At 68.5% G+C, this 56,921-nt stretch carries 55 protein-coding genes (2 of these 55 running past the window's edge); 9 read left to right on the forward strand and 46 right to left on the reverse strand.

Going from position 1 to position 56,921, the window contains the following annotated elements:
- The 17 genes from lgt to ACZ5QD_RS06975 all read right to left on the reverse strand — a co-directional run.
- Positions 1-1,040: the 5' portion of a prolipoprotein diacylglyceryl transferase gene (gene lgt / locus ACZ5QD_RS06895; protein ID WP_278123955.1), read on the reverse strand. 565 nt of this gene lie to the left of the window's left edge; the window shows 1,040 of its 1,605 coding nt (coding positions 1-1,040); the start codon lies at positions 1,038-1,040; the stop codon falls past the left edge of the window.
- Between the two features lie 78 nt (positions 1,041-1,118).
- Positions 1,119-1,922, reverse strand: coding sequence for a tryptophan synthase subunit alpha (gene trpA / locus ACZ5QD_RS06900; RefSeq protein WP_278123957.1), 804 nt, complete (start codon positions 1,920-1,922; stop codon positions 1,119-1,121).
- Positions 1,919-3,226 (reverse strand): tryptophan synthase subunit beta, encoded by a 1,308-nt coding sequence (trpB, locus tag ACZ5QD_RS06905; protein WP_260868701.1) that lies wholly within the window; start codon positions 3,224-3,226, stop codon positions 1,919-1,921. Before trpB ends, trpA begins: the two co-directional genes overlap by 4 nt.
- Before the next feature lie 138 nt (positions 3,227-3,364).
- On the reverse strand, positions 3,365-4,183 hold the full coding sequence (gene trpC / locus ACZ5QD_RS06910) for an indole-3-glycerol phosphate synthase TrpC (RefSeq protein WP_006895389.1): 819 nt from the start codon (positions 4,181-4,183) through the stop codon (positions 3,365-3,367).
- A 116-nt stretch (positions 4,184-4,299) separates the two neighbouring features.
- Entirely contained in the window at positions 4,300-5,031 is a 732-nt protein-coding gene (locus ACZ5QD_RS06915) for a TIGR02234 family membrane protein (RefSeq protein ID WP_006895387.1), read from the reverse strand.
- The gene (locus ACZ5QD_RS06920; RefSeq protein ID WP_278123961.1) at positions 5,028-6,590 is read right to left on the reverse strand and encodes an anthranilate synthase component I; all 1,563 of its coding nucleotides are present in this window, start codon (positions 6,588-6,590) and stop codon (positions 5,028-5,030) included. The genes ACZ5QD_RS06915 and ACZ5QD_RS06920 overlap by 4 nt, the downstream gene beginning before the upstream one ends.
- 8 nt (positions 6,591-6,598) lie before the next feature.
- Positions 6,599-6,778, reverse strand: a complete 180-nt coding sequence (locus ACZ5QD_RS06925; protein ID WP_006895384.1) for a tautomerase family protein — start codon at positions 6,776-6,778, stop codon at positions 6,599-6,601.
- 4 nt (positions 6,779-6,782) lie between these two features.
- On the reverse strand, positions 6,783-7,163 hold the full coding sequence (hisI, locus tag ACZ5QD_RS06930; protein WP_006895382.1) for a phosphoribosyl-AMP cyclohydrolase: 381 nt from the start codon (positions 7,161-7,163) through the stop codon (positions 6,783-6,785).
- 40 nt (positions 7,164-7,203) lie between these two features.
- Entirely contained in the window at positions 7,204-7,977 is a 774-nt protein-coding gene (gene hisF / locus ACZ5QD_RS06935; protein WP_045538819.1) for an imidazole glycerol phosphate synthase subunit HisF, read from the reverse strand.
- Positions 7,974-8,846: an inositol monophosphatase family protein gene (locus ACZ5QD_RS06940; RefSeq protein WP_278123967.1), complete on the reverse strand. Its 873-nt coding sequence runs from the start codon at positions 8,844-8,846 to the stop codon at positions 7,974-7,976. Before ACZ5QD_RS06940 ends, hisF begins: the two co-directional genes overlap by 4 nt.
- Positions 8,847-8,853: 7 nt before the next feature.
- Positions 8,854-9,603 (reverse strand): bifunctional 1-(5-phosphoribosyl)-5-((5-phosphoribosylamino)methylideneamino)imidazole-4-carboxamide isomerase/phosphoribosylanthranilate isomerase PriA, encoded by a 750-nt coding sequence (gene priA / locus ACZ5QD_RS06945; RefSeq protein WP_222111388.1) that lies wholly within the window; start codon positions 9,601-9,603, stop codon positions 8,854-8,856.
- Positions 9,604-9,748: 145 nt separating this feature from the next.
- The gene (locus ACZ5QD_RS06950; protein WP_006895378.1) at positions 9,749-10,024 is read right to left on the reverse strand and encodes a hypothetical protein; all 276 of its coding nucleotides are present in this window, start codon (positions 10,022-10,024) and stop codon (positions 9,749-9,751) included.
- Positions 10,025-10,666 carry an imidazole glycerol phosphate synthase subunit HisH gene (gene hisH, locus ACZ5QD_RS06955; protein ID WP_006895377.1) on the reverse strand — a complete coding sequence of 214 codons (642 nt, stop codon included), beginning with the start codon at positions 10,664-10,666 and terminating at the stop codon, positions 10,025-10,027.
- Complete coding sequence (hisB, locus tag ACZ5QD_RS06960; protein WP_045538827.1) at positions 10,663-11,307, reverse strand: imidazoleglycerol-phosphate dehydratase HisB; 645 nt, start codon at positions 11,305-11,307, stop codon at positions 10,663-10,665. The genes hisH and hisB overlap by 4 nt, the downstream gene beginning before the upstream one ends.
- A gap of 5 nt (positions 11,308-11,312) precedes the next feature.
- Positions 11,313-12,434 (reverse strand): histidinol-phosphate transaminase, encoded by a 1,122-nt coding sequence (locus ACZ5QD_RS06965; protein ID WP_006895375.1) that lies wholly within the window; start codon positions 12,432-12,434, stop codon positions 11,313-11,315.
- Positions 12,431-13,753, reverse strand: coding sequence for a histidinol dehydrogenase (gene hisD / locus ACZ5QD_RS06970; protein ID WP_278123969.1), 1,323 nt, complete (start codon positions 13,751-13,753; stop codon positions 12,431-12,433). The genes ACZ5QD_RS06965 and hisD overlap by 4 nt, the downstream gene beginning before the upstream one ends.
- A gap of 115 nt (positions 13,754-13,868) precedes the next feature.
- Positions 13,869-14,369, reverse strand: a complete 501-nt coding sequence (locus tag ACZ5QD_RS06975) for a GNAT family N-acetyltransferase (protein WP_464367194.1) — start codon at positions 14,367-14,369, stop codon at positions 13,869-13,871.
- Between the two features lie 43 nt (positions 14,370-14,412).
- Between ACZ5QD_RS06975 and ACZ5QD_RS06980 the strand changes: the two genes are divergently transcribed.
- Positions 14,413-14,838 (forward strand): DUF1801 domain-containing protein, encoded by a 426-nt coding sequence (locus ACZ5QD_RS06980; protein WP_278123972.1) that lies wholly within the window; start codon positions 14,413-14,415, stop codon positions 14,836-14,838.
- A gap of 136 nt (positions 14,839-14,974) precedes the next feature.
- Positions 14,975-16,453, forward strand: a complete 1,479-nt coding sequence (locus ACZ5QD_RS06985) for an HNH endonuclease signature motif containing protein (RefSeq protein ID WP_278123974.1) — start codon at positions 14,975-14,977, stop codon at positions 16,451-16,453.
- 43 nt (positions 16,454-16,496) lie between these two features.
- Here ACZ5QD_RS06985 and nadC read toward each other — a convergent pair whose 3' ends face one another.
- Entirely contained in the window at positions 16,497-17,387 is an 891-nt protein-coding gene (gene nadC, locus ACZ5QD_RS06990; protein ID WP_006895371.1) for a carboxylating nicotinate-nucleotide diphosphorylase, read from the reverse strand.
- Positions 17,388-17,392: 5 nt separating this feature from the next.
- Positions 17,393-18,403, reverse strand: coding sequence for a quinolinate synthase NadA (nadA, locus tag ACZ5QD_RS06995; protein ID WP_278127439.1), 1,011 nt, complete (start codon positions 18,401-18,403; stop codon positions 17,393-17,395).
- A 207-nt stretch (positions 18,404-18,610) separates the two neighbouring features.
- On the opposite strand from nadA, the gene ACZ5QD_RS07000 reads away from it, so the two are divergent.
- Complete coding sequence (locus tag ACZ5QD_RS07000) at positions 18,611-19,291, forward strand: NUDIX hydrolase (RefSeq protein ID WP_045540271.1); 681 nt, start codon at positions 18,611-18,613, stop codon at positions 19,289-19,291.
- A 26-nt stretch (positions 19,292-19,317) separates the two neighbouring features.
- Here ACZ5QD_RS07000 and ACZ5QD_RS07005 read toward each other — a convergent pair whose 3' ends face one another.
- The 6 genes from ACZ5QD_RS07005 to ACZ5QD_RS07030 form a co-directional block, all read right to left on the reverse strand.
- Positions 19,318-19,944: a DUF2567 domain-containing protein gene (locus ACZ5QD_RS07005; protein ID WP_045540273.1), complete on the reverse strand. Its 627-nt coding sequence runs from the start codon at positions 19,942-19,944 to the stop codon at positions 19,318-19,320.
- A complete protein-coding gene (gene bsaP / locus ACZ5QD_RS07010) occupies positions 19,941-20,180 on the reverse strand; it encodes a biotin synthase auxiliary protein BsaP (protein WP_045540275.1) in 240 nt (79 codons plus the stop codon). The genes ACZ5QD_RS07005 and bsaP overlap by 4 nt, the downstream gene beginning before the upstream one ends.
- 68 nt (positions 20,181-20,248) lie before the next feature.
- Complete coding sequence (bioB, locus tag ACZ5QD_RS07015) at positions 20,249-21,286, reverse strand: biotin synthase BioB (protein WP_045540277.1); 1,038 nt, start codon at positions 21,284-21,286, stop codon at positions 20,249-20,251.
- Between the two features lie 107 nt (positions 21,287-21,393).
- Positions 21,394-22,092, reverse strand: a complete 699-nt coding sequence (gene bioD / locus ACZ5QD_RS07020; RefSeq protein ID WP_222111699.1) for a dethiobiotin synthase — start codon at positions 22,090-22,092, stop codon at positions 21,394-21,396.
- A complete protein-coding gene (locus tag ACZ5QD_RS07025) occupies positions 22,089-23,222 on the reverse strand; it encodes an 8-amino-7-oxononanoate synthase (protein WP_278123979.1) in 1,134 nt (377 codons plus the stop codon). The genes bioD and ACZ5QD_RS07025 overlap by 4 nt, the downstream gene beginning before the upstream one ends.
- Entirely contained in the window at positions 23,219-24,541 is a 1,323-nt protein-coding gene (locus ACZ5QD_RS07030) for an adenosylmethionine--8-amino-7-oxononanoate transaminase (RefSeq protein ID WP_278123981.1), read from the reverse strand. Before ACZ5QD_RS07030 ends, ACZ5QD_RS07025 begins: the two co-directional genes overlap by 4 nt.
- A gap of 127 nt (positions 24,542-24,668) precedes the next feature.
- Here ACZ5QD_RS07030 and ACZ5QD_RS07035 point away from each other — a divergent pair, with 127 nt between their 5' ends.
- The 3 genes from ACZ5QD_RS07035 to treY all read left to right on the forward strand — a co-directional run bounded on the left by ACZ5QD_RS07035 (position 24,669) and on the right by treY (position 29,868).
- The gene (locus ACZ5QD_RS07035) at positions 24,669-25,235 is read left to right on the forward strand and encodes a TetR family transcriptional regulator (RefSeq protein WP_006895361.1); all 567 of its coding nucleotides are present in this window, start codon (positions 24,669-24,671) and stop codon (positions 25,233-25,235) included.
- A gap of 115 nt (positions 25,236-25,350) precedes the next feature.
- A complete protein-coding gene (locus ACZ5QD_RS07040; protein ID WP_045537440.1) occupies positions 25,351-27,507 on the forward strand; it encodes an acyltransferase family protein in 2,157 nt (718 codons plus the stop codon).
- A gap of 42 nt (positions 27,508-27,549) precedes the next feature.
- Positions 27,550-29,868, forward strand: coding sequence for a malto-oligosyltrehalose synthase (gene treY / locus ACZ5QD_RS07045; RefSeq protein WP_045537438.1), 2,319 nt, complete (start codon positions 27,550-27,552; stop codon positions 29,866-29,868).
- 27 nt (positions 29,869-29,895) lie between these two features.
- Here the strand turns inward: treY and ACZ5QD_RS07050 are convergent, their stop codons facing one another.
- The 14 genes from ACZ5QD_RS07050 to lspA all read right to left on the reverse strand — a co-directional run bounded on the left by ACZ5QD_RS07050 (position 29,896) and on the right by lspA (position 46,206).
- Positions 29,896-30,633 (reverse strand): hypothetical protein, encoded by a 738-nt coding sequence (locus ACZ5QD_RS07050; protein WP_045537437.1) that lies wholly within the window; start codon positions 30,631-30,633, stop codon positions 29,896-29,898.
- A 10-nt stretch (positions 30,634-30,643) separates the two neighbouring features.
- Entirely contained in the window at positions 30,644-31,813 is a 1,170-nt protein-coding gene (locus ACZ5QD_RS07055) for an MlaD family protein (RefSeq protein ID WP_045537435.1), read from the reverse strand.
- Positions 31,801-32,901, reverse strand: a complete 1,101-nt coding sequence (locus ACZ5QD_RS07060; protein WP_045537433.1) for an MlaD family protein — start codon at positions 32,899-32,901, stop codon at positions 31,801-31,803. The genes ACZ5QD_RS07055 and ACZ5QD_RS07060 overlap by 13 nt, the downstream gene beginning before the upstream one ends.
- Positions 32,898-34,004, reverse strand: a complete 1,107-nt coding sequence (locus tag ACZ5QD_RS07065) for an MCE family protein (protein WP_045537431.1) — start codon at positions 34,002-34,004, stop codon at positions 32,898-32,900. The genes ACZ5QD_RS07060 and ACZ5QD_RS07065 overlap by 4 nt, the downstream gene beginning before the upstream one ends.
- Positions 33,998-34,990: an MCE family protein gene (locus ACZ5QD_RS07070; protein ID WP_045537448.1), complete on the reverse strand. Its 993-nt coding sequence runs from the start codon at positions 34,988-34,990 to the stop codon at positions 33,998-34,000. The genes ACZ5QD_RS07065 and ACZ5QD_RS07070 overlap by 7 nt, the downstream gene beginning before the upstream one ends.
- Positions 34,987-36,021 (reverse strand): MlaD family protein, encoded by a 1,035-nt coding sequence (locus ACZ5QD_RS07075; protein WP_045537429.1) that lies wholly within the window; start codon positions 36,019-36,021, stop codon positions 34,987-34,989. The genes ACZ5QD_RS07070 and ACZ5QD_RS07075 overlap by 4 nt, the downstream gene beginning before the upstream one ends.
- Entirely contained in the window at positions 36,018-37,313 is a 1,296-nt protein-coding gene (locus ACZ5QD_RS07080) for an MlaD family protein (protein WP_006895352.1), read from the reverse strand. Before ACZ5QD_RS07080 ends, ACZ5QD_RS07075 begins: the two co-directional genes overlap by 4 nt.
- Before the next feature lie 3 nt (positions 37,314-37,316).
- Positions 37,317-38,183, reverse strand: coding sequence for an ABC transporter permease (locus ACZ5QD_RS07085; protein ID WP_006895351.1), 867 nt, complete (start codon positions 38,181-38,183; stop codon positions 37,317-37,319).
- Position 38,184: 1 nt separating this feature from the next.
- A complete protein-coding gene (locus ACZ5QD_RS07090; RefSeq protein ID WP_006895350.1) occupies positions 38,185-39,030 on the reverse strand; it encodes an MlaE family ABC transporter permease in 846 nt (281 codons plus the stop codon).
- A gap of 290 nt (positions 39,031-39,320) precedes the next feature.
- Complete coding sequence (gene ilvA / locus ACZ5QD_RS07095; RefSeq protein ID WP_278123990.1) at positions 39,321-40,703, reverse strand: threonine ammonia-lyase IlvA; 1,383 nt, start codon at positions 40,701-40,703, stop codon at positions 39,321-39,323.
- Positions 40,660-40,941: a hypothetical protein gene (locus ACZ5QD_RS07100; protein ID WP_039866952.1), complete on the reverse strand. Its 282-nt coding sequence runs from the start codon at positions 40,939-40,941 to the stop codon at positions 40,660-40,662. The genes ilvA and ACZ5QD_RS07100 overlap by 44 nt, the downstream gene beginning before the upstream one ends.
- Before the next feature lie 69 nt (positions 40,942-41,010).
- On the reverse strand, positions 41,011-44,547 hold the full coding sequence (dnaE, locus tag ACZ5QD_RS07105) for a DNA polymerase III subunit alpha (protein ID WP_006895348.1): 3,537 nt from the start codon (positions 44,545-44,547) through the stop codon (positions 41,011-41,013).
- Between the two features lie 137 nt (positions 44,548-44,684).
- Complete coding sequence (locus ACZ5QD_RS07110) at positions 44,685-45,611, reverse strand: RluA family pseudouridine synthase (RefSeq protein ID WP_006895347.1); 927 nt, start codon at positions 45,609-45,611, stop codon at positions 44,685-44,687.
- Positions 45,604-46,206 carry a signal peptidase II gene (gene lspA / locus ACZ5QD_RS07115; protein WP_006895346.1) on the reverse strand — a complete coding sequence of 201 codons (603 nt, stop codon included), beginning with the start codon at positions 46,204-46,206 and terminating at the stop codon, positions 45,604-45,606. The genes ACZ5QD_RS07110 and lspA overlap by 8 nt, the downstream gene beginning before the upstream one ends.
- An 83-nt stretch (positions 46,207-46,289) precedes the next feature.
- On the opposite strand from lspA, the gene ACZ5QD_RS07120 reads away from it, so the two are divergent.
- Positions 46,290-47,276 (forward strand): hypothetical protein, encoded by a 987-nt coding sequence (locus ACZ5QD_RS07120; RefSeq protein WP_052692380.1) that lies wholly within the window; start codon positions 46,290-46,292, stop codon positions 47,274-47,276.
- Positions 47,277-47,329: 53 nt separating this feature from the next.
- On the opposite strand, the gene ACZ5QD_RS07125 is transcribed toward ACZ5QD_RS07120, so the two are convergent.
- On the reverse strand, positions 47,330-47,911 hold the full coding sequence (locus ACZ5QD_RS07125) for a WKL family lipoprotein (protein ID WP_006895344.1): 582 nt from the start codon (positions 47,909-47,911) through the stop codon (positions 47,330-47,332).
- 196 nt (positions 47,912-48,107) lie between these two features.
- On the opposite strand from ACZ5QD_RS07125, the gene ACZ5QD_RS07130 reads away from it, so the two are divergent.
- Entirely contained in the window at positions 48,108-49,043 is a 936-nt protein-coding gene (locus ACZ5QD_RS07130; RefSeq protein WP_006895343.1) for an asparaginase, read from the forward strand.
- 23 nt (positions 49,044-49,066) lie between these two features.
- On the opposite strand, the gene ACZ5QD_RS07135 is transcribed toward ACZ5QD_RS07130, so the two are convergent.
- Positions 49,067-50,416: a DNA polymerase IV gene (locus tag ACZ5QD_RS07135; protein WP_045537446.1), complete on the reverse strand. Its 1,350-nt coding sequence runs from the start codon at positions 50,414-50,416 to the stop codon at positions 49,067-49,069.
- 58 nt (positions 50,417-50,474) lie between these two features.
- Complete coding sequence (locus ACZ5QD_RS07140; protein ID WP_006895341.1) at positions 50,475-50,660, reverse strand: hypothetical protein; 186 nt, start codon at positions 50,658-50,660, stop codon at positions 50,475-50,477.
- A 44-nt stretch (positions 50,661-50,704) separates the two neighbouring features.
- Here ACZ5QD_RS07140 and ACZ5QD_RS07145 point away from each other — a divergent pair, with 44 nt between their 5' ends.
- The gene (locus ACZ5QD_RS07145; RefSeq protein ID WP_039866949.1) at positions 50,705-51,469 is read left to right on the forward strand and encodes an SGNH/GDSL hydrolase family protein; all 765 of its coding nucleotides are present in this window, start codon (positions 50,705-50,707) and stop codon (positions 51,467-51,469) included.
- A gap of 12 nt (positions 51,470-51,481) precedes the next feature.
- Here the strand turns inward: ACZ5QD_RS07145 and ileS are convergent, their stop codons facing one another.
- The 4 genes from ileS to ACZ5QD_RS07165 all read right to left on the reverse strand — a co-directional run.
- Positions 51,482-54,670: an isoleucine--tRNA ligase gene (gene ileS, locus ACZ5QD_RS07150; protein WP_062366730.1), complete on the reverse strand. Its 3,189-nt coding sequence runs from the start codon at positions 54,668-54,670 to the stop codon at positions 51,482-51,484.
- Positions 54,671-54,971: 301 nt separating this feature from the next.
- Positions 54,972-55,754, reverse strand: coding sequence for a hypothetical protein (locus ACZ5QD_RS07155; RefSeq protein ID WP_278124003.1), 783 nt, complete (start codon positions 55,752-55,754; stop codon positions 54,972-54,974).
- 56 nt (positions 55,755-55,810) lie between these two features.
- The gene (gene wag31 / locus ACZ5QD_RS07160) at positions 55,811-56,593 is read right to left on the reverse strand and encodes a DivIVA-like cell division protein Wag31 (RefSeq protein ID WP_006895337.1); all 783 of its coding nucleotides are present in this window, start codon (positions 56,591-56,593) and stop codon (positions 55,811-55,813) included.
- A gap of 327 nt (positions 56,594-56,920) precedes the next feature.
- Position 56,921 carries a 1-nt sliver of a YggT family protein gene (locus tag ACZ5QD_RS07165; RefSeq protein WP_006895336.1) on the reverse strand. Its footprint extends 299 nt past the window's final position, so a 1-nt sliver of its 300-nt coding sequence is all that appears in the window; its start codon lies off the right edge, out of view; the stop codon is cut by the window's right edge — 1 of its three bases falls inside, at position 56,921.

The raw sequence follows: 56,921 nt of genomic DNA on the forward strand, positions 1-56,921 counted from the left end.
TCGTAGACCGCCTGATCGTCATAGAGCGTCTCGTCGTCGACGGCCTCGTCATGGAGCGTCTCGCCGTCGTAGACCGCCCGATCCTCGTCGGCCGCCTCGGCCGCCTCGTCGTCCATCTCGGGCGGCACGTATCCGACGGCGCCCTCGGCCGCGAGTTCCTCCGCCTTGCGCGGCCAGTACATCGACAGACCCTGCTCGCGGCCCTTGGGCGCCATGACGAAGTAGAGGGCCGCGCACAGGAACACGATCGCCGCGGTGAAGACGTTCACGCGGACGCCGAAGATGTGCGTGGCGTAGTCGTCGCGCATCAGCTCGACGACGAACCGGCCGACGCAGTAGCCCGCGACGTACAGCGCGAAGAGTCGGCCGTGCCCGATGCGGAACCGCCGGTCGACGAGCACCAGCACGACCACGAAGAAGACATTCCACAGGAGTTCGTACAGGAAGGTCGGGTGCACCACCGCGTACACGTTCCCGGTGGAGACGCCGTCGATCAGCTTGTACGAGATCACTCCGCTGGAGTCGGAGCGGTCGTAGATCTCCAGGCCCCACGGCACGGTGGTGGGCCGACCGAACAGCTCCTGGTTGAAGTAGTTGCCGAGTCGGCCGATGGCCTGCGCCAGCAGGATCGCCGGCGCGATCGCGTCCCCGAACGGTGGAAGCCTGATACCCATGGTCCGGGCTCCGAGCCATGCACCGACAGCGCCGAGCGCGACCGCGCCCCAGATGCCGAGGCCGCCGTCCCAGATGCGGAAGACGGCACCGAGGCCTTTGCCTCCGGCGCCGAAATACGTGCTCCAGTCGGTGAGCACGTGATACAGCCGGCCGCCGATCAGCCCGAAGGGCACCGCCCACAGTGCGACGTCGACCACCTCACCGGGCTGACCGCCGCGGGCCCGCCAGCGGCGACTGCCCCACCAGACCGCGACGACGATGCCGACGATGATGAACAGGGCGTAAGCGCGGATCGGTACGGGGCCGAGGTACCACACCCCCTGCGGCGGGCTCGGAATGTAAGCGAGGACGGTTCCGTCAGTCACGGGTGCCACAGTATCGTGCAACCGTCTCACCGTCTGTGACCGCCTGGGCTCGACGCCCGTGGACGCGCTCCGAGTCGGTCAGCTTCGGGCGCGGCGGACGCCCGCGGCCAGATCCGACACCACTGCGGCGACGGCGTCCTGGCCCTTCTCCACGGCCGCGACGATCGCCGAGCCGACGATCACGCCGTCGGCGTAGGCCCCGATCTCCGCTGCCTGATCGCCGTCGCGGACGCCGAGTCCGACACCGATCGGGATGTCGGAGTACTCGCGGACCCGCGCGCACAGTTCGGGCGCCGCATTGGAGACCGTGTCGCGTGCGCCGGTGACGCCCATGGTCGAGGCCGCGTAGACGAAGCCGCGGCAGTTGTCGAGCGTCATCGCCAGACGCTCGGGAGTGGACGACGGCGCCACCAGGTAGATCCGGTCGAGATCGTGTGCGTCCGACGCCGCGTGCCATTCGGCCCCCTCGTCGGGGATGAGGTTCGGCGTGATCAGTCCGACACCGCCCGCAGCGGCGAGATCGCGGGCGAAGGCGTCGACGCCGTACTTGAGGACCAGGTTCCAGTAAGTCATGACCACGGGCTGTGCGCCGGCCGAGGCGACGGCCTCGGCGGCGGCGAAGACGTCGCGGACACGGCAGCCGTTCTCCAGTGCCATCTGTGCCGCCTGCGCGACGGTCGGGCCGTCCATGACCGGGTCGGAGTACGGAATGCCGATCTCCACGATGTCGCATCCGGCCTCGACCATGGTCCGCAACGTCGTCAACGAGTCGGCCACGGTCGGGTAGCCGACCGGCGTGTAGCCGATCAGCGCCGGACGGTTGTCCGCCTTGCACGCCGCGAACGTGGCTCCCAGCCGGGAGTCGGGGGCAGGCTTGCTCATCGAGCGTTCTCCTTTGCGGCTGCGGCGAGGCGGGCGGCGTACTCGGTCTCCGACGGCGGCTTCTCGAAGAGATCGAACCAGCGGGCCGCTGTCTCCACGTCCTTGTCGCCGCGGCCCGAGAGGCTCACGATGATGACCGCGCCTTCACCGAGTTCCCGGCCGAGGCGGAGAGCACCGGCGACGGCGTGGGCAGACTCGATGGCCGGGATGATGCCCTCTTTGCGCGAGAGCAGTGCGAGCGCCTCCATGGCCTCATCGTCGTTGATCGGCCGGTACTCGGCCCGTCCGATCTGCTGCAGATGCGCGTGCTCCGGCCCGACGCCGGGGTAGTCGAGTCCCGCCGAGATGGAGTGGGACTCGATGGTCTGCCCGTCCTCGTCCTGCAGGAGGTACGAGTAGGCGCCCTGGAAGGCGCCGGGAGATCCGCCCGCGAAGGTCGCGGCGTGCCGTCCGGTCTCGACGCCGTCGCCGCCGGCCTCGAATCCGACCATGCGGACGCCCTCGTCGTCGATGAACGGATGGAACATGCCGATCGCGTTCGATCCACCGCCGACGCAGGCGGTGACCGCGTCGGGCAGGCGCCCGATCTTCTCAAGGATCTGCACCCGCGACTCCAGGCCGATGATCCGCTGGAGGTCGCGGACGATCATCGGGAACGGATGCGGGCCGGCGGCCGTGCCGAAGCAGTAGTACGTGGTGTCGGCATTGGTCACCCAGTCGCGCAACGCCTCGTTGATCGCGTCCTTCAGCGTCGCCGAACCGGTCTCGACGGCGACCACGGTGGCGCCGAGAAGACGCATGCGGGCGACGTTGAGTCCCTGCCGCTCGGTGTCGACGCGTCCCATGTAGACCAGGCATTCCAGGCCGAGCAGGGCGCAGGCCGTCGCTGTCGCCACTCCGTGCTGGCCGGCGCCGGTCTCGGCGATGACGCGGGTCTTGCCCATCTTCTTCGCCAGGAGCGCCTGGCCGAGGACGTTGTTGATCTTGTGCGAGCCGGTGTGGTTCAGATCCTCCCGCTTGAGGAACAGACGTGCGCCGCCCGCGTCCTCACGCAGCCGCTCGGCCTCGTACAGCGGTGACGGACGACCGGTGTAGTCGCGTTGCAGCCGGTCGAGTTCGTTGAGGAAGTCGGTGTCGACGCGCAGCTTCTCGTAGGTCGCGGTGACCTCCTCGATCACCGCCATCAGCGCCTCGGGGACGTGGCGTCCGCCGAAGTCGCCCCAGTGGCCTCGATCGTCGGGGCCGATCGGGTGGACGTCGGAGACGCCGTCGCTGGCCTTGGGGAACGCCGTGCCAGTCGACATGCGCTGGGCGGCTTCGGGATTGTCTGTCACGTCTTCAGTATCCTCATCGTTCGATCCCGGCGGCAACTGGATTTACCGCTCGCCCCGAGCCCCGCCGAGAACAGCGGGGACGGGGTCGTCAGTGCTGTTCGCCGGCCGTCAGCGCGACGGTTTGGGGCACGACGGGTGCGAGCCCGCCGTCACCAGGTCGGCCACCGCGAGCCGCGGATCGCCACTGGTCACGACGCCTTCGCCGACCAGGATCGCGTCAGCGCCGGCCCCTGCGTAAGCCAGCAGGTCCGCGGGCCCGCGCACGCCGGACTCGGCCACCTTGATGGTGCTCGACGGCAGCCCGGGGGCGATGCGCGCGAAGCAGTCGCGGTCCACTTCCAGAGTCTTCAGGTTGCGGGCGTTGACTCCGACGACCTTGGCCCCGGCCTCCAGCGCGCGGTCGGCCTCCTCCTCGGTGTGCACCTCGACGAGGGCCGTCATGCCCAGCGACTCCGTGCGGTCGAGAAGCGAGGCGAGGACCTGCTGCTCCAAGGCGGCGACGATCAGCAGGATGACGTCCGCTCCGTGTGCGCGCGCCTCGTGGATCTGATACGGCCCGACGATGAAGTCCTTGCGGAGGATCGGGATGTCGATCGCCGCACGCACCGCGTCGAGGTCGGCGAGCGACCCGCCGAAGCGGCGTTCCTCGGTGAGGACGCTGACGATGCGAGCGCCGCCGTCCTCGTACGCCTTCGCCAGATCGGCCGGGTCGGGGATGTTCGCGAGCCGGCCCTTGGAGGGACTCGACCGCTTCACTTCGGCGATGACCGCGATATCGGTCTGACTCAGCGCCGCCATCGCATCTCGCGGCGCCGGCGCCGCTGCCGCGGCCTTCTTGACTGCGGCGAGATCGAGGACCGATTCGCGCGCGGCGACGTCAGCCTTGACTCCCTCGATGATCGAATCGAGCACTGACTGGTTGCTCACGACTATCGGCCCCTTTCACTGCGTGCATCAAGAGTAAGCACCACCGCGGGAGACCGGGAGGCTGGGGTCGCTTCACCCGTGATCCACGTCGCGAACAGGCCCTCGACCCCCGGCCCTCAGCGGGTGGGACCGGCGTCGTCGGCGGAGTGATCCGCCGGGTCGTCGGTGGGATCGATCCCCTCGTCGAGCGAGTCCCACAGCAATCGCTCGTTGGGCGCGGGAGCGGCTGGTTCGCCCGCTGCCGCGGCCCGCTCGCGCTCGGTGAAGATCTGCCGTTCGAGTTCGTCGCGGCGGGCGGCGGGCGCCGAGTACTTCGACGACATCCCGCCCTGGTTGGCCGTTCGGGCCATCGCTACCGCGCCGAGCACCGCACAGATCGCCGAGGCGATCACCAGGTATCCGGGGGTGGACTCGGTGGGAATGCCGTCCACCACGGCTCGCGCCGGGACGTCGACCATCTGCACGATGTAGAGATTGTCCTCGCCCTCGGTGAGCAGGGAGATGGCCGGAATGACGGCGACGCCGCCGCCGATCGCCACCAGGATCGCGACGATGCGCAGGGCCCAGCCGCGCAACGCGAACTGCGCGATGACGGCGGCGGCCATCGCGATCGCCACCGGTGTGAGCCATGGACTCCAGTCCGAGCCGTGCACCGTGAACTCGCGGGCCGGTCCCAGATCCGGTGCCACGAGGATCGTGGCCCACTGCATCCGGGACGCAGCCCAGAGGCCGAGTGCGGCCAGCAGGATCAGCACCGAGGCGATCGCCTGCCACCGCCGGTTGACGGGCCGCGCAGCCGTGGCCGGCTCCTCGGGGGTCTGCTGCTCGGGGGTCTGCGGATTGCTCATGGGGTCTCCTCCCCCGCCACCGGGCGCATGGTGCCGGCGGCGGCTACTGCGGCGAGCACCGCCGACGCCTTGTTGCGCGCCTCGTTGAACTCGTACTCGGCGTCGCTGTCGGCGACGACTCCGCCGCCGGCCTGGACGTAGGCGGTGCGGCCGGACATCAGTGCCGTCCGGATCGCGATCGCGGTGTCGGCGTTGCCTGCGAAATCGAGATATCCGACGACGCCCCCGTACAGTCCGCGGCGGGTGATCTCGTTGGCCTCGATCAATTCCATCGCCCGGACCTTCGGCGCCCCGGTGAGGGTTCCCGCCGGGAAGCAGGCGGTCACCGCATCGAGCGCCTGCTTGTCGTCGCGAAGAGTTCCGGAGACCGTGGACACCAGGTGCATCACGTGGCTGTAGCGCTCCACTCGGCGGTAGTCCGTGACGCGGACGGTGCCCGGCTCGCATACCCGGCCCAGATCGTTGCGGCCCAGGTCGACCAGCATCAGATGCTCGGAGTTCTCCTTCTCGTCCTCGAGCAGGCCCTTCGCGAGCAACTGGTCCTCCGCCTCGGTGGCACCGCGCCAGCGCGTGCCCGCGATCGGGTGTGTGGTGGCCACCCGATCGGTGACGGTGACCAGTGCCTCGGGCGAGGATCCGACGATCGTGAACGGCTCCCGGTCGACGCCCGGCATCCGAAGCAGGTACATGTACGGGCTCGGATTCGACGCGCGCAGGACGCGGTACACGTCGAGCGGATCGGCGTCGGTGTCGATCTCGAAGCGCATCGACGGCACCACCTGGAACGCCTCACCCGCCTCGATCTGTCCGACCAGACCCTCGACGATCTCGCGGTAGTCGTCCAGCGTGCGCTGCGAGCGGTAGTCGGGCGCGGGCCTGTCGAAGGTCGAGACGGTGGAGGGAGCCGGGGCGGCCAGCGCCCGGGTCATCGCATCCAGCCGCGCGACGGCGTCGTGGTAGGCCTCTTCGGCGCGCTCGTCGCTGCCGTCCCAGTTCACGGCGTTCGCGATCAGGGTGATCGTGCCCTCGTGGTGGTCGAAGGCGGCGAGATCGGCCACCAGCAGCCAGAACATGTCGGGGAGCCGCAGGTCGTCGACCGTCTGTTCCGGAAGCCGCTCCAGGCGGCGCACGAAGTCGTAGGCCATGAAGCCGACGAAGCCGCCGGTCAGCGGCGGCATCCCGTCGAGCGGATCGGTCTGCAGCAGCCGCAACGACTCGTCGAGCGCCGCAACCGGATCGCCGCCCACCGGAGCTCCCGCGGGGACGTCGCCCCACCAGTGCGCCTGCCCGTCGGCGACGGTCAGGGCCGAACGGGTGCCCGCGCCGATGAACGACCAGCGCGACCACGAGGCGCCGTTCGGCGCGGATTCGAGCAGGAAGGTGCCTTCGCGGAGACCGCCGCCGGCCCCCGGCTCGGCTGCCAGCTTCCGGAACGCCGACAGCGGTGTCTCGGAGTCGGCGAGGACCTTGCGGGTCACCGGGACCACTCGGTGGTCGCGCGCCAGATCGAGGAAGGTGGCGAGCGGGGTCGTGCTCGCGGAGTTGTCTGCGGTGCTCATCGTGCCCGTCACCCCAGCGGCTCTCCGCCGACGCCCCAGTGCTGGCGCGGCACTTCGGTGATCGTCACCCACACCGAGTCGGGATTCTTGCCCGTCGCTTTGGCGTACGCCTCGGTGACCGCGGCGATCGTCTCGCGCTTCACGCGGTCGGAGAGACCCGGCGTCTGGGATATCTGAATCAGCGGCATCGCGTCACCGTTCCTGGTCGTCGGTTCGCGCGGGTTCGGCAGGCACCCCGAACTCCAGCGGCTCGGTGTCGAAACAACTGTGGTTGCCGGTATGGCAGGCCGCACCCGTCTGGTCGACGGTCAGCAGCAGGGTGTCGCCGTCGCAGTCGATCCGGATGTCGTGGACGTACTGGGTGTGCCCGCTGGTCTCGCCCTTGACCCAGTACTCCCCGCGGGACCGCGAGTAGTAGGTGGCCTTGCGGGTCGCGAGCGTCCGCTCCAGGGCTTCGTCGTCCATCCAGGCCATCATCAAGACGATGCCGGTGGACCGTTCCTGCGCGATCGCGGCGAACAGACCGTCGTCGTTTCGCTTCAACGTGGCTGCGAGCTCTGCGGGCAGCGCCATGATTCTCCCTCTTCTCGAACGTGTGCGGCCGGTGACGGTCTCAGCGCACCACGATGTGCTCGGCGCGCATCGCGTCCTTGACTTCGCCGATCGTCATGTCGCCGAAATGGAACACCGAAGCGGCCAGAACGGCGTCCGCGCCGGCTTCGACAGCCGGTGCGAAGTCGGCGACCTTGCCCGCACCGCCGCTGGCGATGATGGGGATGGTGACCGCGTCGCGCACGGCCCGGATCATCGCGATATCGAATCCGGCCTTGGTGCCGTCGGCGTCCATCGAGTTCAGCAGGATCTCACCGACGCCGAGTTCCTGCCCGCGGCGAGCCCATTCGACGGCGTCGATGCCGGTGCCCCGGCGACCGCCGTGAGTGGTGACCTCCCAACCAGACGGCGTCGCCTCGCCGCCCTCGGGCACCGTCCGCGCGTCCACCGACAGCACGATGCACTGAGAACCGAACCTCCGGCTCATCTCGCTCAGCACGTCGGGCCGTGCGATGGCGGCCGTGTTGACGCTCACCTTGTCGGCGCCCGCACGCAGCATGGTGTCGACGTCGTCGACGGTGCGGATGCCGCCGCCGACGGTCAGCGGGATGAAGATCGCGTCGGCGGTGCGCCGCACCACGTCGAGCATGGTGCCGCGGCCCGCACTGGACGCCGTGACGTCGAGGAAGGTCAACTCGTCAGCGCCCTCGGCGTCGTAGCGCTCCGCGAGTTCCACCGGGTCCCCGGCATCACGCAGATTCTCGAAATTGACGCCCTTCACCACTCGCCCGTCGTCGACGTCCAGACACGGGATGACGCGGACTGCCACGCTCACGGGTGAGTCTCCTTGCTGTTGGTTCGTTCTCGACTGCCGAGGTCCCGGTCGGCGAACTGATCCGGCATCGCCTCGCCGATCACCTCGAGCAATTGTCCATGAAGCAGGCGATTGCCCGCGACGAGTGACGTGGACTGGACGGTCCACGGGTCGCCCGCGAGGTCGGTCACGACGCCTCCCGCGGCGCGCATCAGCGCCGCGCCGGCCGCGTTGTCCCACGCCTTCGCGCTGAACGACACCGCGCCGCCGAACACGCCGGCCGCCGCATACGCGATGTCGGTGCCGGTGGAGCCGGTCATCCGCAGCCGGCCGGCACGGTAGCTGAGGCGGCGCTGCAACTCAGCGCGCGCGGCGCCCGGGACCTCGCCGCGCGCTCGCGCGTTGAACGACCCGAAGCCGATGACGGCCGATTCCAGCGGGCTGTCGGGCACGGGCTCGGCCGCCTCCCCGTCGATGATCAGCGGACCGCCGATATGACCGGCGAAGCGCTGGCCGACCAGCGGGAGTCGGGTGAGCCCGAGCACCGGCACACCGTCGACGGCGAGCGCCAGCAGCATCGCGGCGATCGGCATCCCCACCGAATAGTTGAAGGTCCCGTCGATCGGATCGAGAATCCACATCGCGCCGTCGTCGGGGGCCGGGCCGCCGAACTCCTCGCCGTGGACCTCGATGCCCGTCCGTCGCTCGAGCTTCTCGGCGATGCTGCGCTCCAGCGCGAGATCGACGTCGGTGGCGAAGTCGCCGCGGCCCTTCGCGTGCGTGCCCGGCGAGCCCAGCCCTTCGACGAACAGCCCGGTGACCTCGTCGAGCACCGACTCCCCGGCAGCCAGCAGCTGCGGGTAGTCGCGCGCGTCGACGGCATCGGTCACGGCCGGTTCACCGGCTCCCGGCACCCGCGACGGCGTCGAGCGCCTCGCGCAGTGTGAATCGGCCCGCGTACAGGGCCTTGCCGACGATGGCGCCCTCCACGCCCAGTGCGGTCAGCTCGGCGATCGCGAGCAGGTCGTCGATCTGCGAGATGCCGCCCGAGGCCACGACGGGCGAGTCGGTGGCGCGGGCCACCTGTTCCAGCAGTTCCAGATTGGGTCCGCTCAGCGTGCCGTCCTTGCTGACGTCGGTGACGACGTACCGCGCGCAACCGTCGTTGTTCAGGCGCTCCAGGGTCTCCCACAGGTCGCCGCCCTCGGTGACCCAGCCGCGGCCGCGCACCGTGTACGAGGAGCCGTTGCGCGTCACGTCGAGTCCCACGGCGATCTTGTCTCCGTACTCGGCGATCGCGCGTGCGCACCAGGCGGGGTTCTCGATGGCGGCGGTGCCGAGATTGACCCGCGTGCATCCGGTCGCCAGCGCGGCGGCGAGCGAGGCGTCGTCGCGGATGCCGCCGGACAGCTCCACCTTCACGTCCACTTCGGCGGCCACCTGGGCGAGCAGCTCACGGTTGTCGCCGCGGCCGAACGCCGCGTCGAGATCGACGAGATGCAGCCACTGGGCGCCGTCCCGCTGCCAGGCCAGCGCAGCGTCGCGCGGTGAGCCGTAGGAGGTCTCCGATCCGGCCTCGCCCTTGACCAGGCGAACCGCCTGACCGTCGACCACGTCGACGGCCGGGAGGAGTTCGAGGATGCCCATCAGTTCAGTTTCGCTTTCGGTGTGTACGGTGCTGGCCGCACGTTGTCGTGTCGCGGGGTCGACATGTTTGTGGGGGGTGCTGTGGAGGCGCCGTGTCGCGGGTGTCCGGGCGCGAGCGTCCACCGTCCGGTGCCGCCGGAGCCGGTCACTTCTCCTGTGTTCGCCTGCGTTCCAATTCCGCCCGGCGGGCATCGATCTCCCGCTGCACGCCGGCCAGCATCCGGCGCGAGACGAGGGCGATCGCGACCACCATCAGCACGATGGCGGCGAGGGCGACGCACAGCGCGGCGGTCGGGTACGGTCGCGCCAGCGACAGCACGATCGGCAGCATCACCGCGAGCACCAGCACGCCCGCACCGAGCGAATAGAACACCAGTCTCGCGAACGAGAACTGCTGTGCCGCTTCGCTTGTCTCTTTCACTTACGCGATCCCCCCGATCCAATTCCGCAGCAGCTCGGCGCCGACGTCACCGGACTTCTCGGGATGGAACTGCGTGGCCGAGAGCGGACCGTTCTCGACCGCGGACAGGAACCGTCCACCGTGCTCGGACCAGGTGAGTTTCGGCGTCTGAATCGGCGAACCCGCCGAATCCATCTCCCACGTCTGCGCGGCGTAGGAGTGAACGAAGTAGAAGCGTGCGTCGTCGTCGATGCCGTCGAAGAGCACCGAGTCGTCCGGTGCGTCGACGGTGTTCCAGCCCATGTGCGGAAGCACCTCCGCCGGCAGTCTGGTCACCGAACCCGGCCACTCGCCGCAGCCCTGCGTGTCGACGCCGAACTCGACGCCGTGACTGAACAGGATCTGCATCCCCACGCAGATTCCGAGCACCGGCCGCCCGCCCGCCAGCCGGCGTCCGATGATCCGATCGCCCCGGACCGCCTTCAACCCGGCCATGCAGGCTGCGAACGCACCGACGCCGGGCACCACCAGTCCGTCGGCACCGATCGCGGTCTCGAAGTCGGACGTGATCTCGACCTGCGCTCCGGCTCGCTCCAGCGCTCGCTGCGCCGAGCGCAGGTTGCCCGAACCGTAGTCGAGGAGCGCAACGCGCGGTGAACTCACAGGGCGCCCTTCGTCGACGGGATGCCCGAGGTCCGCGGATCCGGTTCGACGGCCTCGCGCAGTGCTCGCGCGACGGCCTTGAACTCGGCCTCGGTGATGTGGTGCTGGTCGCGGCCGTACAGCACGCGGACGTGCAGGGCGATGCGGGCGTTGAGCGCGATCGATTCGAACGCATGACGGTTGAGGACGGTCGCGTACGACACGACCGGCTTGTCGCCGCCGGAATAGCCGCCGATCACGGCGGTCAGCATGTGATCGGGTTCGCCGGTGTGCACGCAGTACGGTCGGCCCGAGACGTCCACGACGGCCTGGGCGAGCGTCTCATCCATCGGGATCCAGGCGTCGCCGAACCGGCGGATGCCCTTCTTGTCGCCGAGAGCCTGCCCGATGGCCTGTCCCAGCACGATGCAGGTGTCCTCCACCGTGTGATGCGCCTCGATCTCGATATCGCCCTTCGCGTGCACGGTGAGGTCGAAGCTGCCGTGCGCACCGAACGCGGTGAGCATGTGGTCGAAGAACGGCACCGAGGTGTCGATGTCGGTCCTGCCGGTGCCGTCGAGATTGATCTCGACGGTGATCGACGACTCGCGCGTGGTGCGCTCGACGCGGGCGATCCGGGGTTCGTGCTGCGCTGTTGTCACTGCTGCTACTGCTGCTTTCGGTCGGTATCGGCCAGTTCCGCGCTGACGGCCAGGAAGGCGTCGTTCTCGGCTGGTAGTCCAATGGTCGCACGCAGGTGCCCGGGGATGCCGACATCCCTGATCAGGACACCGCGGTCGAGGTAGCGCTGCCAGGTGGCGGGAGCGTCCGCGAACTCGCCGAAGAGGATGAAGTTCGCATCCGACGGCGTCACCGCGTATCCCATACCCGTGAGCGCGGCGGCCACGCGGTCGCGTTCGGCGGCGATCGCGGCGACCGCACCGAGCGTTTCCGACGAGTGCTGCAGGGCCGCCCGCGCGGCGGCCTGCGTCAGCACCGACAGGTGGTACGGCAAGCGCACCAGAAGCAGCGCCTCGATCATGGCCGGCGCCGCGGCCAGATAGCCGAGCCGGCCTCCCGCGAAGGCGAACGCCTTGCTCATGGTCCGCGACACGATCAGCTTGCTGCCGAACTCGTCGATCAGCGAGACCGCGCTCGGCTGCGACGAGAACTCGCCGTAGGCCTCGTCGACGATCACTATGCCGGGGGCCGCGTCGAGGAGACGCCGCAGATCGGCGATCGCGACGCTCCCGCCGGTCGGATTGTTCGGCGAGGTCACGAAGACGATGTCGGGCCGGTGCTCGGCGATCGCTGCGACGGCCTGCTCCACGTCCAGAGAGAAGTCGTCCGCGCGATGGGCGGGGACCCACTGCGTCTGCGTGCCGTCGGCGATGATCGGGTGCATCGAGTACGACGGCACGAAGCCCATCGCCGTGCGCCCGGGCCCACCGAAGGCCTGCAGGATCTGCTGGAGGATCTCGTTGGAGCCGTTGGCCGCCCACACGTTGTCGACCGACAGTTCCACGCCCGTGGCCGCGCTGAGGTACGCGGCGAGGTCCGAACGCAGACCCACCGCATCCCGATCCGGGTATCGGTGCAGATCCTCGGCCGCAGCCGCGACCGCCTTCGCGACGTCGTCGATCAGCGCACGGCTCGGCGGGTGCGGATTCTCGTTGGTGTTCAGCACCACCGGAACCTGAAGCTGCGGTGCTCCGTACGGCGACTTCCCGCGCAGCGAGTCGCGCAACGGGAGGTCGGCGAGACCGACGGACCGGCCCGGACCGGTCACCGTGCTCCCCCGAACCTGGCCTGGACCGCCTCGCCGTGCGCGGGAAGGTCTTCGGCGTTCGCCAGCGTCACGACGCGGTCGGCGATCTCCGCGAGCGCGTCGCGGTCGTAGTCGATCACATGCACTCCGCGCAGGAACGTCTGCACCGACAGGCCGGAGGCGTACTTGGCCGAGCCGGACGTCGGCAGAACGTGGTTGGAGCCCGCGCTGTAATCACCGAGGCTCACCGGCGAATAGGTACCGACGAAGATCGCGCCGGCGCTGGTCACTCTGTCGGCCACGGCCTGCGCGTCACGCGTCTGGATCTCCAGGTGCTCGGCCGCGTACGCGTCGACGACAGCCAGCCCGGCGTCGACGTCGTCCACCAGGACCACCCCGGACTGCGGACCGGCCAGCGCGGTCTTGACGCGCTCGGAGTGCTTCGTGGCCGTCGCCGCGAGTTCCACGGCCTCGTCGACCGCATCGGCGAGCGCCTCGCTGTCGGTGACGAGCACCGCCGCTGCGAGGACGTCGTGCTCGGCCTGGCTGATGAGATCGGAGGCGACGACCGCGGGATCGGCGGAGTCGTCGGCCAGAATCGCGATCTCGGTGGGACCGGCCTCGGAGTCGATGCCGACCACGCCGCGCACGAGGCGCTTGGCCGCGGTGACGTAGATGTTGCCGGGACCGGTGATGAGATCGACCGGGTCCAGGACGCGGCCGTCGGTGTCGTCACCGCCGTAGGCCAGAAGCGCGATGCCCTGCGCACCGCCGACGGCCCACACCTCGTCGACCCCGAGCAGGGCGCACGCGGCGAGGATGGTCGGGTGCGGCCATCCGCCGAAGTCGGCCTGGGCGGGAGACGCGACGACGAGTGAGCCGACACCCGCCTCCTGAGCCGGGACCACGTTCATGATCACGCTGGACGGATAGACGGCGTTGCCTCCGGGAACGTACAGACCCACGCGGCGCACCGGGATCCACTTCTCAGCGACGGATCCGCCGGGCACTACCTGGGTGACCGAGGTCTGGCGTCGCTGGTCTGCGTGCACCAGGCGAGCGCGACGGATCGACTCCTCCAGGGCATCGGCGACCGCGCCGTCGAGGTCGGCCCGCGCCTTGGCGATCACCTCCGCCGGGACGCGAACTGACGCCGGGCGGACCCTGTCGAACTTCTCGGTGTAGTCGAGGGCCGCGGTGGCACCATGCTCAGCGACCGCTTCGACGACAGGAGTGACCGTGGGCAGCACGGCGTTGACGTCGGTTCCGCCGCGCGGCAGCGCACGACGCAGTTGGCTCAGCGTCGGGGTGCTGCCTCGCAGGTCGGTTCGGGTGAGCATGTGTTCTCCACTCCGCTTTCGAGGACTTGAGGGCACTGTCCAGGATATGCGGTCGATGCAAACCGTTTGCGCACCGGCCTCGGAGCCGAAGGCGACTGAACACTCCGCATGCGATTCAGGCCCGTTCGGCGGTCGAACTTCTCGTCGGGCCCGGCCGCCGCGCGGGGTCGCGCTGCATCGGCACGTGCGGAATCCCGTCCTCGACGAACTCCGGTCCGTCGGGGACGTATCCCCACCGTGAATACAGGCCCGCGAGGTGGGCCTGAGCGTCGAGAACACTCGGGCGGTCGGCGATGTAGGCGACGGCCCGATCCAGGAGGGCCCGCATCAGCCCGGTGCCTCGGAGTTCGGGCCGCACGCAGGCCCGGCCGATCCGGTGCCGGGTCTCGCCGTCGGGAAGTCGGTCCAGCAGCACGCGCACAGTGGCGACCGGACTTCCGTCCGCGGGGTCCGCGCACCAGAGGTGGAGAGTGGTGGGCTCCACATCCCGGCCGTCCAACTCGTGGTAGGCGCAGTCCTGTTCGACGACGAAGACCTCCTCGCGCAGTCGCAGCAGACCGTAGAACGTGATCGGGTCCAGTTCGGAGGCGGTCGAGGCGTACACGGTCGGCGTCATTCCACCGATGATGCCCGAACGTACGGACATCTAGGCTCGACCCATGACGAAGACGGCCCCCGGTGACGACTCGGTGGATGCGTATCTCGCTGCTGTCACGGACCAGCGGCGGCGGGACGACGCCCGGCTCGTGGTCCGCCTGTTTCGGGAGGTGACCGGTACCGAGCCGGTGATGTGGGGGTCGATGGTCGGTTTCGGCCGCCACCGCTATCAGACCGCGGACGGACGGTCGCACGAGACTTTCGCGGTCGGTCTCGCGGCCCGGCGACAGGCGCTGACGATCTACGGCGTCACCTATGACGGATCGAATTCCGATCTGCTCGCACGATTGGGGCCGCACAGCACCGGCAAGGGCTGTCTGTACGTGAAGCGTGTCGACGCCGTCGATACCGAGGTATTGCGCGAGTTGGTCGCCCGCGGGTGGCACGCGAACCAGAGCGTGGACGCCGACGACTGTTCGACCCGATAGCGCTCGTCTACGGGCTGCCCCGACAGGTCTGCGGCTTCTCTCACTGTTCTTGTCGGAGGTCGGCCGTATGATTCGGACATAGAAACACACCAGAAGTGTTCTCAGACACTGTGCAGGTCGAAAGGGGGTGGGTTCGATGGACACGTCAGAAGTGCTGCTGCCGGACGACCCGGCCGCCCTCGCCCGCCTGTTGGAGGCTGCGGCGACCAAGTTCGCGTCCCTGCCACTGTCCGCGGTCCCCGAAGACACCCTGTTGCAGACGGTCGAGACGCTCGAGCGTACGCATCGTCGTCTCGACGGTGTCGACGCCGCGGTGTTGGTGGAGGTCTCCGACCGGGCCGTGTATCGCAAAGCCGGGTATTTGTCGGTGCATCAGTATTTGGCGCAGGGGTTGCGGCTCGGTGACGGTGCCGCCCGCCGCCGACGCGTCAGCGCCGCCGGGATCGGACGGTTCACCGACCTGCAAGGCCAAACCCGCCCGCCGGTACTGCCGGCGACCGCGGTCGCGGTGGGCGAGGGTGCGATCGGTGCCGACCACGTCCGCGAAATCGACGCCATCATGGACAAGATCCCCACCGCGGTCGACGCGCAGACCCGGGCACGCGCCGAGGTGCAGTTGGCGTGGGTCGCGCGTGAGTTGAGTCCGGCCGGTGTCCGCACCGCCGGCATCCGACTGCTCGCGCATCTGGATCCGGACGGGACCGTCACCGACGAACGCGACCGCAAACGCCTGCGCGGCTTCACGATCCTGCCCCAGGATCTGCGGCTGATGAGCAAAGTCCGCGGCTACCTCACCCCGGCCCTGCGCGCGGAAATGGAAGCCGCACTGCCGTCGTGGGCCGCGCCGGGAATGAACAACCCCGACGACCCCGACTCCCCGTCAGGGACCGTCGAATCGGCCGACCCGGCCGCTCTGGCGGCCGCGGTGGAGCGCGATACTCGCACGCCGGGGCAGCGCACCCACGACGGTCTGCATGCGCTGCTGCGCGCCTCCCGCACTGGTGTTGGGGGTGGTCGGCGGTCGGGTGATCTGGTCATCACCGTCACCGACCACGAGTTGGCCGAGCAGGCCGGGATCGCGTTGACCGCGACCGGGACCCGGCTGCCGGTGGCGGAGTTGATCGAAGTCGCCGCCACCTCAACCCCGCACCTGGCCGTCTTCTCCGCCCACACCGGACAAGCCCTCTACCTCGGACGAGGACGCCGGCTGGCGTCGCGGGCGCAGCGGTTGATGCTCTTCGCCCGCGACCGCGGCTGCACCGCCCCCGGCTGCGACGCCCCGTTCTCCCGGACGCAGGCCCATCATTTCCCGGACTGGGCCGACGGCGGACCCACCGACATCGACCACCTCGGCGCCGCATGCGGGCGCCACAACCGCTCCGTCGGCCCCCGCCCCGGCCAATGGCAGACCACGATCCTGATCGACGGACCCCACGCCGGCAGAGTCGCCTGGCGACCCACCCCCAACACCAGCCGCGGCGGGACAAGACCGCCCGGGTGGCGGATCAACCAGATCCACCACGCCGAACTGTTACCGGACCACCAACCCCAGCCACCGCCCGAACCCAGCGAATCTCGCATCGAGAACTACCTCGACACCCTCCTGGCCGCCTGACCGGACACACCGGCCGGGCACAGGAGTGCGCGAACACCGTCGTTCACATATCCAAGCCGAAGTCGAGGACCGTGACCGAGTGGGTCAATGCCCCGACGGCGAGGTAGTCCACACCGGTTCTCGCGTAGTCCATCGCCGAGTCCAATGCCAGTCCGCCTGATGATTCGAGCTTCGTCTCGGGCGACCGCGTGTCTCGGCGCTGCACCGCCATCTGCGTCTGCCACGGCTCGAAGTTGTCGAGCAGAACCAGCTGGGGCGCGAGCTCGAGGACCTCGTCGAGCTGCTCCAGCGAATCGACCTCCACCTCCACCGGGACATCCGGCGCCGCAGCGCGGACCGCTTCGAGCGCCTGCGCGACACCGCCCGCGGCGACCACGTGATTGTCTTTGATGAGCGCGGCATCACCGAGACCCATCCGATGGTTCACTCCGCCGCCCGCCCGGACCGCATACTTCTGCAGCGCGCGCATACCGGGCAGCGTCTTCCGCGAATCCCGGATCTGTGCACGCGTGCCGTCCACGGCGTCGACCCACGCAGCCGTCGCCGTGGCGATGCCGGACAGATGGCACAGCAGGTTGAGGGCGGTACGCTCCGCGGTCAGCAACGAGGTCGCCGGGGCACGCAGCGCGAGAGCGACCGACCCGGGTTCGACGCGCGAGCCATCGTCGAGTTGCTCGGTGACTACGTAGTTATCGCTCCCGATCACCTCGTCGAACACGGCCCGGACCACCGGCAGGCCGGCGAGCACGCCGGGCTGGCGGGAGACGATCTTCGCGTCCGCGACCGTCTCCGGTGGCACGGTCGCCAGCGTGGTGATGTCGGGACCGTATCGAAGATCCTCCAGGAGTGCCGTGCGGATCAGAGCGATGAGTTCCTCGTCGACGACGAGATCCAGATCGCCGGTTGCCTGTTGCTGACCGATGAAGGAGTTCACTCCGCCTATTCTCCGCTACCGGGATTGCCGATCGCGATCATCCTCTCCACCGAGCGCCGTGCACGGGCGGCCACATCCGGAGCGACGTGGACTTCGTCCTTGCCCTCGGTGAGGCATCGCAGCAGCGCCGCCGGGGTGATCATCTTCATGTACGGGCAGGCTGCACGATCGTTGACCGGCTGGAAGTCGATCTCCGGCGCCGCACGACGCAGCTGGTGCAGCATGCCGACCTCGGTCGCCACCAGCACCTGCTTGGCGTGAGTGGCTCGCGCGGCGTCGATCATGCCGCCGGTGGAGAGGATCTTGACGCGCTCCTGCGGCACGATGCCCTCGCCCGACAGATAGAGCGCCGACGTGGCGCACCCGCACTCGGGATGAATGAACAGGTCGGCGCCGGGGTGACTCTCGGTCTGTTCGGTGAGTTCATCGCCGTTGATGCCGGCGTGCACGTGGCACTCGCCCGCCCAGATGTGAATGTTGTCGCGCCCCGTCTCACGCTTCACGTGGGCACCGAGGAACTGGTCCGGCAGGAACAGCACGTCCTTGTCCGGATCGATCGACGCGACCACGTCCACCGCGTTCGACGAGGTGCAGCAGATGTCCGTCAGTCCCTTCACCTCAGCGGTGGTGTTGACGTACGAGACGACGACCGCGTCCGGGAACTCAGCCTTCCAAGCACGCAGGTCGTCCGCGGTGATCGAATCGGCGAGCGAGCAGCCCGCTCGCTCGTCCGGGATCAGTACCCGCTTCTCGGGACTCAGGATCTTGGCGGTCTCGGCCATGAAGTGCACACCGCAGAAGATGATCTCGTCCGCATCGGTCTCCGCGGCGATCCTCGACAGTGCGAGCGAATCGCCGACATGGTCGGCGATGTCCTGAATCTCGGGCAGCTGGTAATTGTGAGCCAGGATCGAGGCGTTGCGCGCCTTCGCCAGCCGCTTGATCTCCTCGGCCCACTCGGCCGTCGGCTCCACGCCGCCGTAGGCGGGCGGAATACCGTGGCGGGGGTCGGGCATGCCGAGTTCGGTCTCGGTCCGGGTGATCACGGTTCCAGTAGTCATGACGACTGCTCTCCCATCGCGTGGTCTCGAGCGCGGGCTGTGCGCCAGAGGTTTTCGACCATAGATCGAAAACACCTCGTCATCGTAACACCTGTGATCGACGACGCATTCCCGCCCGGTCGTGACAGCGTTCGGCGGCGACCGTCTCCTAATCTGGATCGCATGGCCGAAACCACCGTGCGCGTCGAGGTGCTCACCGCTGTCTTCCAGGTGCGCGAAACCGACGTCGACGTCCCGGCGCTGCATGTGCTGCTGCATCGGTGCGAGCAGGCCGGATGGGCGTTGCCCGGCGGACCGATCGTTGAGCGCGAGACGCTGGGGGCGGCCGCGCTGAGATGGCTCGGTGCCCGCGCCGGGCTCACTCGGGTGGCCCACCTCGAACAGCTGTCGGTGTTCTCCGACCCGGACCGCGTGCCCGAACAGCGAACCGTCGCATCGACTTTCCTGGCGCTGGTGCCGAGCGATATCCCCGCCGAGACCGTCGCCGATGCCGCATGGTTCGCCGTCGACGAGTTGCCGGAACTGGCCTACGACCACCGCGACGTCATCGACCTCGCACGGCATCGTCTGGCGGGCAAGCTCTCGTACACCAACATCGCGTTCGCTCTGGCGCCGAGCCAGTTCCCGATGTCCGAACTCTCCGAGATCTATGGAGCGGCGCTGGGCTACCCGGTCGACTCGACGAATCTGCTGCGGGTCCTCTCACGCCGCGGAGTGGTCGTGGCGACGGGAACCGTCGGCCACACCGGCCGGACGGGTGGCCGTCCGCCCGCGCTGTATGAGTTCGCGGACGCTCGGATCAGGGTGACCGACGAATTCGCCGCGCTGCGCCCACCCATGTGACGGACCGCACTTCCCCACGTCTCGCCTCAGCGTCCGCTCGGGTCTCCCGGTTGCGAGGGCGGCACGACCTCGCCGCCGTCGGATAATCCGACCGCACCGATCGGCAAGGGCTCACGCATCTCACCGAACTCGTCTGCAGGCAGGTCGCCCACGCCGAGATCGGCGTGCGCGCTCGAGAGGACGCATACGAGATAGACCAGCGCGCCGGCCGTCGGCGCACACAGCAGCAGCACCCAGGCCGGACCGACATCGCCGTCGAGCCAGAGGTTCACCGTCCCGGAGTAGGAACCCGGTACGGACCGCTCGATCTCGCCGTGCGACATCCGGCCGAAACGGTCGGCCAGGTTCAGCGCGAGCGCCGACGTGGCGATGGACATCAGCACCACGAACGCGAATCCGCCGATACCCCTCGACGTGCGCAGCCCGAACCAGGTGGCGAGTCCGATCAGCACACCCAGTCCGAGGCAGAGGAAGGAGAAGATCGCCACCCCGTCGAAGAGCTTCGCCGGGTCGGCCTCGGTCGCGAAACGCATCTGCCCGCCGTGCTCGACGACGACGTCGGGGGCGGGTGCCAACAGCACCCACAGTCCTCCGACCGCCACCGCCGCGGCGAACAGCGCGAGTACGACCGCGACCACCCGGCGCGCGTTCATCGCTGTCCCATCTCCGAGGAGTCGACCGTTCCGTGCCTGGAGCACCGTGCATCCCAACCGTCCGGCCGCACCTGCACCACCATCCGGCGGCCGCACTGGCCGCAGAAGCGCGGCGGCTCCAGGCCGAGTCGCGCCGCTGTGGGGACCTCGTCCGCGGCCTGCAGTTCGAGCTCGATACCGGTGTACACGCCGAAGCGCAGCGGCTGCTGCAGCGGACCGGGGATCACGCTCGTCATGGTCGACGCCTCCTGGAATCTGATGGCCGCGGCGGACGGGCCACGACCTTCGAGGCTACCGGCGCGAGTCACAGCGTGTCATTGAGGGCTTTGATGGGCATGCTCAGGTCGTCGAGCAGATCGAGATCGTCCTCCGCGGGCCGGCCGAGAGTGGTCAGGTAGTTACCCACGATGACGGCGTTGATGCCGCCGAGGATGCCCTGCTTGGCTCCGAGATCGCCGAGGGTGATCTCGCGGCCGCCCGCGAACCGCAGGATGGTGCGGGGCAGCGCGAGCCGGAACGCGGCCACCGACTTCAGCGCCTCCGAGGCCGGCAGTACCTCCAGGTCGCCGAAGGGCGTGCCCGGGCGCGGGTTCAGGAAGTTCAGCGGCACCTCGTCGGGCTCGAGCGCCGCGAGATCGGCGGCGAACTCCGCGCGCTGCTCGAGTGTCTCCCCCATGCCGAGGATGCCGCCGCAGCAGACCTCCATGCCCGCCTCACGCACCATCCTCAGGGTGCCCCAGCGCTCTTCCCACGTGTGCGTGGTGACGACCTTCGGGAAGTGGCTGCGCGCGGTCTCCAGATTGTGGTTGTAACGGTGGACACCCATCGCTGCGAGCTCGTCGACCTGCTCCTGCGTGAGCATGCCCAGGCTGCAGGCGATCTGGATGTCGACCTCGTTGCGGATGGCCTCGATGCCCGCGGCGACCTGAGTCATCAGTCGCTTGTCCGGTCCACGCACGGCGGCGACGATGCAGAACTCCGTCGCTCCGGTCTTGGCCGTCTGCTTGGCCGCCTCCACGAGCGACGGGATGTCGATCCAGGCGCTGCGGACCGGAGAGGCGAACAGTCCCGACTGACTGCAGAAGTGGCAGTCCTCCGGGCAGCCGCCGGTCTTGAGCGAGATGATGCCCTCCACTTCCACCTCGGGACCGCACCACCGCAGCCGCACATCGTGTGCGAGCTGCAACAGTTCGGTGAGGCGGTCGTCGTCGAGCTGCAGGACGCGCAGGACCTGGTCCTGACTCAGTCCCTCGCCGCGCTCCAGGACCTGCTCGCGCGCGACGGCGAGGATGTCGGCGGTGTCCGCGGCTGCCGGGGCTGAGGTGTCGGCGGTCGTGGTCATGGGGAGATCTCCTTCGTGAATGGGTGTGAAGTTCTAGGAACGTGCCGGTGACGCACCGGGTGAGGGCGTATCTCCCTCGGCCGGCGCTGTGCGGCACGTTCTCGGCGTCATGAACAGGTCGCGTCCACGCGGAACAGCGAGGCGTCGACCCACGTCGGTGCGGCGACGCGGAAGTCGTCGGCCGGCGACCGCCCGACCCCTGCGGGGACGGTCGCGACGATCGGCGCTCCCGTCAGCCGTGGAAGATCGGCGAGGTTGCACCGCATCGCGAGATCCGGTTCGTCCGGCCAGGAACCGATCACCAGACCGCGCAGTGTCACCCCGGCTGCGGCGATCGCCCGCGCGGTGAGTTCGGTGTGGTTGAGCGTTCCGAGCCCCGGGTCCGCGACCACCAGCATCTCCGCGCCGAGTCGCCGGGCGACGTCGAGCACGGTCAAGTCCGGCCCGAGCCGCACCAGCACGCCGCCCGCACCTTCCACCAGCACCAGATCGGTGACGGCGGCGAGTTCCTCGGTCGCCGAGGCGATCGCATCGAGTGTCACCGGCTCCATCCCGGCCCGCGCAGCGGCGGTCTCGGGGGCCAGCGGCTCGGGATACCGTGCCGGCTCGCGCACCGGGATCTCTCCGGCGAGGCGGCGCACCTCGTCGAGGTCGCCCGGTTCGCCGGGCGCGACCCCCGTCTGCGCGGCCTTGCACACGCCGACGCGGAGTCCGGCGGCCTGGGCGGCGGCCGCCAGCGCGGCGACCGCGACCGTCTTGCCGACATCCGTCGACGTGCCGGTGACGACCATGATCCGCGCGGTCATGCGGCCTCCACCACCCGGCGCAGCGCGCCGGTCACGACCGAGGCCACGTAGTCGAGGTCGGCGTCATCGAGGTCGGCGCGGACGGTCAGGCGCAACCGCGAAGTGCCCTCGGGCACCGACGGCGGTCGAAAGCATCCGACGAAGACGCCCTGCTCCCGGCACAGCGAGGCGGCGTCGACCGCGGCCACCGGGTCGCCCACGATCAGCGACACCACTGCGGCGTCGGGGATCTCGCCACCGCAGGCGGCGGCGAGGCGGCGCACTCCGGCGCGGAGCCGATCGGGCATCTGCGGATCGCCGCGCAGAATGCGCAGCGCCGCATGTGCCGCCCCGACGGCGGCCGGGTTGAGACCGGTGTCGAAGATGAAGGTCCGGGCATGGTCGATGAGATGCTCGCGGAGCAGATGCGTGCCGAGGACGATGCCGCCCTGTGCACCGAGCGACTTCGACCCGACCGTCGTGATCACCAGACCGGGAGCGCCGGACAGTCCCTGTTCGGCCGCCACTCCCCGCCCGCCGGGGCCGCGCACGCCGAGGGCGTGCGCCTCGTCGGCGAGCATGATCGCGCCGTGCCGAGTCGCCGCATCGTAGTACTCGCGGAGCGGAGCGATCCGGCCGTCGATGCTGTAGATCGAATCGGTCACGACCAGCGCGCGTTCCTCCGACCGTGCGGCCAGCACCCGCTCCACAGCGTCGGCGTCGCCGCGCGGAACCACTTCCACGCGCGCCCGCGACAGCCGGCATCCGTCGATCAGCGAGGCGTGCGCTCCGGTGTCGCTCACGATGAGATCGCCCCTGCCCACGAGCGCGGTGATCGCGCCGACATTGGCCAGATACCCGGACGAGAAGGCCAGGGCGGCTTCGAAACCCAGGAACTCAGCGAGGTCGTTCTCGAAGTCGATGTGCGCCTGCGTTGTCCCCGCGACCAGACGGGAGGCGGTGGAGCCCGCACCCCACCGGTCGAGTGCGGCGTGCGCCCCGGCGATCACGTCCGGATGGCTCGACAGCCCGAGGTAATCGTTGGACGCGAGGTTGATCTCGGTCGCTCCGGCCTGGCGCACCACGGGTTCCCGGTGCAGTCCCGCGTTCAGAGTCCGCGCGGCGATGTCCGCCAGCCACGGTGCGCTCATGATGCCAACTCCTCGTCCTCGTGTGCGACCGCCTCCACCGACGCCTTCGCCGCCGCGGTCATGCCTGCTGTCAGCGCGTCGATCTGTGCATCGGTGATGATGTACGGCGGCATGGCATAGATCAGGTTTCGGAACGGCCGCACCCACACTCCGCACGCGATCGCCGCGTCGGTGGCCGCAGCGACGTCGACCTCGCGATCGAGTTCGATCACCGCGATCGCCCCCAGTGTGCGTACGTCGGCGACGCCTGCCGCCTCGGTCAACGACGCCAGTCCCGCGCTGAGCCGGCGGCCTATCTCCGGAACCCGCGTCCGCCAGTCCGATTCGGCGAGCACCTCCAGGGACGCACAGGCGACCGCGCAAGCCAGCGGATTGGCCATGAAGGTGGGTCCGTGCGCCAGACCTCCCGCCTCGCCGCGGCTGATGGTCGCGGCGATCTCATCGGTGGTGAGGGTGGCAGCCAGCGTCAGGTAGCCGCCGGTCAGCGCCTTCCCCACGCACATGATGTCGGGGCTGACGCCCGCGGCGTCGACCGCGAAGAGTGTTCCGGTCCGGCCGAAGCCGGTGGCGATCTCGTCGCAGATCAGCAGGATGTCGTGGCGATCGCACAGTCGCCGCAGCCCCGCGATCAGCGAGGGCGAGTGGAACCGCATCCCGCCGGCACCTTGGACCACCGGTTCGACGATCACTGCGGCCAGTCGATCGCGATGCAGTTCGAGTTGCGCGTCGAACATGGTCAGGTAGGCCTCGTCGGCGGACGCACCCGCACGCGCGTCCGGGGGCGCGGGGACGAAGACCTGCTCGGCGATCACTCCGCGCCACATCGAGTGCATGCCGCCCTCGGGATCGCAGACGCTCATGGGCGCGAAGGTGTCGCCGTGGTAGCCGCCCCGCCAAGTCAGCAGGCGGTGCTTCTCGCTGCGCCCGCGACTGCGCCAGTACTGCACCGCCATCTTCACCGCGACCTCCACCGACACCGAACCGGAGTCGGCGAAGAAGACCTTCTGGAGCGGATCGGGAGTCAGGCCCACCAGCGTCTGCGCCAGTCTCGCCGCGGGCTCATGTGTGAGCCCGCCGAACATCACGTGCGACATACGACCGGCCTGTTCGGCGAGCGCCGCGTCGAGTCGCGGGTGACGGTAGCCGTGAACGGCCGACCACCACGAGCTCATCCCGTCGATCAGTTCGGTGCCGTCGGCGAGCCGGATGTGCACGCCCGCGCAGTCCCGCACCACCAGCGGCCGCGTACTGGACGGGAAGCCGCCGTACGGGTGCCAGACGTGCTTCGCATCGATCTGCGCGATGGTGGTCTGGTCCATACCGGCCTCCTGTTCGTTGCACATCCCACACGGATTCCTCGATTCCTGGACACCGTACAGGACGTCCTGAACGATGTACAGGAGACGCCTGTACGACGTACAGGGCAGGTCAGGATAGGGTGGCGGTGTGAGCAACACGAGATCGGACATTCTCGCTGCGGCGCGGGCCATCCTCGCCGAGCACAGCCTCGCCGATCTCACGATGCGGCGGCTGGCATCAGATCTCGGCGTCCGGCCGAACGCGCTGTACTGGCACTTCCCGAACAAGCAGTCGATGCTCGCCGCGCTCGCCGAAGACATCCTCTCGACCGTTCCCGGGGCGTCCGAGGACATCGACTGGCTCGCCGATCTGCACCGGTTGGCGACGGACATGCGCCAGGCGCTGCTCGCCGTCCCGGACAGCGCCGAGGTGGTCTCCTCGGCTTGGGCGTCGGGACTGGCCGACCGCGGCATCGAGACGGTGATCGCCGACATCGCCGCCCGCGGCGGCCTCGACCGCCAGGCCCAGTCGGGTCTGGCGACGGCCATCTGCCAGCTGACCATCGGTCTGACGATCGAGGAGCAGACCCGGACACAGATGGAGCGGCTCGGCGTCACCGGACCGTCCGGCCGGGTCTTCGACGCGGAGTTCGACGACGCGCTCGAGGTGATCCTCGACGGCGCCCGGGCCCGCAGCGCCGCACAGACGCACTGACCCGCGCACCGCACCCGCCGCAGGCCGAGATTTCGTCCGGCGCAGGCGGGCACGTAGATTACTGAGGCGGCCACCCGCCCGGGAGGCCCGTGCCCGGAGAGAGAAACCAACGACAGTGCCCGCGTCCACCGATCGCCCTGCCACGGCAACGGCCCCGACGGTGCCCGCCTATCGTTCAGACCTCGACGGTCTCCGCGGCATCGCCATCGCCCTGGTCGCATGCTTCCACGTCTGGTTCGGCCGGGTCTCCGGCGGCGTCGACGTGTTCCTCACTCTCTCGGGCTACTTCTTCATCGGCTCGCTCCTGCGGCACACCATTCACAGCCAGTCGGTCAGCTTCGGGCTCGCGGAGACGATCAACCCCTGGCCGCGGTTCCAGCGTCTGCTCAAACGACTCCTGCCCGCGCTGTACACGGTGCTCATCGGGGTCGTGATCCTGACAGTCCTGGTGATCGCACAGACCCGCTGGCTCAACATCGGCCGTGAGACCTTCGCGAGCGCGCTCTACTACCAGAACTACTACCTCGCGAAGAACTCTCAGGACTACCTCGCCGCGAGCTCAGCGAACAGCCCGCTGCAGCACCTCTGGTCCATGTCCATGCAGGGCCAGTTCTTCGTCGGCGCCCTGATCGTCCTGCTCGCCATCGCCGGACTGATCAAGGTGGCGGGCCGCCGCTACGAGATGCTGACCCGCGCAGGCGTCATCCGCGGTGTCTTCGCGGTCGTCGTCGCCGCCGTCGCCGTCGCCTCGTTCGTCTGGGCGCAGCACCGGCTGCACGTCGATCAGCCCTTCAACTACTACGACACGCGCTCGCGCCTGTGGGAGCCGCTGGTGGGCGGGCTCCTGGCGATCTGGATGCCGCGGTGGCCCATCGCCGACCGCATCCGCAGCGCGGTCACCGTCGCAGCGCTGGTGTTGATCGCCACCTGCGGTTGGTGGATCGACGGTGTCGCCGAATACCCGGGAGCGCTCGCCTGGGTTCCGGTGGGGGCCACGCTCCTCGTCATCTGGGCCGGTCAGGCCTCCGACCGCCCGGCGCCGGCCGCGAACCGGATGCTCGCGAGCCGGCCCGCCGTGTGGCTCGGCGGACTGTCGTACTCGCTGTATCTGATCCACTGGCCGCTGCTGATCTTCTATCTCACCTGGCGCGGAACGCAGCACGCGAACGTCCTCGAAGGCGCGGGCATCCTCGCCGTCTCCCTGGGACTAGCGTGGCTGATGAAACGGTACGTGGAGGATCCGCTGCGCGGCGGCGGCCGCTCGTCGATGGCGCACATCCGGTGGCCGGCGCACCCGCGGATCACCTACGCCGCGATCCTGACCGTCATGCTGGTCGCGATGTCCGCCGGGACTGCCGGAGCCATTCGGGCGTGGGACCGTCACATGGCGACGGTCACCGTCGACACCGCGAACCTCGACCCCGCCCTGTATCCGGGTGCCCGCGCCCTGCTCGAGAACGCGCCCGTTCCAGCACTCGACCCGCAGCCGACGCCGCTCGCGGTGGCCGACGACCTTCCGCAGACCGGCCCGGACGGATTCATGAGCGACTTCGCCGCGACCGAGCCCGCGATCGGCGTCTACGGCGACCCGCACGGCACCAGGACCCTCGCCCTCGCCGGCGGCTCGCACGCCGAGATGTGGATCGGTGCCCTCGACGCGATCGGCAAGGCCAACGGATTCAAGGTCCTCACCTATCTCAAAATGGGCTGCCCGCTGACGTCCGACGAGAACCCGACGAAGCTGGAGGGCACGCCGTATCCCGAGTGCCGCACCTGGATTCTCAACGTGATGGCCGACCTCGAACGGACTCGCCCCGACGCGGTGTTCACGAACTCGACGCGGCCGGACCCGTCGGGCGCCGCCGATCACGTCCCGCAGGGGTACATCGGGATCTTCGACGAACTGACCGGCGCCGGGATCCCCGTCGTCGGAATCCGCGACGATCCGTGGCCGCACAACGACCGCGGGCCGATCAACACCCCCGAGTGCCTCGCCGCAGGCGGCACCGCGCGCTCGTGCGGCACGGTGCGGACCAGCGCACTGCATCCGATCGATCCGGCGACCGACTACGCCGCGCGCAACCCGCTGTTCCATCGTCTCGACCTCTCCGACGGGCTCTGCACCGCCGACTTCTGCCCCGCCGTGGTCGGTAACATCATCGTGTACAAGGACTATCACCACTTGAGCGCGACCTACGTCCGGAGCCTCACCCGGGAACTGTCGCGTCAGCTCTCCGCGGCACTGCCGTGGACCGGCCCGGAGATCCACTGACGCCTCACCTCCGGGGCCAGTGCAGGCGATCGGAGGACAGGTATGGCCGGCACCCCCGCCGACCCGGTGGCCACCTATCGCATCCAGCTCACGCCTGACTTCACGTTCGCCGAGGTGGCCGGGATCCTGCCTCATCTGTGCGAACTCGGTGTCAGTCACCTCTACCTCTCCCCCGTCCTGGAGGCGATGCCCGGATCGCGGCACGGCTACGACTGGTGCCCGCCAGGGCGGATCTCCGGTGTTCTCGGCGGGCCCGACGGCTACCGGCTGCTTCGCGAGCACGCCCGGGCCCTCGGACTCGGCGTCATCCTCGACATCGTCCCCAACCACGTCGGAATCGCGGACCCCGATCACAATCCCTGGTGGTCGGACGTGCTGGTGAACGGCCTCGACTCCCGGTACGCCGAGTACTTCGATCTCGACACCGAGGCCGCAGGCGGGATCGTCAACCTGCCCTACCTCGGCCGCGACGAGGACCTCGCCGATCTGCGACTCGACGAGCGCGGACGGCTGCTCCTCGGCACGCTCGCCGTCCCCACCGCCCCGGGGACCGCATCACCCGGCGACGACCCGCACGCGGTGCACGCCCGCCAGCGGTACCGCCTCGTCCGGCACGACAGCCGCCGCATCGGCTACCGCCGGTTCCTGGCCGTCAACGGGCTCGCCGCACTGCGGCAGGAGGTTCCGGAAGTCTACGAGGCGACGCACTCGTGGCTCCGGGAACTGATCGCCGACGACTTGGTGGACGGCGTCCGCGTCGACCACGTGGACGGGTTGCGCGATCCCGCCGGTTACCTCCGGCGGCTGCGCGCCGATCTCGGCGACCATCGGCTCCTCTACATCGAGAAGGGGCTCGCGATCGGCGAGCGGCTCGACCCCGCCCTCCCCGTCGACGGCACCACCGGATACGACCAGCTCCGGCTGATCGAAGCCCGCTTCACCGCACCGACGGGGATGGTGGAACTCGACGAGACCTTCAAATCCGTCTCCGGCGTCCCGGGCGGCGGCGACGAACTCGGCGCTCTGGCGCGCGCACTTCGCCAGACCGTGCTCGTGGACCTGTTCCCCGACCGACTCCAGCGCGTCGGCGATCTGCTCTGCCGGCGTGCGCCGCACGTTCGCGCCCACCTCGTGCAGCAGGCCGCCGCCCTGATGATCTGCTCCGCGTCGGTCGCCCGTCCCGACTACCCCTCGCTGCGAAGCACGGTGTTGGCCGACATCGAACGGCTGCGGAACGCCAATCCGATCCTGTCACCGGGGTTCGACGTCCTCCGTGACGCCTTCCACGACCCGGACTACGCTCCGGAAGCGGTCGCCCGACTCGGCGAAGCCGCGGTCGCCGTCTACGGCAAGGCCACCGAGGACATCGGGTTCCACCGCACCGCACGGCTGGTCTCCACGCAGGAACTCGGATGCAATCCGCGGGTCCCGGCCGTGAACCGCAACGACTTCCATGCGCGGATGACCGAGCGCGCGGCCCGCTGGCCGCGGGCGCTGACGGCACTGTCGACGCACGACACCAAACGCAGCGAGGACGTCCGCGCCCGGATCGCGGTGATCGCACAGACGCCCCAACGGTGGCGGATCCTGGTCGACGAGCTGCAGCGGATCGCACCGCCGCCGGACCCGGTGATGTGCTACTTCCTCCTACAGAACGTGGTCGGCGTGTGGCCCGACGAGGGCCGGCCGGACGCCGACCTGGCCCGTCGACTCGCGGAGTTCGCGCGCAAGTCCATGCGGGAGAACGGCATCGTGTCGTCGTGGACCGACGTGGACGACGCTGCCGAGTCGGCCGTTCAGCAGTGGCTGACGAGTCTGCAGCACGGATTCGCGGCGGAGCTGATCGCCGCGTTCGTCGCACTCATCGCCGACGCCGGCCGCGCCGAGTCGATCTCGCGCAAGGCCCTGTCGCTCCTGCTGCCCGGTGTCGGCGACGTGTACCAGGGCACCGAGTGGTGGGACCATTCGCTGACCGACCCCGACAACCGGCGGCCTGTCGATTACGGTCAGCGCCTCGACCATCCGAAGCTCCAGGCCGTGCGGACCGCTCTGGCGGTCCGGCGCAGGCATCCGGGTGCCTTCGCCCCGGGCGGCGACTTCATCGACGTCCCCGCGCGCGGGGTCTGCGCCTCGCACATCGTCAGCTTCGCGCGCGGCCGCGACGGCGAACCGCAGGTGGTCGTCGACGCGGTTCGGCTGGCCCTGATGTTCACCGGCGCCGAGACCAGAGCTGCCGCCCAGGTGGAACTGCCCGCCGGAACCTGGCGCGATGCCGTCACCGGCGCGGTGTTCACCGGAACCGTCGGTGCGGACGTCCTCCTGGGCGACGGTCCGCTGGCCGTCCTCGAACCGGCGGATTGAGCCGCCGCGGGACGGCTATCCGGGTGGCTATCCGCCGGGGACCGGCGCGGGCGTCTGCGTCGGGGCGGGTGTCGGGATCTGCTGCTGCGCCTGCTGAGAGCCGACGGTGACTCCGGGACCTGCCTCGATCGCGCTCACCAGCCAGTCGCCGTCGACCTTCTTCATGTTCAGCTGGAGCAGGATCGCATTCTTGCCTCCGGTGGTGCTGATGGCGCTGGTGCCCGTCACGTCCACACCGAGGACCACCGTCGCCTGATCGGCACTGAAGGACTCGACCATCGAGGAGGTCACCGTGGTCTTGATGTTCTCGACCTTGTTCTCCTTCATGAACTCGGTGCTGACGACCGCGTCCGAGTCCAGTCGCTTCTTGAACTCACCGGTGCTGAGCGGGCCCACCGCGTCGCGCAGCGACTTGGCGTCCGCATTGGGACCGCTCATCGCCTGGAAGTACGTGCCGACGAAGTTCGACGCGGCGGCCTTGCTGTCGTCGAACGCCGCGAGTTTCTGGTCCTTCTCGTACAACTGCCATCCGCCGACCGCGATCACGGCGATCACGGCGACGACGAGCAGTCCGACGATCGCCTGCTTCACCCGGCGCATCGAGATCGTCACCGAGACGCTGTCGGCCTTCTCCCTGCCCGCCTTCCGCTCGGCGCGCTTGGCCGCATTGCCGGACTCCGAGGCGTCCATGGCAGCGGCGGTGTCGTCGGCATCTGCGTCGTCGGGCCGGGCGTCCGAGATGTCTTTCGAGTCGTCTGAACTCATAAATCCTTCATCACTTGTCGAGCGGTACCGTGCGGGCGTTCGGATCGTAGTCCGGAGGCGGACCCGCCGTGTCGTCGCCCTTCGGTCGCGGTGCGTTCGCCGCCCCGCGGACCTGCATGGTCGGATCCTCGGTCACACAGTACAGATTCTTCGGCACGGTGAGTTCGAGGATCTTGGTCGGACGCACCGGAGCGATCTGGTAGTTGCACGACGGCCGCGGATACACCGATGCCAGCGCCCACCAGGCGCCGTCGTGGAACATCTTCTGTGCCTGAATGGACCCGTCCCGGATCGCGGGGAACAGGGTCGCCAGCGCCGGCGCGCGCAGTGCACCCTGTCGCGCGACGTCGAGGAACTGGGTCAGAACGTCGCTGAGCGGATCGGTGATCGTCGCCAGCGATCCGGCGAGGCTCGTGAACTGTCCCGGTCCGTTCCCCAGGAGCGTCCGCAGTTCCTTGTCGGCCGCGACCGTCGCGTCGAAGAGCGAGTCGAGCCCGCCGGCGAGGCGTCCGAGATCCGGCTGGACCTGCGCCGTGGTCTTGAGGATCGTTCCGGAGTTCTTGATCAGGGTGGTGGTCTCCGGCAGCACCTTCGCCAGATCGGCGAAGATCACGCCTCCGGAGTTGAAGACCGACTTGAGCTGGTTGGGCCCGCGGTCGTTGAGTGCGATCTCGAGTTCCTTGAGCGTCGCGGTGAGTTTCGGCGCATCGATCTGGCTGATGACGTCGAGCGTCGACTGCAGCATCCCCGGGAAGGCCGCCGTCACGTGCGTCTGGCCCACCTGGATCACATCCCCGTCCTGCAGGTACGGGCCGTCGTCGGTGGTCGGGGTGATGTTCACGTACTGCTCGCCCGCTGCCGACAGGCCGAGTGCGGAGAACGTCGCTCCCTTGTTGATCTTGTAGTCGTCGCGCAGATCGAGAGTCACGTCGACGCTCTTGGGTGTGACCTGAATGGAACGGACCTCGCCGATCTGGGCGCCGCGCAGCATCACCTTGCTGGTGTCCTGCAGGCCGCCGGAGACCGGGAAATGCACCATGACCTGATACGTGCTCTGCCACGGACGCCAACTGAGACTGTTGAAGGCGAGGAACGCCAGACCCACCAGCATCACCACGACCAGCCCCAGGTTGCCGATCATGATCTTGCGTTTGCGCAGCCATCGCATCATGAGCAGCATCCCTTCGTTCCGGTGAGACGAGCGATGATGCGGGCGAGTGTCTGTTCCAGACTGTGCATGCCGTTGGTGACGTCCGCGCCTTCGGGCAACCGCGACGCCGAATCGAATCCGGCGCCCGGCGTCAGCCAGTACACCTTGGCCGAGACCGCCGCCGCACTTCCGGACGTCGACTTGACCCACTTCGGGTTCAGCTCGGCCATGCGGTCGGCGAGCGGCCCGAAGATCGGCGCCGCATTCTCCAGCGCCACCAGCGTGGTGTTGAGGTGGCCGAGCATCTCGCCGAAGTCGGCCTGCTCGGTGTTCAGGAAATCGTTGGTCGCGGCGGTCACCTTGTTCGTCTTGTCGAGGGTCGTCAGGATCATGCCGAGTTGGTCGTTGACCGTGTTGATCGCCGCGGGGAGCTTGTTGATCGCGGCGGCGATCTGGTTGCGGCCGTTCGCCAGTTCCTTCGACCACCGCGCTGTGACGGCCATCGATTGGTCGACCGCCGCCGAGTTCTTGTTGAACTTGTCGATCGCGGTCGTGAATCCCTCGATGGCGCCGTGCAGTTCGGGAGCATTGCCGCCGATGGCGGTGCTGAGCTCGGTGAAGATCCGCTGCAGGGAGCTCACCGAACCCGAGTCGACCAGCCCCGTCAGGCTCACGAGCAGGTCCTCCACCGTCGCCGCCGCCGAAGTGGGGCCGGTCAGGGTGCCGCCGTCGCGCACCATTCCCTTCGAGGTGTCCGCCGGCGGCTGCAGCGCGACGAAGACGTCGCCGAGCGGTGTCGCCTGACGCAGTTCGGCTCCGGTGCCGATCGGCAGTTCGGTGTCCTTCGCCACCTTCATCGTGACCTCGGCGCGGTAGTTCTTCGCGACGATGGACTCCACCTCGCCCACATCCAGGCCGCCGAGACGGACCTTGGCCTTGTTCGGCAGGTTGAGTGCGTTCTCGAACGAGGTGTGGACGGTGATCGAGTCGCTGATCCCGCCCGGGGCGGGCAGCGGGATCTGCTCCACCGTGACGCCGGGGACGGCGCCGCATGCGGTGAGGCTGACCGTGGTGACGAGTGAGACCGCCGCGAGACCGGCCTTGCGAATCCTGGTCATTTCTTGCTCAGCTCCAACAGTCCGGAATAGATGCCCAGGTCGGGGCCGAAGTCCTTCAGCTGACCGGTGTCGCAGCCCTTCTGGTTCAGGTTGATCGCATTGCAGAACTTGTTGAGCATCTGGTTGTCGAGCAGCGACTTGTCAAGGAAGACCGAGGTCCGCCACGCACCCTGTTCGGCCGAGATCGAGTTCGAGAGGTTCTGGAACAGCAGGGGCGCCACATCGATCGTCTCCACCACCTCGCGGGAGAAGTCGGACAGATTGGCCGCCAGCGACGCCATCCGCCCGGTCGCACCGCTGATCGCACCCGAGTTGGCGGCGAGGAACTCGGAGGTGTTCTGCAGGGTCTTGTTCAGGTCGTGCAGCGACGCGACGAGACCGACCGACTGGTCGCCCAGCATGTCCGAGACCTGCGTCATCGACGACGAGAACTGCTGCATCTTCGGATAGTTGTCGGTGAGCGCGGTGGTGAGCGTGCTCAGCGACTTGATGATCGACATCAATGCGTCACCGTTGTCCGCGCCGAGCTTGCCCGCCTTCGAGAGCGCGTCGAGCGCCTGCCGCAGCTTCTCGCCGTTGCCGGAGGCGATTCCCGAAGTCACGTCGACGAAGTCGGCGATCGGCCCCTCGCCGGGCCGGTCTCCCGACATGGCCTTGACGATCTTGTCGATCGAATCGAACAGCGTGCCGATCTCCACCGGCGCCTCGGTGTGGCGGATCACGTCGCCGTCGCCGAGCTTGGGTCCCTTGGTGTAGGTGGGCGACAGCTCGATGTGCCGCGTGGTCACGATCGAGGTGTTGACGATCGCCGCCGTCACATCGGCGGGCACGTCGACGCTGTTGTCGACGGTCATCGTGACCTTCACCCGAGTGCCCTGGGGCTCCACGGAGGTGATGCGACCGACCGGCATTCCGAGAACCGCGACGTCGTTGCCGGTGAAGATTCCCGACACGTCGTCGAAATAGGCTGTGACGGTCTTGGCCTGGCCCAGCGCCGCGGTCCAGGTGGCGGGCATCAGCGAGCAGCCGCTGACGGTCGTCGCCGTCACCGCGACCAGCGCCACCGCGGCCATCGCGCTCTTGATCCGGGACATCCTCAGCATCCGTCCACCACCCGCGCCGCGCAGAGCCAGTTGTCGGGGAACAGGCCCCACGGCAGGTAGCCGTTCGCATAGGGCCCGTCACCGGTGAGATTCGTGGTCAACCGGGCGGTGACCGGCAGGACGTCAAGCAGCTTGCGCAGGTTGTCGCGGTTCTTCTCGAGTCCGTTCGCGATCGTATTGAGGTTCGCCATCACCGGGGCGAACTGGTCGCCGTTCTCCGCGGCCACCGCCGACGCCTGATCGGTGAGGGCGGCCACGCCGTCGAGCATCCGGGTCACGAGTTGTTCGCGAGCCACTATCTTGTTCGCCAGCTGGGCGCCCTGGCCGACGATGATCGACAGCGCGAACTGACTGTCGACGACCTGCTTGGTGACCGCGTCGGTGTCTTTGAGCAGCTGGTTGATCTGATCGTGCCGATTGTTGAGCACGTTCGACATCCGGGTCAGCGCATCGAGTGTGGGTCCCATGATCGCTGGCGCACCCGCCAGCTGCGTGCTCAGCGTGCGGATGCTGTTGGTGAGGTCATTCGGTTCGATGCCCGCAAGCACCGGAGTGCCCTTGGCCAGGGTCTGCTGAAGGTCGTAGGGCACGTACGTGTGCTGGATCCGGTCGTTCGGCGTCGCCTTGTCGCTCTGCCCGAGCACGATGTCGACGTACCGCTGCCCCAACAGCGTCGACATCTTGATCTCGGCGGAGCCGTCGTCCTTGACCTCGACGTCCCTGTCGACCTTCATGGCGACCTCGACGTGGTCTCCGGCCAGTTCGGTCTTCGACACTTCGCCGACGTCGATGCCCGCCACGCGGACTTTGTCACCGGGACGGATTCCGCCCGCCTGTTCGAAGTCTGCGGTGTAAGTCCGCTTACCGAGTCCGGCCGAACTCAGCCCGACCACGTCGACCAGGACGATCGCGATGACGACGACACCGAGGATCCCGTACCACAGCCGACGGTTGCCGTGGAACGACCGGGCGAGACGCTTCTTCATCGGCACACCACCGAGTGGTTGGTGCCACCGATCTTGTTGATCAGGCCGGGCGGGAACAGGACGTCGCCGATGGAGATGTCGAGGTCACACGCGTAGATGTTCAAGTAGTTGCCCTGCATCATCACATTCGGGAAGTGTCCGAGGAAGATCGGCAGCTCGACCGCGAGCCGGTCCATCTTGGCGCCGTTGGCGATCAGTTTGCCGGTGGCGTCGTCGGCGGCGGTGCCGGCCGACTTGAGGGTCGCGCGGTTCTGCGCGAACACCTGGGCGAAACCGGTGGTGGTCTGGCCGAGCTGATCGATCGCCTTGCCGAACTGCTGAGAGTTGCCGTTGAGACCCTCGATCAGCTTTCCGGTGCTGTCGAGCAGGGTCTGCACCTGGTCGCCCTGTGAGGCCAGTTCGCGCATCACCACCCCCATGTTCGTGATGATCGCGCCGAGCACCTGGTCGCGGTCGGCCATGTCGCTCGCCACCTGCCCGATCTCGGCGATCGTGCGAGAGAGTGACACCTCGTCGCCCTGGAAGGCCTGGATCAGGCTCTCCGACAGCGTGTTGACCTGTTCGGGTGTCAGCGTGTCGAAGACCGGCTGGAATCCGGCGAGGAGTTTGGTGACGTCGAACGAGTCCTCGCCCGGCAGACGCAGCGCCGAGCCCTCGCTCAGCTGAGCCTGGGGTGTCGGACCGTCCAGCGACAGCGCCAGGTACCGCTGACCGATCAGGTTCTGGTAACGGATCGCGGCCCGGGTGTTCGCGTACACCTTCTGATCGTCCTGGACCTCGAACCTGACGAGGGCCCTGCCGTCGTCGAGGTCGATGCTCTCCACGCGCCCGACGCGCACGCCCGCCATTCTGACGTCGTCGCCCTCCGCGAGCCCGGACGCGTCGTTGAACGTGGTCGTGTACCCGCTGGTCGGCCCGCTCACCGAGCGCTCGAGCGTGGACCAGATCAGATACGTCATCGCCAGCGCGACGATCGCGAACAGGGTGAATCCGATCAGCGGCTTGCGGATGGTCGATTTAGCGGCGCTCACCGGCCTCCCTCCTGCGGTGTCACGGCCGAGACCAGCGGGCCGAGCATGAGGCTGTCGGCCGAGGTCGGCTTCCGTCCGAGCGCGCCCTTGAGCGTCTTCTCGTCCTTTCCGGTCGTCACAGCACTGACCGGCTTCTGGGCGGCGGCCCGCTTCATTCCCGGCGGGTACACCGTCAACGGTCCCGACATGGTCGGGCCCGTGCCGGTCCCGGGGCCGACGCATCCCGGACCACGGGCCGTCCCGTAGGGGCCGCCGTCGTACACCGGGCAGTTCTGGCGCGTGTACTGCGCGAACGCACTGAAGCTGACGCCGAGGTTCAGCTGAACGTGGCCGTTCACGCCGGTGAAGACTCCGAGCACCCTGCCCGCCAGGACGTAGAGCTGCTGCAGCGCCTCGGGCAGTGAGTTCGGTTCCAGTGTGATCGCTCCGAGCATCGTGTTCAGATCACGCACGATCCGCTTGCCGCCGTCGCCGTTCTTGGCGAAGAGGGTGTGCACTTGGTCGAGCATCCCCTGGCCGGCCGACAGCAGTGCGGTCAGCTGGTCGGCGTTCTGCGCGATCGTCATCGCCGGAACCACCGACTTGCCGAGCGCGTCGAGCAGTTGCGGGGTCGACTGCGCCAGACCGCGGATCGCCCGGTCGAAGTTCTCGAAACCGGACGGTGCGCCCGGCGGGAACTGCGCGTTGATGGTCTTCCAGTAGGTGTCGAGGACACCGACGAAGGTGGAGAAGGTGGCGCCGCCGCCCTGCAGCGCGTCGGCGATGGTGCCGAGCACCATGCCGAGATCTTCGGGCGGGACACTCCGCAGCAGCGAGCGGAGCTCGTTCTGCGCGTCCTGCAGCCGGATGGTCGGCTCGGAGGTGTCGGCCTTCACCACGTCGCCGCCGCTGATCGACTCCGAGGCGGGATTCGCCGGCGCGATCAGCTCCACAGAGTTCACGCCGAAGAGGTTCGACGGAACGGTGCGCGCGGTGGTGTTCGCCGGGATGCCGGACGCCTGGTCCGGGTTCAGGATCAACGCGACGTCCTTCGTCGGGTTGTCACCGCTGCCGACCAGGGTGATCGAATCGACCGACCCCACGATGAAGCCGTTGTAGCGGACGTCGGCGCCGGGAACCAGTCCGTCGCCGACGTCGGTCAGCTCCGCGGTGACCTCGGTGCGGTCGTCGAACTTGCCCTCGTACCGGGCCAGCAGCAGTGCGAACACGACCACCGCCACGGCGAGGAACGCCAGCCCCCGCAGGAAGTACGTCTTGAGCGACGGATCGCGCCCACCAGTATCGATTCGCATCCGTCACCCCGATATCTTGATGCCGGCCGAGGTGCCCCAGAACACCAGCGTGAGGATCAGGTTCGCGAAGACGATCGTGATGATCGACAGCCGGATCGCATGCCCGGCCGCGACGCCCACGCCTTCCGGACCGCCCGACGCGAAGTATCCGTAGTAGCACTGGATGAAGGTCGTGAGCAGGACGAAGACTATGACTTTGAGGAACGAGAAGACCACATCGCGCGACAGGATGAATTCGTCGAAGTAGTGCAGGTAGGTGCCCGATCCCTGTCCCGACTGGATCTGGAACATGAACTGGCAGGCGATGTAGTTGGCGGCCAGCGAGATCGCGTACAGCGGGATGATCGACAGGACCGCCGCGGCCATCCGGGTCGTCACCAGATAAGGCAGCGGCCGGATCGCGATCGATTCGAGCGCGTCGATCTCCTCGCTGATCCGCATCGACCCGAGCTGCGCCGTGAACCGGCAGCCCGACTGTGCGGTGAACGCCGTCGCGGCCAGCAGCGGAGCGATCTCACGGGTGGTCGCGAACGCCGAGAGTCCGCCGGTGATCGGCGACATGCCGAGCAGGTTGAGCGCCGTGTAGCCCTCGATGCCGACGGTCGCGCCGCCCATCACGCCGAGGATCACCATGACGCCGACGGTTCCGCCGCCGACGACGATCGCGCCGTTGCCCCACGCCACGTCGGAGAGCAGTCGCCAGACCTCTTTCCGGTAGTGCGTGAAGGTGATGGGCGCCAGTCCGATCGACTTCACGAGGAAGGTGATCAGGTGCCCCATCGCGACGATGCCGTCGCGCGGCGCCTCCCACAGCTTCCGCAGCCAGCCGAGCGGTTTGAGCAGCGGCGGTACGTAGCGTGACGCGGCCATCTCACACCACCTTCGCCGGCACGACGAGTGCGAACACCTGGGTGAGCACCACGTTGACGGTGAACAGCAGGATCACCGAGTTGACGACCGCCGCATTCACCGAGTTCGCGACACCGGCCGGGCCGCCGCTGGTGGTGAGGCCGCGGTCGCAGGCGACGATCGCCACGATGGCGCCGAAGATCACGGCTTTCACCAGGGCGAACAACAGATCGGGCACGCCGGCGAAGGAAGCGAACGTCCCCGTGTAGCTGCCGGGCGTCCCGCCCTGGAAGTAGACGTTGAACAGGTAGCCGGTGATGAAGCCGACGAAGCAGACGAAGCCGCAGAGCAGGAACGAGACCACCATCGTGGCGAGCAGCCGGGGCGAGATCAGACGCTGGATCGGGTTGACTCCCATCACCCGCATGGCGTCGATCTCCTCGCGGATCGTGCGCGAGCCGAGGTCGGCAGCGATGGCCGAGCCGACCGCACCCGCCAGCAGCAGCGAAGTCACCAGCGGCGCGCCCTGCCGGATGACGCCGAGGCCGGTCGCGGCGCCGGAGAACGACGTGGCGCCGATCTGGCCGGCGATGTTCGAGACCTGGATCGAGACGATGACGCCGATCGGGATCGCCACGAGCAGCGTCGGGAAGACCGACGTGGAGGCCATGAACGCGCACTGCCGGATGAACTCGCCGAAAGGGAAGCGCTTCTTGACGATGTCTTCGATGAGGACCTTGAACACTTCGACGAACATCGCGAGCTGACGGCCGAAGGTCTCGAAGGACTTCTTGATGTGCTCGTCGAACCATTTGCGGGCGCCGCTGTCGGACCAACGACGCGCAGCAGCACGTGGGTGCGCGTCCACCGTGTCTGTGCTCAATCCCCTGCCTTCGCCCTCTTCGCCTCTGCGGGTGCGGTGGGGAGTCGACAGTCGCCGCGTCCCCCCCGCCGGCCCGACCCCCGAGGGGGTGTTCGGTCGTAATATACACAGCGATTTCGGGAAAGTGTGCCAGGCGCCACACATAACTTCACCTATGTAGGAAATAGGCAGGTGACCCTCCCACGACGCCGGTAACCGGGTGCTCGGGTGGTCGAGACGACGACGGCGGCCGCTCCCGCCGTTGCCGGGAGCGACCGCCGTCGCGCTGGGTCCGCCTACGTCAGGTAGCGGTACGCCGGAGTGTCCGGCTCGAGCTGTTCGACGTCCAGCCGGGAGCGCTTCATCCGGTCCTGCAACCCGGACAGATCCGACGGGTCGCCGAGTTCCACGCCGACCAACGCCGCCCCGGTCTCGCGGTTGTTCCGCTTGACGTACTCGAACAGAGTGATGTCGTCGTCGGGACCGAGGACGTCGTCGAGGAAGCGGCGCAGCGCGCCCGGCTCCTGCGGGAAGTTCACCAGGAAGTAGTGCTTGAGACCGCGGTGCACCAACGACCGCTCGATGATCTCGCCGTAGCGGGAGACGTCGTTGTTGCCGCCCGAGACGAGTGCGACCACGGTGGCACCGGCGGGAAGATCGAGTTCGCGCACCGCGGTCGCCGCGAGCGCGCCCGCGGGCTCGGCGATGATCCCCTCGTTCTGGTACAGCTCGAGCATCGTCGAGCAGATCGCCCCCTCGCTCACATTCGTGATGGTGACGCTGCCCGGCGCGAGGTCGATCTCCGAGGCTTCGATCACCGGCACCCGCGGGTGCGAGGTGACGTCGGCGAGCACGGGGTGGTTCACCACCCGGGCCCCGGCGGCCGCCATCACGCCGTGCCCCAGGCCGCCGATGCGCTGCACCGCCGCACCGTCGACGAAGGAGTCGACGGTCGGCAGCGTGTACGGTGCACCGTTGACCAGCGCGGCCGCGAGCGACACGGCACCGTGCGGCTCCACGCCGACGATCGCGACGTCGGGGCACGCCGCACGCAGGTAGGTGACGATTCCGGCCATGCAGCCCGCACCGCCGACCGGCAACACGACGACGTCGGGATCGGCTCCGAGCTGCTCGAGGATCTCCTTGCCGATCGTGCCCTGCCCGGCCGCCGTGCGCGGGTCGTCGAAGGCATGGATCCACGTGGCGCCCGTGCGGATCACGTCGCTCTGGGCCGCGGCCGCCGCGGCGTCGTAGGTCTCACCGACCGGAATGAGCTCGACGAACCCTCGGCCATGCCACAGAATCCGGTCGCACTTCTGCTTGGGAGTGGTCGTCGGTACGTAGATCCGGCCCTTGACCTGCATGGTGGCGCACGCGAACGCGACGCCCTGTGCGTGATTGCCCGCGCTCGCCGCGACGACGCCTGCGGCCAGTTCATCTGCGCTCAGCTGCGCCATGACGTTGTAGGCGCCGCGGATCTTGTAGGAGCGGACGGTCTGCAGATCCTCGCGCTTGAGGTGCACCCGCGCACCGGTGGCGTCACTCAGGCGGGGGCAGTCCTCCAGCGGTGTCCGGCGTACGACGCCGTCCAGACGACGTGCCGCAGCCTCAATACTCGCCGGGGTGAGGGTCGAATCAGCGGCGGGAGTGGTGTTCGGCGATGAAGTCACGCTCTCCATCGTCCCACCGTTCACGAAGCAGCACATAGCCGCCCCACCACACCGTAATCACCGCGACTGCACTGGCCCACATCGACGCCGTCCCGGAGCCGGTGAAGGTGAACACGAGCGCGGCGACGACCACGCCGGCGACCACAGCGGCCAGCTTGTACAGCGGCCACGGCACCCCGAACACCGGAACCTGCACGGCGCGATGCACAGTTGCGGGCTGAGGTGCCTGTCGGATCAGCGTGGTCATATCCACAGTGTAGCTCAGTCGACGAGTTGAGATTCGGTGAACCGAATCTCGGTCTCGTGCCTGCCCTGCTCAGGTCAGACAGCTCGGGCCCAGGAGTGCCTTCAAATCCCCCATCAGGGCCGACGACGGCGCCACGCGCAGTGAGTCCATCAACCGCAACTGCGTCTGCTTCCGGTCGCTGACCAGCGTCACATGAACGTCGGAGGTCCCCGGATGACGCACGAGGATCTGTTTGAGCGCGCTGACCCGGTCGGGCGTGCAGACGCGGGCCGACAGCGTGAGATTCAGCGGCTTGGTGGTGCCGACCGCTGACAGGTCCGGAACCGCGAGGTCGTTGGCGCTGATCATCGTCGAATCGTCACGCTTGTTGACACGGGCCTTGACCAGGACGATGTTGTCGGGCACCAGGTCCATCCCGTACGCGACGTACGCGCGCGGGAAGAAGTACACCTCGACGCCGCCCACCATGTCCTCGAGCTGGACCGCCGCCCACGGCTCGCCCTTCTTGTTCACCCGTCGGGTCACCGAGGAGATGATGCCGCCGATGGTGATCTGCGCGCCGTCGGCCACCGACCCTTCGAGGAGCGCGGTGATCGAGGTGTCGGTCTGCGCCGCGATCGCGTGCTCCAGTCCTGCCAGTGGGTGACCGGACACGTACAGGCCCAGCATGTCTCGTTCGAGAGCGAGCTTGTGCTTGGTCTCCCACTCGTCCTCCGGCACCTTGACCGCGAACACGTCCGAGGCACCGCCGTCGTCGTCTCCGACACCGCCGAAGAGGTCGAACTGGCCGACCGCTTCGGCCTTCTTGGTCGACAGCACGGCGTCGATCGCCTCGGAGTGAACGAGGAACAGGCCCTTGCGGTCGTGACCGAGCGAATCGAAACCGCCGGCTTTGATCAGCGACTCGGTGACCTTCTTGCTGCACGCCTGCACGTCGATCTTGCCCAGGTAGTCCGAGAAGCTGGTGTAGGTGCCCTTCTCCTCGCGCGCCGAGATGATCGAGGAGACCACTCCGGACCCGACGTTGCGGATCGCGGCCAGACCGAATCGGATGTCCTCCCCCACCGCGGCGAAGTCGGCACGCGACTCGTTGACGTCGGGTGGCAGCACCGTGATGCCCATCTTGCGACAGTCCGCGAGGTAGATCGCCGCCTTGTCCTTGTCGTCGCCGACCGACGTCAGCAGCCCCGCCATGTACTCGGCCGGGTAGTTGGCCTTGAGATAGGCGGTCCAGAACGAGACCAGCCCGTAGCCGGCGGCGTGCGATTTGTTGAAGGCGTAGCCGGCGAACGGCAGAACCGTGTCCCACAGCGCGGTGATCGCACCCTGTGAGAAGCCGTTGTTCTTCATCCCCTCCGCGAAACCGTCGTAGGCCTCGTCGAGGATCTCCTTCTTCTTCTTTCCCATCGCGCGGCGGAGCAGGTCGGCCTGTCCGAGCGAGTAGCCCGCCACCTTCTGAGCGATCTGCATGATCTGCTCCTGGTAGACGATCAGGCCGTAGGTCTCCGCCAGGATCTCCTTGAGCGGCTCCTCCAACTCGGGATGGATCGGCTTGACGTCCTGCAGACCGTTCTTCCGCTTGGCGTAGTCGGTGTGCGCGTTCACACCCATCGGTCCCGGGCGGTACAGCGCCAACACGGCGACGATGTCCTCGAAGCCGGTGGGCTGCATCATCTTCAGCAGTTCGCGCATGGCCGCGCCGTCGAGCTGGAAGACGCCGAGCGTGTCGCCCCGCGCCAGCAGCTCGTAGGTCTTCGGATCCTCGAGCGGCAGCTTGTCGAGATCGAGGTCGATGCCGCGGTTGGTCTTGATGTTCTCGATCGCGTCACCGATGACCGTCAGGTTGCGCAACCCGAGGAAGTCCATCTTGAGCAGACCGATGGCCTCGCACGAGGGATAGTCCCAACCGGTGATGATGGCGCCGTCCTGCGCACGCTTCCAGACCGGGATCGCGTCGGTGAGCGGTTCGCTCGACATGATCACCGCGCAGGCGTGCACGCCCGCGTTGCGGACCAGCCCCTCCAGGCCGAGGGCGGTGTCGTAGATCCGCTTGACGTCCGGATCGGTCTCGATCAGCGTGCGGACCTCGGTGGCCTCCGAGTACCGCTCGTGCTCGGGATCGGTGATGCCCCAGACCGGGATGTCCTTGGCCATGATCGGCGGCGGGAGCGCCTTGGTGATCCGGTCTGCGATCGCGAAGCCCGGCTGACCGAATTGGACGCGGGCCGAGTCCTTGATCGCGGCCTTGGTCTTGATCGTGCCGAAGGTGATGACCTGAGCCACTTTGTCGTGGCCCCACTTCTGGGAGGCGTAGGTGATCATCTCACCGCGGCGACGGTCGTCGAAGTCGATGTCGATGTCGGGCATCGACACACGCTCGGGGTTGAGGAACCGCTCGAACAGCAGACCGTGCGGAATGGGATCGATATTCGTGATGCCGAGGGCGTAGGCCACCAGCGATCCCGCGGCGCTGCCTCGTCCCGGCCCGACGCGGATCCCGACCTCCAGGGCGTGCCGGATGAGGTCGCCGACGACGAGGAAGTAGGCCGGGAAACCCATCTGGTTGATGACCGACAGTTCGTACTCGGCGCGCGAGATGTAGTCCGCGGGCGGATTGCCGTCGAACCGGCGGTCCAGACCGGCCATCACTTCGCGCGCCAGCCACGTCTCCTGCGTGTAGCCGTCCGGCACCGGGAAGATCGGCATCCGGTCGTGGTGCGCGTAGACCTCCTCGTACGACTGCACGCGTTCGCCGATCTCGAGCGTCGAATCGCAGCCGCCGGGGACGACGTCGTCCCACAGCGCTCGCATCTCCTCCGCCGACTTGAGGTAGTAGCCGTCGCCGTCGAACTTGAACCGTGTCGGGTCCGACAGCGTCTTGCCCGTCTGGAGGCACAGCAGCGCCTCGTGCGCCTTGGCGTGATCGCGGGTGACGTAGTGACAGTCGTTGGTGACCAGCGGCTTGATGCCGAGCTTGCGGCCGATGTCGAGGAGCCCCGACCGCACGCGCTGCTCGATCTCGAGGCCGTGCTCCATCAGCTCGAGGTAGAAGTTCTCCTTGCCGAAGATCTCCTGCCACTTGCCCGCCGCCTCGAGCGCCTCGGCCTCGTGGCCCAGCCGCAGCCGCGTCTGCACCTCACCGGACGGGCAGCCGGTGGTCGCGATGATCCCTTCGGCGTGCTCGGCGATGATCTCGGCGTCCATACGCGCCCACTTGCCGAGCTGTCCCTCGATCGACGCCAGCGACGACAGTTTGAAGAGGTTCCGCAGCCCGGTGGCGTTCTCGGCGACCATCGTCATATGCGTGTACGCACCCGAACCGGAGACGTCGTCGGACTTCTGGTCGCGCGTGCCCCACTGGATCCGCTTAGTGTTGAAACGGGACTCCGGTGCGATGTACGCCTCGATGCCGATGATCGGCTTGATGCCGTGCTTGCGCGCGGTGTTGTAGAACTCGCTCGCACCGAACATGTTGCCGTGGTCGGTCATCCCGATCGCCGTCATGCCCAGGCGCTCGGCCTCGGCGAACAACGGGGACATCTTCGCGGCACCGTCGAGCATCGAGTACTCGGTGTGATTGTGAAGATGAACGAACGACCCGGACACGCGGCGACTCCTTGAGGCGATCGAACCAACTTGAGACCACTCCACTGTAGAGAAGACCTCGGACACTTCCGCCGTGGCACGCGGACCTGTGACGGATGAGACGAGCGGCCCGCGCGAGGGCCGATCACCTCCTCGTCTCACGGCTCCCGGAGAACGTCCAGGGCGTGCTGCAGATCGGCCGGGTACTCCGAGGTGAACTCCACGCGACGACCGTCGGCGGGGTGCGCGAAGGCCAGCATCCGGGCGTGCAGCCACTGCCGTTCGAGCCCCAGCCGGCCCGCGAGCCGGGGATCGGCGCCGTAGGTCGGGTCGCCGCAGCACGGATGGTGCATCGCCGAGAAGTGCACACGGATCTGGTGCGTGCGTCCGGTCTCCAGATGAACGTCGAGCAACGACGCCGCCGCGAACATCTCCAGGGTGTCGTAATGCGTCACGGATTCACGACCGCCCGCGGTGACGGCGAAACGCCAATCGGACCCGGGATGTCGACCGATCGGCGCGTCGATCGTCCCGGACGGCGGATCGAGGTGCCCCTGCACCAGCGCGTGGTACCGCTTCTCGACGGTGCGTTCCTTGAACGCCCGCTTCATCAGCGTGTACGCGCGTTCGGACGCGGCCACCACCATCACCCCCGAGGTGCCCGCGTCGAGGCGGTGCACGATGCCCTGGCGCTCGTGCGCACCCGAGGTGGAGATGCGGAAGCCGGCCGCCGCCAGCGCTCCGATGACGGTCGGCCCCGACCAGCCGAGCGACGGATGCGCCGCGACGCCGGCGGGCTTGTCGACGACGATGATGTCGGAGTCGTGGTAGAGCACCTCGAGGTCTTCGACCGGTGTCGGCTCCACCGTGAGCGGCTGCTCCGGCTCGGGAAGAAGCACGTCGAGCCACGATCCGGCCGCCAGCTTGTGGGACTTGCCCACCGGGACGCCGTCGACGGTGATGTCACCGGCGTCGGCGAGCGTCGCGACCACCGTGCGCGAGAGACCGAGCACGCGCGCCACGCCCGCGTCCACGCGCATCCCGTGGAGACCGTCGGGGACCGGCATCGCCCGCGAGTCACGCATCGTGGTCCTCCTCGTCCTCGCCCGACTCCGCCGGGTGCTTCTCACTGCCGTGCCGAGCCGCCCATCCGGTGCGGGATCCGTCGTAGTCGTAACCGAGCAGGGTCAGCACGACCAACAGAACCGCACCGCAGACGACCGCCGAATCGGCCATGTTGAAGGTGGGCCACCAACTCCCCACCTGAATGAAGTCGACCACATGGCCGCGCAGCGGCGCCGGATCGCGGAACATCCGGTCGGTCAGATTGCCCAGCGCCCCGCCCAGCACCAGGCCCAGGCCGATCACCCAGCCCAGCGAACCGAGCCGCTTGGCGTAGCGCGCGATCACCACGACGACGGCCAGCGCGACGAAGGTCAGCACCCACGTGTAGCCGGTGGCCATGGAGAACGCCGCGCCGCTGTTGCGGACCAGGTGAAAGGTGAGGAAGTCGCCGATCACCGACACCGTCTCACCGGGTTCCATCTTCGCAACCACCAGCACCTTGCTGAGGACGTCGATCAGGTAGGCGGCGACCGCCACCGCGATGAGAACGGGGATCAGCCCGACTCCGCGGCGGCGCGCCGGGTCTCCGGCGCGCTGCGCCGCAGGTTGGTTCATGACCTCAATTCTCCACATCGGCCGCGTCGGCGTCGCACCCCGCCTCGTCGGGACGGCCCGCGGCCCGCACTACTCTGGCTCGGGTGACTGTCTCGTCTCCGGTTTCCCCGCGTTCCACCACTGCCCGCCGCGCCGTCGGCATGGCCGCCGCGGCGGTCGTTCTGGCGTCCGGCGCCGCGGCGTGTTCGTCTTCGAACGACGCCTCCGGCGACGGTCCGTGTGCCACGACGCCGGCCAGCAAGTCCGACGGCGCGCGGTCGATCACCGTGCCCGACGCCGAGGTGACCGTCCTCTCCCCCGGCGAGGGTCCGGCGCAGCCGCTCACCGTCTCGCCGAGGACCGATGCCGTCCAGCGGGTCACGCTGGAGACCTCGTCGCTCGAGGCGAGCGTGGCACCGACCTCGCGCACGGAGAACACCAATCAGGTGCAGAAGACCGAGCAGCAACTCGTCACTCCGATCACCGCGCGCGCCGTGTGCGACGATCCGAGCAGTCTCGAGTTCTCCATCGGAACGCCCACCAGCAAGGACACCGCTCTCGACGGCCTGCTCGGCGCGCTCGACGGATCCACGGGCGGCATCTCGTACGCCCCGGGCCTGGTGCCCACCCGGCTGCGCCTCAAGCCCGACGAATCGTCCGAGTCACCCGCACGCAGCGCGCTGGAGCAGTCGCTCGTCGGGGCGCTCGACTACGCGGTGCCGGTGCCGACCACCCCGGTGGCCCCGGGTGCCCGATGGCAGTCGGTGCGGACGGTGTCCGCGGCCGCGACGGTCACCCAGACCATGACCGTGACACTGACCGCTCGCGAAGGCGACATCCTCAAACTCGACGTGCGGGTCGACGAGACACCGGTCGACTCGGTCTTCTCTATCCCGGGGTCCGACGCGAAGCTGCACATCGCGAAGTTCTCGATGAGCGGCTCGGGCTCGTTGACGGTCGATCTCCGCTCGCTGCTGCCGGTCTCGGGCGACCTCACGATGAAGGGCGGCCGCGAACTGACCGGCGACGACCCCAACCGGCCCATCCTGCAGCAGAACGAATTCACCCTCACCTGGCGGAAGTCGGAATGACTCCGCGCCTGGCGAGGGCGAATGGATGTGCTCCGGTCAGCGGCTGACCGGAATCAGCCCGCGGCCTTCTTGCTCGAGGTCGCGCTCTTGGCCTTGCTCGACGGCGAAACGCACAGCGGCGACTGCACGTCGGTCTGGCTCAGCAGCGGGCAGACGGTCTCCTTGGAGAGCTTCCAGCGGCCGTTGTCGAAGACGATCGACGCGTCGATCTTGGTCGGCGGGTTGTTCGGCAGCTTCACCTCGACCTTCACCTTGGCTCGGTTGGGCCCGGCCTTCAGGATCGGCTTCTTGATCTCGTAGGTGACGTCCGGGTTCTCCTTCTTGGCCTTCACCAGCTGCGTGAAGAGGTTCGGGTCCACCTCGGAGCCCTCGACCAGGTCGGTCTTGGCCGCCGGCTTGATATTCGGATCGAGCGCCTTCTGAAGCATGTCGTTGAGTGCGGCGACGCCGGGAACCTTGTTCGGGTTCGTCATCTCGGCCTCGGTGCCGGTGGCCGCACTGCTCGTGGCCGCGGCGCTGGACGTGGTGGCACTGGGCACGGGCGGAGCGTCGGAGTTGTCGTTGCCGCCGCACGCCGCGGTCGCGGCGATGGCGCCGGCAAGCACGGCACCGGTCACGATTCTGCGAATGTTCACCGAAGTAGTCCTCACATTGGGGTCGGATTCCAGCGGGCCCTCCCAGACCCGAACTCAGACCACTATGCCAAAGAGCCCGCGATCCGCACACTCGCTCAGGCCGGTATCGGGTGACTTCTCAGCTTGGTCTCATCTGTCTCGCCAGCCCCACCGCGAGCTGCAGACACGATCGACGCGGGATGCAAGAATCGAGACCATGAGCACACGTCAGGTCGTGATGATCACCACTGGCGGCACCGCCGCCTCGCAGACCACCGACGACGGGGCCGTGCCGGTCCTGCACGCGGCCGACCTCGTCCCGGCGACCGCCGACGACGTCCGGGTCGCACCCGTCGAGCTGATGGCCAAGGACTCGTCGGCGATGACCGTCCGCGACCAGTTCGCAATCGTCGCAGCGATCGCCGAGGCCTTCGCCGATCCCGCGGTCGCCGGAGTGGTGGTGACGCATGGAACCGACACTCTCGAGGAGACCGCCTACTTGGCGGACGTCTTCGCCGCCGACCCCCGCCCGGTGGTGTTCACCGGCGCGCAGTTCCCGGCCGATCACCCGCTCTCCGACGGTCCGGCCAACATCGCCGCCGCGGTGGCGCTGGCGGCCGACGCGGACTCGCGCGGACGCGGTGTGCTGGTGGCGATCGGCGGCCGGGTTCTCGGCGCGCGCGGCGTGTTCAAGACCTCGACCACCGAGGTCACCGCATTCGACACCGTCCATCCCGACCTGCCGCGACCGCTGGTCTCGGACACTCTTCCCGAGGGCAGGCCGGCCCGTGTCGACCTGCTCGCGCTCTACCCCGGCGTCTCACCCGGCACCATCGCGTCGGCGGTCGCCCAGCGGGCGGCGGGCATCGTGCTGTCGGCGACCGGCTCTGGCAACACCCATCCCGACATCACCGCCGAGGTGAATCTCGCGGTGCAGCGCGACGTGGCGGTGGTCGTGTCGACCCGGGTCCCGTACGGCCCGGTGGAGCCGACCTACGGTGGTGGTGGCGGCGGCGTCGATCTCGTCCGGGCCGGCGCGATCTTCTCCCCGTGGCTGCGGGCGCCGCAGGCGCGGATGGCCCTCATCGCCCTGCTCTCCCGCGGCGCCGACGCCGACGCGATCGCCGCCTTCTTCGCGGCGTCGTCCCCCTGACCGCACAGCCCCAGCTGTACTGTCTAGTCCGGATCCCCCGATTCGGCGACCTCGTCCCAGGCGAGGCTGTCGAGCGGGTCCGCCCGCGTCAGTCTCGGCTCGGGCAGTCGGAAGGTCTGCGCGCGGCCCGGACCGGTCGCGCGCGTCTCGAACCGGACGGTCACGAAGCCGTGACCCCCGCCCTGCACCCATCCGTGGCCGTGATCGGGATGCGAGACGTCGGTACCGGTGGGCCAGTCGACGACGGGTTCGGCGGCGGTGTCCTCGTCCGGGACGCCGGGCGCACCAGTGGCCGCAGCCCCCGTGCCGGAGGGCGACGCGGAGTCACCGAGGTCACCGAGATCGGGAAACAGCGTCTCCTGGTGAGTGTCCGACAACCCGGAGTATCCGACGCCGACCAGGCGGATCGGCCCCACCTCCAAGGGATCGAGCATCACCCGGTGCGCCGCCGCGGTCAGCGCATCGAGGTCGGTCGTCGGCGCGGGCAGAGTGGTCGAGCGGGTCAGGATCGACATGTCGGAGCGGCGCAACTTCACCACCACGGTCCGCGCGCCGCGGCCGTCCGCCAGCAGCCGTCGATGCGCATGCGACGCCGCGCCCGAGACGGCCGCCCGGAGTTCGGCCGCGCGCACGATGTCGACCGCGAAGGTCGATTCGGCGCTGATCTGCTTCGCCTCCGCCCGCTCGGTCACCGGGCGATCGTCGATCCCGCGCGCGAGCCGGTGCAGCGACGGTCCCGCGGTGGCGCCGAGGACCGAGGCGACCTCGACATCCGAGAGCGCTGCCAGGTCGCCGATGGTCTCCACTCCCAGCCGAGCCAGTCGGTCTCCGGTCACCGGGCCGATCCCCCACAGCTTGCGCACCGGCAGCGCTTGCAGGAAGTCCAATTCCGTGGACGGCGGAATCACCTTGGCCCCATCGGGTTTGGCCATTCCGGAGGCGATCTTGGCGATCTGTTTGCCCGAGCCGAAGCCCACCGAAGCGGGCAGCCCCGTCTCCTCCCGGATCGCGGCGCGCAGCCGGTGGGCGAAGTCGAGCGCGTCGGCGGCGGTGGCGCCCGCGAGCTCCTGCGGTTCGCCGAACGCCTCGTCGAACGAGAGCGTCTCGATGACCGGGACGAAGGTTCTCACGAGTCCGAAGACGCGGCGGCTCACCACCGAGTACACCGATCCGCGCGGCGGAACCACCACCGCGGAGCCGCCGACCAGCCGCCGCGCCTGATGCATCGGCATCGCCGAACGGGCACCAAACGTCCGCGACTCGTAGCTGGCTCCGGCCACCACGCCGCGGCCACCGGTGCCGCCGACGAGCACCGGACGCCCGGCCAGGGTCGGCCGCGTGAGCTGCTCCACCGACGCGAAGAAGGCATCCATGTCGATGTGCAGCACCCAGCGCGCGCTGCGCTCCCCGCCGGCGGTGCCGGGTGCGGAGTCAGTCACGGGGACGGCGGCACAGGGCCAGCACTCGGGGATCGGTGGTGACGAAGCGGTCGACCTCTTCACCCGCGTCGCAGCGCAGCAGCGCGATGGTCGCCGAGTCCGGCCGCAGCGACACGACCTCCCACTGCGCGCCGTTGTCCTCCCAGCGCTGGAGTCGCTCGAGATCGTCGCCGCTCATGGCCCGATTCTATCGCCGGCCCCGCGGGCGTACTCTCGGCAGACGTGCCTTTCCTTCGATATGCAGCATTGGGCGACTCCTTCACCGAAGGAGTCGGGGACCACGACCCGCAGCGGCCGAACGGAGTCCGCGGCTGGGCGGACCGGGTGGCGGCCGAGTTGGCGCGGCTCGAGCCCGGCGCCGAGTACGCCAACCTCGCCATCCGCGGTCGCAAGCTCGAGCCGATCGTGGCCGAACAGGTGGAGCCGGCGCTCGCACTCGACCCGGATCTGATCACCCTCTACGCCGGCGGCAACGACATCCTCCGGCCCAAGGTCGACATCGACGCCCTGCTCTCGACGTACGACGCCGCCGTGGCGCGACTGACCGAGTCCGGTGCGCGACTCGTGCTGTTCACCGCGCACGATCCGGGCGGCTGGCCCCTCTTCAGCGCCCTTCGCGGGCGCTTCGCGATCTACAACGAGGGCGTCCGCGAGATCGCCGACCGCCACGGCGCCACCATCGTCGACTTCTGGCGGATCGACGACTACCGCGACGTCCGCCTCTGGGACTTCGATCGGCTGCACATGTCGGCCGCGGGCCATCAGCGCATGGCGATCGCCGTGCTCGACGCGCTCGGCGTCGAGCACGGCCTCCGGCCGCTGGAGCAGGCCCCGCTCCCCGACCTGTCGCCCGCCCGCCGGCGCGCCGAGAACCGGCGTTGGATCAGGGAGTTCGCCGTGCCGTGGATCGGCAGACGCCTGCGCGGCACCTCCAGCGGCGACGACCTCTCGCCCAGGTTCCCGGAGATGACCGCGCTCGGCGCGTGAGCCGAGCGGCGACTACGCCTTCTCGATGTCGGCGGTGACGCCGTCTCCGAGTTCGATCGCCCCCGGTCGGTCCGAGGTCACGTCGAACGCGGTCGCCAACACCTCGCCGGCGATCATGTCCGAATGACGCCTCGCGGTCTCCACCCGCTCCTCGGGCACCGCCAGGCGCACCGAGATGCGGTCGGAGATCTCCAGCCCGAGGTTGCGGCGCGCGTCCTGCAGTTCGCGGACCCGGTCCTTCGCCCAGCCCTCGGCTTCGAGTGCGGGCGTCACCGCCGTGTCGAGGACCACCAGACCCGCCCCGCCCGGCATCTCGGCGGTCGAATCGGGTGCGACGGCGACCAGCTTCCGTGAGAACTCCTCGCCCTTCAGGACGATCCCGTCGGCGACGACGGTCTGTTCGCCGGTCTCCGGATCGGTGCCGAACTCCCAGTCGCCCGACTTCACCGCCTTGATCGCGCGCTGGACGTCCTTGCCGATCCGCGGCCCGGCCGCTCGTGCGTTCACGGCCACCTCCACGCGGCCGACGGCGTCGACGTCGGTCGAGAGCACGACCTGCTTGACGTTCATCTCGTCGGCGATCAGATCGGTGTACGGCGCCATCCGTTCGGCCGCGGGCGCGGCGACGGTCAGCGCCGGAAGCGGGAGACGGACGCGCAGCTTGTTGGCCTTGCGGACACTCGACGCGACCGAGCACACGGTCTGCACCTGATCCATGGCCGCCACCAGTTCCGTATCGGAGGGCAGCTCGTCCTCGGCCGGCCAGTCGGTCAGGTGCACCGACCGTTCACCGGTCAATCCCCGCCACATCGCCTCGGTGGCCAGCGGAAGCAGCGGTGCGGCGAGCCGGCCCGCCACCTCCAGCACCGTGTACAGCGTGTCGAAGGCGTCGGGGTCGGTGTCCTGGCCCGCCCAGAACCGGGCCCGCGACCGCCGCACGTACCAGTTGGTCAGCGACTGGCAGAACTCACGGAAACTCTCGCAGGCGCCGGCGATGTCGTAGACGTCGAGCGCCGCGGTCATCTCGTCGCGCGTCTGGGCCAGCTTGGCGAGGATGTAGCGGTCGAGGACGTGCTGCGAATCGGTGCGCCACGTGGCCGGGCGCTCCGCGTACAGCTGCAGGAAGCTGTATGCGTTCCACATCGGCAGCAGAGCCTGGCGCACTCCCTCGCGGATGCCGCGCTCGGTGACCACCAGGTTGCCGCCGCGCAGGATCGGCGAGGCCATCAGGAACCAGCGCATCGCATCGGAGCCGTCGCGGTCGAATACCTCGTTGACGTCGGGGTAGTTGCGCTTGGACTTGCTCATCTTCTGACCGTCGTCGCCGAGCACGATGCCGTGTGCGGCCACCGTTTTGAACGCGGGGCGGTCGAAGAGGGCGGTGGCCAGCACGTGCAGGTTGTAGAACCAGCCGCGGGTCTGTCCGTTGTACTCGACGATGAAGTCGCCCGGATTGTGCGCCAGCTGATCGCCGCCGCCGTCGAACCACTCGGTGTTCTCGAACGGGTAATGCACCTGCGCGTACGGCATCGACCCGGACTCGAACCAGCAGTCCAGGACCTCCGGCACGCGTCGCATCGTCGAACGCCCGGTCGGATCGTCGGGATTCGGCCGGGTCAGTTCGTCGATGTGGGGCCGGTGCAGGTTCTCCGGCCGCACCCCGAAGTCGCGCTCGAGCTCGTCGAGACTGCCGTAGACGTCCACCCGCGGGTACGCCGGATCGTCGGAGACCCATACCGGGATCGGCGCTCCCCAGAAGCGGTTGCGGCTGATGTTCCAGTCCTTGGCTCCGGCGAGCCACTTGCCGAACTGCCCGTCCCGGATGTGGGCCGGCGACCAGGTGATCTGCTGGTTCAACTCCAGCATCCGGTCCTTGATCTCGGTGACGGCGACGAACCACGACGGCACGGCCATGTAGATCAGCGGCTGGCCCGACCGCCACGAGTGCGGGTAGGAGTGCTCGATGGTCTCGTGCCGAAGGATGCGGCCCGCCGCCTTGAGATCTCTGATGATGTTCGGGTTGGCGTCGAAGACCATCTGGCCCTGGTACGGCGGCACCAGATCGGTGAAACGGCCGCCCGGATCGAGCGGCTGCACCACCTCGATGCCGTTGGCGGTCGCGACGTCCATGTCCTCCTCACCGAAGGCCGGCGCGAGATGGACGACGCCGGTGCCGCTGTCGGTGGTGACGTAGTCGGCCAGCAGCACCACGTGCGAGGCGGGGTGGCCGAGGAAGAAGTCGAACGGCGGTCGGTAACTCAGCCCCGCCAGTTCCTTGCCGAGGTACACCCCGACCGTCTCCGGTTCGCCGAGTTCCTTCGCGTACGCACCGACAAGAGCCGAGGCCAGCAGGTACTCGTCGCCGTCGGCGGTCCGCACATGCGAGTACTCGGTCTCGGGATGTACCGCGATCGCCAGGTTCGACGGAAGGGTCCACGGCGTCGTCGTCCAGATCAGCGCGTTGACGCCGTCGAGCGGTGATCCCGGCGCGGAGAGCGGCATCGTCACGGTGACCGCCGGATCCTGGCGCATGCGGTAGGCGTCGTCGAGCTTGGACTCCTGGTTGCTCAGCGGCGTCTGCTCGTACCAGGAGTACGGGAGCACGCGGTATCCCTGGTACACCAGGCCCTTGTCGTGCAGGCGCTTGAAGGCCCACATGACCGACTCCATGAAGTCCAGATCGAGCGTCTTGTAGTCGTTCTCGAAGTCGACCCAGCGGGCCTGCCGGGTGACGTAGTCGCGCCACTCGCCCGTGTAGCGGAGAACCGAGTCGCGGCAGTATTCGTTGAACTTGTCGACGCCCATCGTCTCGATCTCCGATTTATCGGTGATCCCGAGTTGCCGCTCGGCCTCGAGTTCGGCGGGCAGACCGTGGGTGTCCCAGCCGAATCGGCGGTCGACCTTCTTACCGCGCATCGTCTGGTACCGCGGGATCACGTCTTTGACGTAACCGGTGAGCAGGTGGCCGTAGTGCGGAAGTCCGTTGGCGAAGGGCGGACCGTCGTAGAACACGAACTCCGGTGCGTCCTCGCGATTGGCGATCGACGCCTTGAAGGTGTCGTCCTCCGCCCAGTACTGCAGGACGGTCTCCTCGACCTGGGGAAACGACGGCGCTCCCCGCCCGGTTCCGTCGGTCAGATCGACGATCGGGTAGGCGCGCGCCGTGGTGCTCTGCTGTGATTCGGGGGTCGTGTCGCTCACGCGCTGCTCCTCGTGCCTGGTCTTCGCCGACGCTCTCGTCGGCCCTGTGGGCACGGGGACGCGACTGTGTGGACTCGCCTGAGTTCACGGTCTGCGCGCGGTACCACCCCGCTTGCACGCCCGAGGGGCGTGCCTCTCATCGTGACGGCTGTGTCGGGCCGCACCCGCCCGGTTCTACTGAGACCCAGCGGGTCCGTTCTTCCGGGAGCTCACCGGTGATTGCCGGGTCGTCGCTGCGAACAATCAGTCTACTGCACGGGGCCCGACCGCACCGGGCCGGGAGGTCTGCTCGGGCGGTGGCTCAGTCGTCGGAAGGGTCGCTCTTCGGTGACCGCCCGCCATCGTCCTCGGTGTCGTCCCAGACGAACTGCATGGCCGGCAACTCGGGGTCCGACGACCGCACCACGATGTCGTCCGTCGGATCGCCGGCCAGACGCCGCCGCCCGACATATGTCTCCGGCAGCGCGTCCGCCTGCGGTGCACTCGTCTCCGGTGCGCCGCTCTCCGCTGCTGCCGACGGCGCCGGCTGCTGCGGAGTCTGCGCAGGCCCCTGCGGAACCGGCTGCGGTCCCGTGCGCGGCCCGCTCGCCGACTGCACGGGGAACGACCCCGTCGAGCGGAGGTAGTCGTTGACGTCTCCGTCGCCCTCGGGAGCGCGCTCCGCACCCGGCTGCGGAGCGGAGAATCCGCCCGACAGAGCGGACAGTTCGCCGTTGCCCGGATCGGTGGGCACTTCCGAGACGGGTTCGGGTGTGGCCGAGACGATCGAACCGAGACCCGCCGACTCGCCGCCGCCGACATCGCCCGAGTCGACGGGCACGTGCTCACGAGCCGGACCCTCGTCCTCGGCGTCGAGGGGCTCCTCGCGCGCCGCGGATTCACGCCCGCGGATCGTGAACAAGGGCTCGTCCTCGGCGCCGGCGCCACCGCGCCGGTTGGCCCGCAGTGTGTCGATGACCAGAAGGATCAGGCCGACGACGCAGACCGCCACGCAGGCGATCGCGAGCGGGAGATTACTGGTCACCAGTGCGACCACCAGAAGGCCGAAACCGACGAGGGTGGCGGCCAGCGCAAGGCTCAGCATGTCACCCTCGTCGGTTCGGGGAAGATGTGCGTGTACACGTCGGTGTCAGCCCCAGATCAGCTCTGCGAGTATCCGCCCTCAGCGGCATAACTCGCCTGTCCGTTCTCCACCGGGGCGGCACTGCCGCGCTGCTGGAGTTCCTCGAGCTGCGACTCCAAGTACGTCTTGAGTCGAGTGCGGTACTCGCGCTCGAACGTCTTGAGCTGCTCGATGCGGCCTTCCAGCACCGTGCGCTGCTGGTTGATGGTCGTCATGATCTCGGTGTGCTTCTGCTCCGCGTCGCGCTGCAGGAAGTCCGCGCGTTCCTGCGCCTGGCGCACCTGGGTCTCGGCCCGGGTCTGTGCATCGGCGAGGAGTGCCTCGCTGCGCTGGCGAGCGTCGGCGAGCGTGGCGTCGGCGTTCGACTTCGCCTCGGCCACCATCGCGTCCGAGCGCTGGCGAGCGTCGGCCATCAGGCTCTCGGCCTCGCTCCGGGCGCTGCCCGTGACTCGGTCTGCGGTGTCCTGGGCCAGCGCCAGCACACGTGCCGCACGCATGCTGGCCTCTTCGTCAGCGGCGGGAGCCGGCGCCGCGGCGGGCTCCGGTGCGGGCGCGGGAGCAGGCTCCGCGACGGCCGCGAACGCCTGAGTGCGATCCGGGGCACCGGAACGCGCCTCGTCGAGTTCGGTCTCGAGTTCGCCGACGCGCTGCTTCAGGTCGTTGTTCTCGTCGATCAGCCGTGCGAGTTCAGCCTCCACGAAGTCGAGGAATTGATCGACCTCGTCCTCGTTGTAACCGCGCTTGCCGATCGGCGGTTTGCTGAACGCGACGTTGTGCACATCAGCTGGTGTGAGCCGCATTTCTGCCTCTCCCCTTAGGTCATTTCGCGTGTTGATTTCGTACACGCCGTCTTCTGGCACGGTCAGCCGGAACGTAGGTCCGCACAGGCGAACACGAACTGCCCCAATCTTGATCGCGTTTCTATTAATACCAGTACCACTACGCAACTAGCGTGTCATCTCGTCACACCAGGACCAAGGCGTGTTGTCTGCCCGCGACCCGTTCGCAATCGAATCTAGGCCGAATCATCGGGTCACCGTGGACTTCGTAAATGACACGCTGAGGCAGCAGAATTGGCGTTGCACACCGACCACCAGCGACTATTCGATTAATCACATTCGTGGAAGT

It is taken from the genome of Gordonia sp. J1A, assembly GCF_055393515.1.

Bases quoted from the DNA above. Each gene is read 5' to 3' on its own strand.
- trpA (WP_278123957.1), bottom strand. From the start codon at position 1,922: ATGAGCAAGCCTGCCCCCGACTCCCGGCTGGGAGCCACGTTCGCGGCG.
- trpB (WP_260868701.1), bottom strand. From the start codon at position 3,226: ATGTCGACTGGCACGGCGTTCCCCAAGGCCAGCGACGGCGTCTCCGAC.
- ACZ5QD_RS06915 (WP_006895387.1), bottom strand. From the start codon at position 5,031: ATGAGCAATCCGCAGACCCCCGAGCAGCAGACCCCCGAGGAGCCGGCC.
- ACZ5QD_RS06920 (WP_278123961.1), bottom strand. From the start codon at position 6,590: ATGAGCACCGCAGACAACTCCGCGAGCACGACCCCGCTCGCCACCTTC.
- ACZ5QD_RS06925 (WP_006895384.1), bottom strand. From the start codon at position 6,778: ATGCCGCTGATTCAGATATCCCAGACGCCGGGTCTCTCCGACCGCGTG.
- hisI (WP_006895382.1), bottom strand. From the start codon at position 7,163: ATGGCGCTGCCCGCAGAGCTCGCAGCCACGTTGAAGCGAAACGACGAC.
- priA (WP_222111388.1), bottom strand. From the start codon at position 9,603: ATGGGCATCCTCGAACTCCTCCCGGCCGTCGACGTGGTCGACGGTCAG.
- hisD (WP_278123969.1), bottom strand. From the start codon at position 13,753: ATGCTCACCCGAACCGACCTGCGAGGCAGCACCCCGACGCTGAGCCAA.
- ACZ5QD_RS06975 (WP_464367194.1), bottom strand. From the start codon at position 14,369: ATGACGCCGACCGTGTACGCCTCGACCGCCTCCGAACTGGACCCGATC.
- ACZ5QD_RS06980 (WP_278123972.1), top strand. From the start codon at position 14,413: ATGACGAAGACGGCCCCCGGTGACGACTCGGTGGATGCGTATCTCGCT.
- ACZ5QD_RS06985 (WP_278123974.1), top strand. From the start codon at position 14,975: ATGGACACGTCAGAAGTGCTGCTGCCGGACGACCCGGCCGCCCTCGCC.
- nadA (WP_278127439.1), bottom strand. From the start codon at position 18,403: ATGCCCGACCCCCGCCACGGTATTCCGCCCGCCTACGGCGGCGTGGAG.
- ACZ5QD_RS07000 (WP_045540271.1), top strand. From the start codon at position 18,611: ATGGCCGAAACCACCGTGCGCGTCGAGGTGCTCACCGCTGTCTTCCAG.
- ACZ5QD_RS07005 (WP_045540273.1), bottom strand. From the start codon at position 19,944: ATGAACGCGCGCCGGGTGGTCGCGGTCGTACTCGCGCTGTTCGCCGCG.
- bsaP (WP_045540275.1), bottom strand. From the start codon at position 20,180: ATGACGAGCGTGATCCCCGGTCCGCTGCAGCAGCCGCTGCGCTTCGGC.
- bioB (WP_045540277.1), bottom strand. From the start codon at position 21,286: ATGACCACGACCGCCGACACCTCAGCCCCGGCAGCCGCGGACACCGCC.
- bioD (WP_222111699.1), bottom strand. From the start codon at position 22,092: ATGACCGCGCGGATCATGGTCGTCACCGGCACGTCGACGGATGTCGGC.
- ACZ5QD_RS07025 (WP_278123979.1), bottom strand. From the start codon at position 23,222: ATGAGCGCACCGTGGCTGGCGGACATCGCCGCGCGGACTCTGAACGCG.
- ACZ5QD_RS07030 (WP_278123981.1), bottom strand. From the start codon at position 24,541: ATGGACCAGACCACCATCGCGCAGATCGATGCGAAGCACGTCTGGCAC.
- treY (WP_045537438.1), top strand. From the start codon at position 27,550: ATGGCCGGCACCCCCGCCGACCCGGTGGCCACCTATCGCATCCAGCTC.
- ACZ5QD_RS07050 (WP_045537437.1), bottom strand. From the start codon at position 30,633: ATGAGTTCAGACGACTCGAAAGACATCTCGGACGCCCGGCCCGACGAC.
- ACZ5QD_RS07055 (WP_045537435.1), bottom strand. From the start codon at position 31,813: ATGCTGCTCATGATGCGATGGCTGCGCAAACGCAAGATCATGATCGGC.
- ACZ5QD_RS07060 (WP_045537433.1), bottom strand. From the start codon at position 32,901: ATGACCAGGATTCGCAAGGCCGGTCTCGCGGCGGTCTCACTCGTCACC.
- ACZ5QD_RS07065 (WP_045537431.1), bottom strand. From the start codon at position 34,004: ATGCTGAGGATGTCCCGGATCAAGAGCGCGATGGCCGCGGTGGCGCTG.
- ACZ5QD_RS07070 (WP_045537448.1), bottom strand. From the start codon at position 34,990: ATGAAGAAGCGTCTCGCCCGGTCGTTCCACGGCAACCGTCGGCTGTGG.
- ACZ5QD_RS07080 (WP_006895352.1), bottom strand. From the start codon at position 37,313: ATGCGAATCGATACTGGTGGGCGCGATCCGTCGCTCAAGACGTACTTC.
- ACZ5QD_RS07085 (WP_006895351.1), bottom strand. From the start codon at position 38,183: ATGGCCGCGTCACGCTACGTACCGCCGCTGCTCAAACCGCTCGGCTGG.
- ilvA (WP_278123990.1), bottom strand. From the start codon at position 40,703: ATGGAGAGCGTGACTTCATCGCCGAACACCACTCCCGCCGCTGATTCG.
- ACZ5QD_RS07100 (WP_039866952.1), bottom strand. From the start codon at position 40,941: ATGACCACGCTGATCCGACAGGCACCTCAGCCCGCAACTGTGCATCGC.
- ACZ5QD_RS07110 (WP_006895347.1), bottom strand. From the start codon at position 45,611: ATGCGTGACTCGCGGGCGATGCCGGTCCCCGACGGTCTCCACGGGATG.
- lspA (WP_006895346.1), bottom strand. From the start codon at position 46,206: ATGAACCAACCTGCGGCGCAGCGCGCCGGAGACCCGGCGCGCCGCCGC.
- ACZ5QD_RS07130 (WP_006895343.1), top strand. From the start codon at position 48,108: ATGAGCACACGTCAGGTCGTGATGATCACCACTGGCGGCACCGCCGCC.
- ACZ5QD_RS07135 (WP_045537446.1), bottom strand. From the start codon at position 50,416: ATGGATGCCTTCTTCGCGTCGGTGGAGCAGCTCACGCGGCCGACCCTG.
- ACZ5QD_RS07140 (WP_006895341.1), bottom strand. From the start codon at position 50,660: ATGAGCGGCGACGATCTCGAGCGACTCCAGCGCTGGGAGGACAACGGC.
- ACZ5QD_RS07155 (WP_278124003.1), bottom strand. From the start codon at position 55,754: ATGCTGAGCCTTGCGCTGGCCGCCACCCTCGTCGGTTTCGGCCTTCTG.
- wag31 (WP_006895337.1), bottom strand. From the start codon at position 56,593: ATGCGGCTCACACCAGCTGATGTGCACAACGTCGCGTTCAGCAAACCG.